This window comes from Cryptosporangium phraense, assembly GCF_006912135.1.
GTDB lineage: Bacteria > Actinomycetota > Actinomycetes > Mycobacteriales > Cryptosporangiaceae > Cryptosporangium > Cryptosporangium phraense.
Genome location: NZ_VIRS01000013.1, coordinates 113898 through 170530 on the forward strand (window position 1 = coordinate 113898; position 56633 = coordinate 170530).

The following is a 56633-nucleotide window of genomic DNA, read 5'->3' on the forward strand; positions in this document are numbered from 1 at the left end:
AAGATGTCGAGGGGGAGGACCGCGGTGACGACGAAGTTCGGCACGTCGACCATCTCGGAGATCTTCAGGTCGACCGCTACCGAGCAGATGGTGTAGGCCTGCTGCTCGTCGTATCCCCACTCGTCGACGAGGTACGCGATCATCTGGTGCAGCGCGTTGGCCGCGGCGAGGCTGGTGTCCTCGGGCTCGTTCGTGCCGTCGGCCCGGATCGGAAGGCCGGTCGTGGCGTAGAAGCGTTTCGGTGCCTGCCAGGCCGGCTCCATGATGAAGCCGTCCCGGAAGAACTGCAGGCCCTGCACCCCGCGCCGCTCGGCCTCGCCCTTGCGCAGGTGCAACTCGGCGGTGAACGTCGCGGCGACCTCGATCGCGGTGCCGCAGACCTCGCCGTCGCCCTGCGCGAAGTGGGCGTCGGCGACCGAGAACAGCGCGCCCTCGGTCGCGACCGGGATCAGCATCGTGGTGCCGGCGGTGAGCTGCTTGATGTCGATGTTGCCGGCGATCTCGCGGGGCGGGATCGTGCGCAGGGCCTCGTCGGCGATGGCCGGATCGGCGGGGACGGCACCGCGTGGCTGCGGACCGTTGACCGCACCGCCGCGAGACAGCAGTTCCGCCTCCCGGCGCAGGTAGGCCTCGCGCAGGGACGTCGAGGGGGCCACTCCGATCGACCCCATGAACGGCGCTCCCGGGATGCGGACGCCGGGGATCTGCTGGCTGGTGGCCCAGTTGTCGGCGATGTCCCACTTGGTGATGTGCGGCGCCTGGTACGTGTCGCGCAGGAACCCGAAGCCGGGAACCTGGACCGTGTAGCCCCACCGATCGCACCGGGTTTCGCCGATCCGGACCTCGAGCAGGTCGCCGGGCTCGGCGTCACGGACGTAGACGGGGCCGGTGTGGGGATGGACGAGGTCGGTCGTCGCTCGGCCGACGTCGTCGTTGGTGGTGTCTTTGTCGAACTGGGAGTCCCAGGCGTCGCGCGCCTCCAGGACGACCGTGTCCCCGGGGTCGATCGTGAGGATCGGCGGGATGCCCTCGTGCCAGCGGTTGTGCCCGGTGTGGGGCTCCTCCGCGAGGGTCTTCTTCTTGTCGATCTTGACGTAGTGCGTTGTGCCAGCCATGAGAACAGACAACTCTGCGGCGAGCGGCCGGGACAGGCATTTCGCGCTCGTCGCCCGGCGATACGCGCACCGCGGAAAGCGAGTTACACGGAGTACATCCGCGCCCAATACGGCGGCAATGAGCTGCGACGACTCTCAGCCCAGGATCCGGATGCGGAGGATACGACATGGCACTCGGGAAACTCTCGGAGCAGATACTCGAGCGCCTGCCTCGCCCGGTGTGGGTGGTCGACGGCGGTGGCGAGATCGCCTTCGCCAACCTGGCCGCCGCGGCGGAGCTCGGGTGGTCGGACCCGCATGCGCTCAACGGCCTGCCCAGCCACGAGACCGCACATCATCGGCACCCCGACGGCTCGGACTATGCCCGCGACGACTGCCGGGTGTTGCGCCACGGAACCCCGTTCCCGTACACCCCGGCCGCCGACGAGTGGTTCATCCGCCGCGATGGCAGCATGTTCCCGATCGCCTGGTCGTGCACGCCGATCGACCTACCCGGAGGCCCGGGGACGATCGTCGCCTTCGACGACGTCAGCGAGCGCCGCGAACGGGTCCGCGCGCATCGCGGTGCGCTGTGGGAGGTCGTCCGAGCCGAGCTGCCCAATCCGCGGGCGACGCCCGACCGGGACGCGTTGATGGGACGGATCCGTCGCTTCGTCGCGGAGAACGCTACCGATCCCGACTTGGACCCCGCGGTCGTTGCCCGGGTCCACCACGTCTCGCTGCGACTGCTGCAGGCGCTGTTCGCCGAGACGGGCTCCTCGCCGGCGCGCTTCATCCGCGATCAGCGTCTGCTCGAGGCGCGCCGACTACTCGACGCCGGGGAGTCGATAGCCCGCGCCGGGGCGCTGAGCGGCTTCCCGGACCCGGGAACGTTCACCCGGGCCTTCCGACGGCGATTCGGTTGCACCCCGTCGGCCTTCCTGAACGGCTATCGAGTGCTTCCCTGAGCCGGGGCCCACGCCGAGGGCAGCGGTGGCCGGCGCGTCGGGGCGGTCACGTCCGGACCAGCGGCGACGACCACTGCGCGTACGTGGCCCGGACCCGTTCGCCGGCCGCCGGCGGTGCGCCCAGCTCCTCCAGCGCCAGCAGCGCCGCGCCGACCAGCGGAGAGACGGCCGGGATCCGGAGTGTCGCCCGGGGCGCGACGGCCAGGATCCGGGCCCGGACGTCGTCGAGCAGCACCTCGTGCCCCGCCGCCAGAACGCCGCCACCGAGGACGACTTCCACCGGCTGGTCGGTGAGGTTCAGCCGGCGTAGCGCGACCCCGGCCATCAGGGCGATCTCCTCGGCCTGGCGGGCGACGATCGTTCGGGCCACCTCGTCGCCGGCCGTCGCCGCCTCGAAGAGGAGCGGGGCCAGTTCGTGCAGACGGGACGGTTCGATGCGTTCGAAGTGCAACTCCTCGGCCACCGCGGCGGCCGAGCCGACGCCGAAGTGTGCGGCGATGGCCGGGGCCAGCGCGGTCGCCGGGCCGCGACCGTCCTCGGCCCGGGCCGCGACGAACATCGCCTCCTGGGCCAGGCCGGCACCGCCTCCCCAGTCTCCGCTGAGCTTGCCGAGCGCGGGAAAGCGGAAGACCGTTCCGTCGGTCCCGACGCCGAGGCAGTTGATGCCCGCGCCGCAGATGACCGCGACGCCGGACCGGCCCGCGGTGCCACTGCGCAGCAGGGCGACCGTGTCGTTGCCGACCACCGTGCGCCGGCCGAGCGCCAACCGCTCCAGCCACCCCCGATACCGCTCCACCTCGACCGGAAAGTCCGCGTTGGCCAGATAAGCCGCAACCAGCGCCACCGCCGGCCCCTCGCCCCCGGCCACCGGCCCGGCCACCCCAGCGCCCGGCCCGGCCACGCCGACCCCCGCTCCGGCCACGCCGGCTCCCGGCCCGGCCGCCTCCAGAACCCTCCGGATGACGTCGACCAACGCGGCCATCGCCACCTCGACCCCGTCCTGCACCGGACGGAACCCCCCACCGCGGGCCGTCGCCAGCACACTCCCATCGGCCCGGAGTGCGATCGCGTCGGTCTTCGAGTTCCCCGCGTCGAGCGCGACGACCACCGTCACTGGGCCCAGGCCAGGTACGCCGCATTCTCCGCGATCAACCGATCAGCCAGCCGGTTGGCCACGTCCCACTGCCCGACGAGCGGATGGGCCAGCAACGCCGCCACCACGCGGTCGCGGCCACCCCGCAACGCCGCGTCCAGCGCGAGCTGCTCGTACCCGGCCACCCCGGCCACCAGCCCGGCCAGACCCGGCTCCACCGGCGAGACCGGCAGCGGCCGGGCCCCGTGCGCACCGATCACCGCCGGCACCTCGATCGTCATGTCGTCCGGCAGGAACGGCAGCGTGCCGTCGTTACGCACGTTCACCACCTGGACGTCCCCCCGATCGGCGACCAGCGACGCGACCAGCGCGACCGCCGCCTCCGAGTAGAACGCCCCGCCCCGCTGCTCCAGCAGCGCCGGTTTGGTGTCGACGGACGGATCCGCGTACAGCTCCAGCAACTGACGCTCCATCGCGGCCACCTCCGACGCCCGCGACGGCGCGTGCCGCTGCTCGTCCACCACGACGTCGTGCTCGTAGAAGTAACGGAGGTAGTACGAGGGCAGAGCCCGGAGCAGCGTGATCAGTTCACGAGGCTGGCGGACGAGCGCAGCGAGTCGGTCGAGGTCACTCGAAAAAAGCTCGGGCAGCACGTCCCGGCCGTCGACGTGGACCGACCGCTCCCAGGTCAGGTGATTGAGCCCGACGTGACCCAGCGAGACCCGCTCCGGCGTCACCTCCAGCAACTCGGCGAAGAACCGCTGGAATCCGATCGCGACGTTGCACAGCCCCAGCGCCCGGTGCCCCTCCTGAAGCAGCGCCCTGGTCACGATCCCGACCGGGTTCGTGAAGTCGACCAGCCACGCCTCCGGCGCCACCGCCCGGATCTGCTCGGCCAGCTCCAGCACGACCGGCACCGTGCGCAGCGCCTTGGCGAATCCACCGGCCCCGGTCGTCTCCTGCCCGACGCACCCGCACTCCAGCGGCCAGGTCTCGTCCCTGGCCCGGGCCGCCTGGCCACCGACCCGGAGCTGGAACAGCACCGCGGTCGCACCGTCGGCGGCGGCCGCGACGTCGTCACCGGGAACGACCTTGGCCGGGTGGCCGGCCCGGTCGAGCATCCGGTCGGCCATCGCGGCCAGCAGCTCCCGGCGCTGGACGTCCGGATCGAGCAGGACGATCTCGGTCACCTCGAGCGTGTCCCGCAGCCGGGCGAAACCGTCGATCAGCTCGGGGGTGTAGGTCGAACCGCCGCCGACCACGACGATCTTCATGCCCGGACTCCCGTCAGCGTGACGCCTCGGACGAACGCCCGCTGCGCGAAGAAGAAGACGACGACCACCGGCAGCATCACCAGCGCGGTCGCGGCCAGGGTCAGGTTCCAGTTGCTGTGGTGGGCGCTCTTGAACGTCTCCAGGCCGTAGGAGAGCGTCCAGGCGTTCGGGTTCTCGCTGGCGTAGATCTGCGGCCCGAAGTAGTCGTTCCAGAGCGCGAAGAACTGGAACAGCCCCACCGCGACCAGTGCCGGACGGGCCATCGGCACGATGACGTGCCAGACCTTGCGCAGTTCGCCGCAACCGTCCACCGAGGCCGCGTCGAGCACCTCGTCGGGGAGCGTCAGCAGGAACTGCCGGAGCAGGAAGATCGAGTACGCGTCGCCGAAGGCGAGCGGGATGATCAGCGGCCACAGCGAGCCGGACAGGCCCAGGTCCTGCGACCAGACGACGTACATCGGGACGATGACCACCTGGGGCGGGAGCATCATCATGCTGATCACCAGGAACATCGTCAGGTTGGCGCCGCGGAAGCGGAACTTGGCCAGCGCGATCGCCGGGAACAGGCTCGACACCAGCGTCAGCGCGGTCCCGACGCCCGCATAGACGAGCGAGTTGCGCCACCACACCAGGAACCCGGGCGTCCGGAACACGTGCTCGTAGTTGCTCCACTGCCAGGTCGTGGGCCAGAAGCTCCCGTCCAGCGCCTGCCGGTCCGACATCACCGACGTCAGGAGCAGGAACACGATCGGCAGGACGAACAGCAGGGCCAGGCCGATCGCCACCGCGTGCGTGGCGATCCACACGAGCACGTCGTCGCGACGCTGGGTCTTGGGAGGTGCCGAGGTCACTACGCGGTCGGGCCGGGCCATCGTCGTGGTCATCGTCTACCTCCGGGTCGAGACGAGGCCGCCGCTGCCGCGGACCAGCCCGACGGTGCAGGCCATCGCGACGACGAACAGCACGACGGCGATGACGCTGGCCGCGCCGGTGTCGAAGTGCTGGAAGCCGAGCGAATAGATCAGCTGCGGGAGCGTGAGCGTGGACCCGTTCGGATAGCCCGGCTCCACGACCGTGCCGCCGCCGGTCACGACCCCGCTGGCCACCTGCCCGGCGACGAACGCCTGGGTGTAGTACTGCAGGGCCGCGATCACCCCGGTGACCGCCGAGAACAGGATGATCGGCTGGATGTTCGGCAGCGTGATGTACCGGAACCGGCGGATCGCACCGGCCCCGTCGAGCTGCGCCGCCTCGTACTGTTCGACCGGTACGTCCAGCAGCGCGGCCATGAAGATCACCATCAGATCGCCGATGCCCCACAGGCTCAGCAGCACCAGCGCGGGTTTCGACCAGGCCGGGTCGTTGAACCACGACGGCGCCGGCAGCCCTACCGCCCGCAGCACCCGGTCCAACGGTCCGTTCGGGTTGAGCAGGAACACGAAGACCAAGGTGGACGCCACCGGCGGCGCCAGATAGGGCAGGTAGAAGATCGTCCGGTAGATTCCCCGGCCGCGCCGGACGCTGGTGACCAGCAGCCCGACGCCGATGCCGAAGACCACCCGCAGCGAGACCATGACGACGACCAGCCAGACCGTGTTGCGCACCGCGGGCCAGAAGTCGCCGTTCTGCGTGAAGACGTACGACCAGTTCTGCAGCCCGACCCACTCGGCCGGGTTGATCTGGTCGTAGTGCTCGAACGAGTACAGCACGGTCGCGCACAGGGGATAGACGAAGAACAGCGCGAAGCCGAGGAGCAGCGGCGAGAGGAAGCCGACGATCGTCAGCCGGCGGGCCATCTCAGCGGCCCGCCTGCTTCAGCGACGCCGCGATCTGCTGGTCCAGCTGCTCCAGCCCGGCCTGGAGGTCGGGCACCTGCCCGGCTTCCCACTTGTAGCTGAACTGCTCGATCAGCGTCAGGTAGGCGTCGCCGTCGGCGGTGGGCACCGGCGAGACCGTGTTCTTGTCCTGCGCGATCTTCACGAACGTCTGGAACTTCGGGTCGGCGAGCAGGTTCGGCGCGGCCAGCGCCTCGTAGGTCGACGGCACGTTGTGGATCGTGTTGGCGAACGTCACCAGCGCGTTCGTGTCGGTCGTGAGGAACTTGACCAGCTCCCACGCGGCCGGTTTGTGCGACGACTTGGCCGGGATGCCGATGACCGTGCCCGACGTCCAGCCGCGGCCGTACTGGTCGGCCAGGTTGTCGGGCACCGGGAGCGGCGCGGTCGCCCAGCCGAACTTGACGCCGTCCTGGTCGAGGTTGGCGGTCCGCCACTCGCCGTCCAGCTGCATCGCGACCTTGCCGGCCTCGAACGCGTTCTGGGCCGAGAACTCGTCGCCGAACGTGTTCCGGTAGGCCTCCAGCTTCCGGTAGCCGCCCAGCGCCTGCTGTAAGCCCTTCATGTACTGCAGGTACGGCTTCACCGCCGGGTCGGTGGCCATCGTCGGCTTGCCATTGGAGTCGAAGTAGGTGACGCCCCACTGCGGCATCGTGTGGCCGGCCGTGTTCTCGTAGCCGTGGAAGTTCGGCATGAAGCCGAGCTGGGCGTAGCCGGTGCTGGTCTGCTTGGTCAGCTTCACCGCGTCGGCCTGCAGCTCGCTCCAGGTCTTCGGCGGCGATTTGATGCCGGCCTTGGCGAACAGGTCGGTGCGGTAGTACAGCCCGAACGTGTCGGCCTCCAGCGGGAGCGTGCACTGGTTGCCGTCGAGCGAGGTGTACTGCGACATCGACTTGACGTAGACCCGGTCCTTGTCGACCTTGTCCGCCTTCAGATAGGTGTTCAGGTCGACGAGCGCCCCGCCGCAGAACGCGCCGACCTTCGTCGTGTCGAACGACGAAACGACGTCGGGGGCGCTGGACGTCCGGACGCCCTGGAGGATCTTGTCGTCGGTGACGTTCGAGACGGCCTTGACCTTGATGTTCGGGTGCAGTTTCTCGAACGCGGCGATGTTGGCGTTGATCGCCTTCAGCTCGCTCGGCTGGCTCCAGCCGTGCCAGAACGTGATCGTCTGGTCGGCCGACGCCGGAGTGTCCTTGTGCCCGGAACTGGGGGCGCAGGCGGCCAGCGCCGTCAGTGCGACCAACGCGGCGGCCGCGAGCCGCGGCCGGAAGACAACGGGAGTCATCGGGGGTTCCTCCGTCCTGAGGTCCGGGTGGCGGGCTGCGCCGTGCCCGGTCGTTCCTGTCCGGTGCTCGCGAAGATCGCCTCGCGCAGCCGGGCCAGCGCCATCCGGCGCGCGCCCGCCAGCACGGGGTCGCTGGTGATCCGGCCCAGCCGGGCCGGGACGGCGGTGATGCCGAGCGAGGCCACCTCGCGCTCCACCCGGCTCCGCAGTGGCTCGCCGCCGGCCTGCAGCAACGGGCCGGAGAGCACGATCAGCGCCGGGTCGACGACCACCACCATCGCGGCCAGCCCGGTGGCGTAGCGGGTGGCCAGTTCGTCCAGGAACCCGTCGGCCTCGGGGCCGGCCGCGACCGCGCGCCGGATCAGCGTCTCGGCCGTCGCCCCGTGCAGACCGAACCTCCGGCCCAGGTCGAGGACCGCGCGGCCGCTGGCCGCGCGGTCGAACCCGCCGGTGGCCCTGGTGACGTTGCGAACCAGCGGCTCGCCCGGCACCGGCAGGAATCCGACCTCCCCGGCGCTGCCGGTCACCCCGCGGTGCAACGCACCGCCGAGCACGAGTGCGGCCCCCAGCCCGCTGGCCGACCAGAGAAGCACGAACGTCTCGACGTCGACGGCCGCGCCGGCCTCGTGCTCGGCCAGCGCGACCAGGTTGACGTCGTTCTCCACCTCGACGTCGGCGCCGAGCAGCTCGGACAGCCGCTCGCGCAGCTCGGGGACGCGCCAGCCGGGCAGGTGGCTGGCGTGCTTGAGCACCCCGGCCTGCTGGTCGTACGCGCCCGAGACACCGGCGACGGCATGGCTGATGTGCCCACGCTGCAGGTTCGCGGTGTCCAGCACCTGCGTGTAGACGTCGTCCAGCCGGGCGATCGCGTCCCGGGCGCGGCGGGGGAGCGGCACCTGGAGCTCGGCGACGGTCCGGCCGCCGAGGTCGACGATGAGCGCCTGGATCGCGAAGTGCGTGATGTCGAACGCGACCGCGTGCCCGGCGGCCGGGTTCACCTCGTAGAGCTGGGCCGCCCGGCCCGGGCCGCCGGCCGCGGTCCCGACCGCGACGACCAGCCCGGCCGCCTCCAGGCGGGCCAGCATCTGCGAGGCGGTCGGCTTCGAGAGCCCGGCCAGCGCGCTGACGTCGGTGCGGGTCAGGCGTCCGTGCTCGAGGAGCAGCCGGAGGGCCGCCCGGTCGTTGAGCGCACGCAGCAGCCGTGGCGTGCCTGGCCCGGACTCGTCGGCCACAGCGGCTCCTTGTTAGGAAGGTTTCCAAACAAAGGGCAAGCTAGGGCCGTCGAACTCGGGGTGTCAAGGAGTGGTCGGGCTACTTGACGAAGTTGGTTTCTTCTCGAAACGAGGCCGGCCGGCGACGGTGCCAGTCGGTCCGGGACTGGTAAGCGTCGCCGGCCCGGAGCACGGTGGCGTCGTCGAACGCCGCGCCGATCACCTGGAGCCCCATCGGTAGACCGGCCGCGGTGAAGCCCATCGGCACCGAGAGCGCCGGGTTGCCCATCAGGTTCCAGTACGGCGCGTAGACCGCGTGGAAGTCGCCGGTCTCGAACATCCGGTGCAGCCGGTCGTACGGGGTCGCCGGCACCGCGGCGGTCGGCGTCACGATCAGGTCGACGCGGTCGAGCAGCCTGGCCACCGCCTCCTGCCCGACGGCGCGGACGCGTTGGGCCTGCACGTAGTCGGCGGCCGAGAACACCCCGGCCATCTCCATGTTCGACCGGGTGTTGGCGAAGTAGTCGTCCGCCCGGGTGGCGAGGGTTCGCTGGTGGTAGGCCCGCGCCTCGCTCAGGATGATCACCGTGGACGCGGCCACCACGTGGTCGTAGAGCGGCAGCTCGACCTCGACCAGGTCCGCGCCGAGAGCGGTCAGCTCGGCCAGCGCGGCGTCGAACAGCGGCACCAGCGCGGGGTCGGCGATCGCGCCGGATACCCGGTCCATCCGGTCGACGCCGATCCGCAGGCCCTCCAGCGAACCGGTCAGCAGGTCGGTGTAGCGGGGGACGGGCCGGTCGCTGGTGGTGGGATCGTCGAAGTGGGCACCGGCGATCACCTCCAGCAACAGCGCGCAGTCCCGGGCCGTGGTGGCCATTGGTCCGATGTGGTCGGTCGTCCAACCCATCGGGATACCGCCGGTGCGCGGGACCCGGCCGTACGTCGGCTTGAGGCCGGTGACCCCGCAGAACGCCGAGGGCATCCGGATGCTGCCGCCGGAGTCGGTGCCGAGGCCGCCGAGGAAGGCGCCGGCGATCAGCCCGGACGCGGCTCCGCCGCTCGATCCGCCGGTCCAGCGGGTGACGTCCCAGGGGTTGCGGGGGACGGGGAGCGGCTTGGTCAGGTCGGGGGAGCCCAGGCCGTACTCCGAGGTCAGCGTCTTGCCGACGAAGACTCCGCCGGCCGAGCGGAGCCGCTCGACGGCCGTGGCGTCACGCTGCCCGACTTCTGGAGGGACCAGGCTGCCTGCGCTGGTCGGCCCGTCGGCGGTGGTGAGAAGGTCCTTGATGCCCAGCGGGACGCCGCCGAGCGGGCCGACCGGCCGGCCTGCGGCCCGGTCCCGGTCGATCCGTTCGGCGGCGGCCAGCGCGGCCTCGGGATACCGGGCCAGGAAGATGCCCAGCTCGGAGTCGGTCGCGTCGGCGGCGGCCAGCGCCGCCGACACGAGGTCGACGCTGCGCACCTCGCCGCGGCGGAGCGCCTCGGCCGCCCCGCCCACGGTGGTGACGTCAGCCTCCGCCGGGGCCTGGGCCGCCGCCGACCTGAGCCGGCCGGAACCGGGGCCGCCGTGGCCGCCGTGGCCGGTATCGGGCCGGCCGCCGCCGGAACCGGGCCGGCCTTGGCCGGAGCTGGGCCGGTCGCGGCCTGTGCTGGGGCGGGCCCGGAAGATCGGGGCGGGTTCGGTCGCGGCCGGCACCGGCGCGGCGTACAGCCGAGCGACCATCTCCGCTAGTACGTCCATCGCAAGCTCCTCCGAGAGTTCGTTCCCACCGTCACCCCGCCCCGATCGGTGCCTACGACCCGAGCTTCGCCACCTGGGCGTCCACGTCGAGCTTGCCCGCCGCGATGTCGGCGATCGTCGACTCGAGTTGCCGGTTCAGCTCGTCGGGGGCGTTGCAGAGCTTGACCGTCGGCACCGGGTCCTTGCCGATGTGCCACTCGCGGGCGACGCCCATCGCGAGCTTGCCGTCGGCGAAGTCCTTCAGGGCCGCGGCCAGGTACTCTCCCGGATCGAAGATGACCGAGACGTCGAACTTCGGGGTGCCGGTGCAACGGTCGGTGCCGGGCGTGCTCAGGATGACGTCGTTCTGGTTGCCCAGGGCGGCGACGGCGTCGGTGGCCCCGCCGAGGTACGGATAGATGGTCTTGATGCCCTGGGCGATCTGGGCCTGGGCGGCTTCCTTGGCCTTGGCCGAGTCGTTGAAGTCACCGGTGTAGGTCGCCGCCACCGTGGCGTCGGGCAGCACGGCGCGGATACCGGCCCGGAACGCCTTCGCCGCCTGGACCGAGAAGTCGAGCTCCGGACCGGAGATGTACCCGGCCTTGGTGTAGCCCTTCTGCTTCATCAGCAGCCCGTTGGCGTACCCGGCGGTGTAGATCGACTCCGCGACGAAGTCCCGCGAGAGCGCGATCTGCGGAGTCTGCTTGATGTCCGACGACCCCGGGATGAACCAGGCCGTCTTCGCGCAGACGGATTCGGTCGCGGCCGTGGCCCCGTCCTTGAGCTCACCGTTCATGGCGATCAGGTCAGCCTTCTGCCGGCACAGCTGGCGCGCCTGGTTGACCGCCTCGGCCGGGTTGACCGAACCGACCTTGATCAGCGTCCAGCCCTGGGACTTCGTGAACACCTCGGCCTTGGCGACGAAGCTCTCGTAGTAGCCGTTGTCGTTGATGTCGCCCGGGCTGAGCACGCCGATGACGACCTTGCCGTCGCCGTTGATGTCGGGTTCGCCGGCCGGGATCGTGCCGCCGTTCGGCCCGGCCGAGGCGGCCTTCGTCTCGGCGGTTGCGGTGGTGGTGTCACCGGGACTCGTGCAGGCGGCCGCGACGAGCGCGAGGCCGACCACGACCGCGGTGAGGTTGAGAGGTCTCACAGGGGGTTCCTTCCGAGAAGAGAATCAGTGCAGCCCGCGCCAGTCGCTGTCGGATTCACGCCAGAGGTCGAATTCGGTGCGCGCACCCGACGCGAGCCGGCGCGGCTCGGCGGTTTCGTGGTCTTCTTCACTGAACCGGCGATGGCCGTAGGAGAGTTCGATCTCCGGGCCGTGCGCTTCTTCGAGCAGGTAGAAGGCGATCGTCGTCGACCCGGAGTGTTTGACGAGATCGGTCTTGATCGTGATGCCGTGGGATTGCGCCCTGGCCCGGGCCCGCATCAGGTGATCGAAGTCGGCGACGATGAAGCTGAAATGCTGAATGCGGAATTCGCTGCCCTTCAGCAGAGCGAGCGAGTGGTGATAGCGGTCCTCGCAGCGCAGGAACGTCATCGCGTCCTCGACGTAGTCCGAGATCTGCAGCCCGAACCCGTCGGTGGCCAGTTGCAGGGTCGCGCCGTAGTCGTCGGTGCGCACGAACGGGTGCATGATCCGGTCGGGCGTCGAGACGAGGAACGGCGGCTCGACGTACTCGTAGTACCCGTGGACGAACTCCCACTCGAGACCGTTCGGGCCGGTGACCGCGAAGCCGTCGGCGCAGTAGGCGGCGGTTCCCTCCGACAGTGGCCGCACGTCGTAACCCAGCTTCGCGACGCTCTCCCGGCGATTCTCCAGGACGTCCCGCTTGCCGGTCGCGAACGTGATCGCGGCGACCTCGGCCTTCGGAATGCCCGGCCGGTGCACGAGTTCGAGCGCGTGGTGCGGGAGGCCCGCACGCAGGAACGCCCGGTCGCCCTCGTTCTTGACGAGTTCGAGTCCCACGTAGGTCTGGTAGAACGCCACCGAGGCGTCGAGGTCGGGAACCCCGATGCGGGCGCTCACGAAACGGTCGGGTCCCTTGGCGCGCGTCATAGGATGAAGCTCAATCTGCCACCCGGATTCAGTGATTCCTGCACGAGAATCGATCGCCGGAGCGCGAACCGCAGACCGTCCGGAGTGACGTTCAGGCGGTGCTCGTAACGGCCGAGGTACGGGTCCAGCAACCCGTCGCGCATGCGGTGCACGACGAAATTCGCCTGCACGTCGATGACGGAGTCGTCCACGTGCTCGAACTGGACGTTGCCGATCAACCGATGGGTCCGCGACCGCGGACGTTCGGCGTGCGCCTTGCGGCTCTGGAGGCGCTTCACCCGGGCCTGGATGAGGTCCCAGTCGTCGCAGACGAAATAGCCCGCGTCGGCCGGGGATCCGCCTTTCCAATCGGTGGTCGGAATCTCGTACCGGGCGCCCGGCGTGAACAGCTCGAGCCACTCGTCCAGGCGCCAGTGATCCAGGATGTCCGACTCGGTGAAGAGGAACTTCTCGACCGCCCGCTGGTCAACCATTGATCGGCACCTCTCCGACCGAATGCGCCCAGTGGCGCCAGAACGAGCGCATCGCGCCCTCGTCGACCGAGCGACCGGGTTTGCCGGCCAGTTCGTCGGCCATTCCGCGCGACATGTCGCTCCAGTCGGTGTCCGGGGCCTGGTCGTCGGTCGTCGCCGAGATCCCGCGCTGGACCGCCTCGTAGGCCTCGATGTCGTCCGGGCTGGCCAGGCCGCCGGGGCCGACGAACGACGTGAGGATCCGCAGGCGCAGCTCCCGGACCTCGTCCGGCTCTCCCTCGGGGACGAAGTTCCAGGCCCGGACGTCGGTCGTGCCGGCCGCCGTCGGTTCGAGCTGACGGATCGAGTAGCTCTCGAGGTCGAAGAAGAGCAGGTTCGGAAAGATGAACAGGATCCGGTTCGACCCGGCGATGGCGTCGGCCCGGTCGGGCCCGAGGCGGGCGTCCATCTCGGCGCGGTTCTGCTCGATCCGGGCCTTCTCGGCCTCGCCGAACCGGGGCTCCCACAGCATGCCGACGCGGCCCCGGCGCGACTTCAGCACCAGCGCGCTGTGCCCGTTGCCGAGGTTCTTCGCGAAGCGGTGACCCTCGTCGGTCATCTGGTAGCCGGTCTCGCGCAGGTAGCCGAGGAACGTGTTGTGGGTCGGCGCGAAGTGGTAGCCGTCCATCGCGTTCTCGACGTTGAGCTTCCAGTTGCCGCGCACGGTGTAGAGGTGTGCGCCCGGCACCACGGTCATGCCGGCCGCGCTCGGCTGGACCGCCATCGTCAGGTAGTCGGCCGCCTCACCCAGGTGCTCCAGCAGCTCGGGGACGTCCTTGTCGAACGACACGAAGACGAAGCCTTCGTGGGTGTCCAGACGCGCGACCTCCCGGAGCGTCGCCCAGGACCGGAACCGGTCCGAGTCCGGGTAGGCCTCGGCGTCCGGGATCGACGCGGCCGAGCCGTCGGTATTGAACGTCCAGGCGTGGTAGAAGCACTGGAAGTGCCTGGTCTGGCCCTCGGTGTCCCGGCAGAGGATCGTGCCCCGGTGCGGGCACGAGTTCAGGAACGCGTGCACCTGGCCGCCGGCGTCCCGGCAGAAGATCAGCGACCGGCCGCCGAGCACGCGGACCTTGAACTGGCCGGGCTCGGGGATCTCGGTCTCGTGGCCCAGGTACAGCCAGTTGTGCGCCCAGATCCGCTTGATCTCGGCGTCGTACACGTTCGACGCCCGGTACGCCGACCGGTGGACCCGGAACTCCAGGTTCTCCCAGTCCTCGGTCACATGGGCCATCAGTTGCCCCAGTCCTCATTGACGCGCACCGCGTCGGCGATGTGGAAGCGTCCGCCCGGGTGGACCGGACCCTTCGACTCGCCCAGTTCGACGACGTGCTTGCCGAACTTCGGCACGAGCGGACGGCCGACGTCGCGGCGCAGCCACAGCCGGAGCAGGTGCCGGCGGCGCGAGGGCTCCGGGTAGTCGACGAACCCGGTCCGCGAGTGCATGACCGTGTAGTTGAGCAGCCACTGCACGTCGCCCGGCTGGAAGTGCATGTCCAGGGCCAGTCCGGGCTCCTGGGTGATCTCGTCGAACAGGCGCAGCACCTCGACCTGGTCGTCGGTCAGCCGCGGGACGCCCTCGTACTGCTGCGCGGAGAAGATCATCGCCATGCCGGTGTAGGTGCTGAACACTCCGTCGACGTAGCTGATCACCGGCGAGGTGAACGTCATCTCGGGGGAGTCCGGGTCCTGCCGGCGCCAGTCCCAGTGGAACGGCTCGAACAGCAGGTGGGCGAGCTCCGGGCGGCGGCGCAGGATCTCGTTGTAGATCGTCGACGCGCTGACGATGCTGCTGGCGCCCCCTTCCTTGGCCCCGCGCAGGCACAGCAGGCCCACGACGTCGGAGCTGTCGGAGTGGAACGGCAGCCGGTCGCGAACCCGGGAGGGCAGGGCGCCGTCGTCGGTCATCGTCTTCGTCGAGGTGGCGATGACGTGGTCGACGAGGTCCCCGTGCTGATTCTGGCCGATCGGCTGCCCCAGGTGCAGCCCGAGGACGTAGAAGATGGCGCCGGCCAGCGCGTCGCCGTACTCGGCGGTCCGCAGGCCGCGGACCAGCAGCATCCCGAGTCCGGAGTCGAGCTGGCGCGCGCTCACCTCGTTGAGCCGGGCGCAGGCCGGGATCGGGTAGTCCGCCGCGGTCACCGTGCGCAGGTCGGGGTCGTCGGCGACGAACCGGCGGCCGACCTCCTCGAGCTCGACGAGCTCGGCGTCGGACAGGTGGTAGATCCACTCCGGACTGTCGACGAGTACGTCGCCACGCCAGGCGGACGGCCCTTCGACGGGCTGAAGACTGACCGAGGACGTCATGGGTTGCTCCTTCATCGATCGAGTACGAGGCGGTCCGAGGAGCTGCGGCCGACGCAGATCATCATCGTGCGGCCGGAAGCGCGCTCCTCCTCGGTGAGCACGGAGTCGCGGTGCTCGGGGACGCCGGCCAGCACGCGCGTCTCGCACGCACCGCAGTAGCCCTTCTCGCAGTCGTAGGAGAGCCCGGGAACGGCTTCGCGGACGACCTCGAGCAGGCGCTTCCCGGGTGGTACCGGCAGGGTCACGCCGCTGCGCGCGAGGTGCACCTCGAACGCGGTGTTGGTCGCTGCCGCGACGTCCGGATCGAGCTCGGCGGCGAACCGCTCGACGTGCAGCCGGTCGGTGACGCCGTGGGCCGCGCAGGCCGCCTCGACCGCGGCGATCATCGGCGCCGGTCCGCAGCAGTACACCGCGGTGTCCGGGGCGATTCCCCCGAGCAGGGCGTCGAGATCCGGCATTCCCGTCTCGTCCGCCGGAAGAAGGGTCAGCCGGTCGCCGGCGGCGGCCGAGAGCTCGTCGGTGAACGCCATCGACGAGCGGGTCCGTCCGCCGTAGACCACCCGGAACGGTCGGCCGGCGACGGCGCGGACCATCGCCAGGATCGGCGTGACCCCGATCCCGCCGGCCAGGAAGAGGTAGTCGGGGGCGTCGACCAGCGGGAAGTGGTTGCGGGGCCCGCGCACGGTCAGCGACGCGCCGACCGTCGCGATCTCGTGCAGCTCGGCCGAGCCGCCCCGCCCGTCGCCTTCCCGGAGCACGCCGATCTGCCAGCTCGTGGCGTCGTCGGGTGCGCCGCACAGCGAGTACTGCCGGATCCGCCCGGACGGCAGGCGCAACTCCACGTGGGCCCCGGGCGTCCAGGCCGGCAGCGGTTCCGGGCCCGACAGACGCAGCGACAGCACGTCGTCGGCGGCTCGTGCCACCTCGGTGACGGTCAGGGCCACCCCGTCGAGAACGCGGTGTTCGTTCCCCGGGGTGAACGTGGCCGGGATCGCGTCCCAGCCGGTCTGACTCCCCGACGTGGGGTACCCGACGAGACCTTCCTCGACGACCCGGTAGTCCGGAAAGCGGGTCAGGACCTGGGTCATCATCTCGCGGAACATGGCCCGGGCCAGGTGCGCGCCGACGCAGCGGTGGCTGCCGATGCCGAAGGCGAGGTGCCGGCTGGCGTCGCGGTCCAGCCGCACCTCGGTCGGGTCGGGGAAGACCTCCGGGTCGTGGTTCGCGGCCACCCAGGGGATGAGCACGCGGTCGCCGGCGTGCACCGGGCAGCCGCCGACCTCGGTGTCCGTGCGCACGGTGCGGGCCATCGCCTGGGACGGTGAGAACCGGCGCAGGAACTCGTCGGTCGCCGCGTCGAGGAGGTCGGGCGACTCGATCAGCCGGCGCTTCTGCTCGGGATGGCGGCTCAGGTGGATGAGCGTCGAGCCGGTCAGCGACGTCGTCGTGTCGACGCCGCCGGCGATCAGCAGGCCGATCACCTTGACGAGGTCGTCTTCGCTGAACCGGGCGCCGGTGGCGACGAGGCGGCTGACCGCGTCGTCCCGTGGCTCGGCCCGGCGATCCCGGATCAGCTCTCGGATCCGCTGCCCCAGGTAGGCGAGCCCGGCCGCGCCCCGCTGCGACCGCTCGCTGCCGGGAACGGTGGCGAAGATGTCGTGGATCGGGCCGGCCAGCTTCGCCCAGTCCTCCTCGGGGAAGCCGAGCCAGTCGAGCGTGACGGCGGCCGGGACCGGGTTGGTGAAGTCGCGGACCAGGTCGCACGAGCCGTACTCGATGAACGTGTCGACGACCCGGGCCGCGTGCCGCGCGATCATCGGCCGCAGCCGGTCGACCGCGTCCGGCGAGAGCAGCGGGTTGATCAGCTCGCGGTACTCGGTGGAGCGCGGCGGGTCGAGCTCGAGCGGGTACTTCTCGATCGCCGGGCTCTGTGGGATGACGATCGCGGTGCCGTCGACCGGCGTGAGTTCCCGAGATGACGAGAATGTTTCGTCGTCCCGGGCGATCCGGGCCACGTCGGCGTAGCGGGTCGTGTAGACGAAGCCGCCGTGGGAATCGGTCCGGCCGACCGGGCACTGCTCCCGGAAGGTCGCGTAGTAGGCGACCGGGTCGGCATTGGCCTGGTCGGAGTGGTGATCGAAGCTGACTGTCCCGCTCATGCCGGGGTACCTCCAGGTGCAGACCCGGTCGATGACGAGAAGGTTGCTGCAGGGCGACGCCCGGGGGAAGGCAGCGTTTATCCACGTACCAGCAGTGCGTCCTTCAGCATTTAGGCTGGTGGAATGGATCCGCGCACCGAGATGAAGGACTTCCTGCAGTCCAGGAGGGCCCGCATCAGCCCGGCCGACAGCGGCCTCGACGGCCGTCGTCGCCGCCGGGTGCCGGGCCTCCGCCGCGAAGAGGTCGCGTACCTGGCCGACGTCAGCGTCGACTACTACGCCCGGATCGAACGCGGGGACGTCGTCGGCGTGTCCGAGGTCGTCCTGCGGGCCGTCGCCCGGGCGCTCCGGCTCGACGAGACCGAGACGACCCACCTGCTCGCGCTCGCTCGCGCGATCCAGCCGGCGACCGCGCCGAAAGCGCCCGTGAAGCCTCGCGAGACCGTCCGCCCGGGCGTGCAGGCGATCCTCGACTCGCTGGTGAACGCGCCCGCCTGGGTCAGCAACCAGCGGATGGACTTCCTGGCCGGCAATGCGCTGGGGCGCGCGCTGTACTCCGACATGCTCACCGACCCGGACGGCCGCGGGAACAACGCCCGGTACGTGTTCCTGGCCGAGGGCAGCCGGACGTTCTTCCGCGACTGGGACGACGACGCCGACGACGTGGTCGCGATCCTGCGTCACTACGCGGCCCTGCGCCCCGACGACGGCACGTTGGCGCAGCTCATCGAGGAGCTCTCGGCCCGGAGCGAGCCGTTCCGGGAACGCTGGGCCGCGCATCGCGTCCGGCTGCACCGGGCGACCCGCAAACGCGTGCACCACCACGTCGTCGGCGACCTCGACCTCGCCTACGAGCGGCTGCACATCCCCGGCGACGAGGGCCTGTCGCTGTTCGTGCACCCGGTCCAGCCCGATCCGGTCACCACCGAACGACTGGCGTCGCTGGCCGTCAGAACGTGAGCACGGCCTTGCCCACCTCGCCGCGCCGGAGCGCGGCGACGGCGTCGTTGATCCGCTCGAACGGGAAGTAGCTGATCATCCGGTCGACCGGGAACCGGCCGGCCGCGTGCAGGTCGAGCAACGTCGGCAGGAAGACCTGCGGGAGGCTCGCGCCGGCGACGATGCCGGTGACCGAGCGGCCGTAGAACACGCTCCGCCAGGCGAAGCTCATCGACTCGCTGGGCCCGACGCCGACCACGCCGGCGTGGCCGAGCGGGCCGAGCGCCTCGACCGCGGTGCGCAGCACGTCCTCGCGCCCGGTCGTGTCGATCACGTAGTCGAGCCCGTCCGGAGCGATCTCGGCCAGGGCCTCGGCGGCCGTCTCGGACCGCGCGGTGTGCGTCGCGCCGAAGCCCCGGGCGGCGGTGAGTTTGTCGTCGTCGACGTCCACCGCGACGATCGTGCCGCACCCGCTGAGCTGGGCGGCGAGGATCGCGGCGACTCCGACCGCACCGGCTCCGAACACCGCGAGGCTGGCGCCGGCCTCGGGGCGCAGCACGTTGAGGACCGCGCCGGCCCCGGTCTGGAACCCGCACCCGAACGGCCCGACGGAGCGGAGGTCGTGGCCCGGGTCGATCGGCACCACCGCCCGGGCCGACGCCACGACGTGGCTGGCGAACGACGACTGCCCCAGGAAGTGACCGTTGACGGCGACGCCGTCGCGGGACAGCGCGGAGCTGCCGTCGGGCCGCCGGCCGCTGAAGTTCACCGCCCGGAACTTCCGGCAGTACGCCGGCTTGCCGGCCAGGCACCGGGTGCAGGCACCGCACGAGGCGAACGACATGGCCACGTGGTCCCCGGGCCGGACATGGGTTACATTCGCGCCGACGCGCTCGACGACACCGGCTCCCTCATGGCCGAGGACCGCGGGCGTCGGGAAGGCCTTGGCGAACTCCAGGTCCGTTCCGCAGATTCCGACGCTGTTCACCCGCACCAGCACCTCGTCCGCGCGGGGTTCTTCGAGGTCCAACTCGGTGACGACGAAGGGCGCGCCGGCGCTCTCCAGCAGGGCCGCGGTGATGCGCATGAGGACTCCCACATTCGACTCGCAATTTGAGATGCCATATTGACTTGCGAGATATAGCCGGTCAAGGATGCTCCGCATGATCCCCAGCGCTCGGCAATTGATCGACGGCGAGTGGATTTCCGCCCGCAACAAGGGCGAGCTCGCGGTCGTCGATCCGGCCACCCAGGAACCGATCCAGACCGTCGCGCGGGCCGAGGCCGTCGACGTCGAGGACGCGGTCGCCGCCGCTCGGCGCGCGTTCCCGGAGTGGGCGGCGACGTCCCCGACCGAGCGTGGCCGGGTCCTGCGCCGCTGGGCGGATCTCGTGCTTTCGAGCCTCGACGAGCTCGCCGCCATCGAGGCGCGCGACGTCGGCAAGCCGCTGTCCGGCGGCCGGGCGAACGTCCTGCGCGCCCACGCGATCATCGAGTACAACGCCGGCGCGGCCGACAAGCTCACCGGCGTCACGCTGCCGGCCCGGACGCCGGACTACCTGGGCTACACCGTGCCCGAGCCCTACGGCGTGTGCGCGGCGATCCTGCCGTGGAACGTCCCGTCGGTGCTCACCGCGGCGAACGTCGCCCCGGCGCTGGCGGCCGGCAACACCGTCGTGCTGAAGCCGTCCGAGGTGGCGCCGCTCGCGCCGCTCGCGCTGGCCGAGCTGGCCCGCCGGGCCGGGTTCCCGCCCGGCGTGTTCAACGTGGTGGTCGGCCTGGGCCCGGAGGCCGGGGCCGCGCTCACCGGGCACCGCGACGTGAAACACGTCAGCTTCGTCGGGTCGACGGCCACCGGCCGCGCGATCATGGCGTCCGCGGCCCGCAACCTGACGCCGGTCAAGCTCGAGCTCGGCGGCAAGTCGCCCAACGTCCTGTTCGCCGACGCGGACCTCGACGTCGCGCTCCCGGCGATCGTCGGGTCGATCACCGAGAACGCCGGGCAGAACTGCTACGCCGGGTCGCGGCTCGTCGTCGAGGACTCGATCCACGACGAGGTGGTGGAGCGCGTCGCCGCGGCCATGCAGGCGGTGCGGCTCGGGGCCTGGGACGCCGACCTCGACATGGGCCCGCTGGTCAGCGCCGCGCAGTACGACCGGGTGCGGGGATTCCTCGATCAGCCGGGAGCCCGGCTCGTCACCGGCGGGGCTCCGACCGGTGAGGGCTGGTTCGTCCAGCCGACGGTCTACGACCAGGTCGACTCGTCCATGCGGATCGCCCGCGAGGAGGTGTTCGGCCCGGTGCTGGCCGTGCAGAAGTTCACCGGTACGGATCGGGCCCTGCAGCTGATGAACGACGTCGATTTCGGGCTGTTGGCCTGCATCTGGACGAACGACATCTCCCGGGCCCTCCGGCTGGCCAAGGGAGTCCACTCCGGCCAGGTCGCGGTGAACCAGTTCCACAACACCGGGGTGATCGGCTTCCCGTTCAACATGCAGAAGGACAGCGGTTTCAGCCGGGGCGGCGGGTACGCCGCGCTGCGCGAGTACACCCAGGAAAAGGCCGTGTCCGTCCGACTGCTGGAGCACTGATGACCGAGCGCATCGCGTACACGTTCGATCCGTCCACCGGCGTGCCGCCCGGCGTGGGGCCGTTCTCGCACGCCGTGCGGTGGGGTGACACGCTCTACGTCACCGGGCAGATGCCGACCGACCCGGCGACCGGCACGTTGGTGCCCGGGGACGTCGTCGTGCAGACCAAGCAGGTGTTCCGCAACCTGGCCGCGGTGCTCGCCCAGTTCGATGCCGTGCTCGACGACGCGCTGATGGTGCGGGTGTACCTCACGGACTTCGCGGACTACGACCGCTTCAACACCGAGTACCGGTCGTGGTTCTCCGGGCCGCTGCCGGCCCGCACCTGCGTCGGCTCGACCGGCCTGGCCGTCGGCGCGACCGTCGAGATCGACCTCGTCGTCGGCCTCCGCCGGTGAGGGTGCCCTCGACTCCGGCCAACGTGGTGTTCGGAGGGTTTCCGGTCGACGCCGAGGCCGTCGCGACGGTGCCGTCCGGGGCCGTCGTCCGGATCGAGACGCTCAGCTCCTCGGGCCTGACCGACCCGGCGGTCTCGCCGACGGAGTACTTCGCGAAGTTCGGCGTGGCCGCCGACGAGATCCTCGACGACACGATCGCGCTGTGGAAGTCGCTCGACGGCCGCCCGGTCTACGGGCCGCATGCCGTGACCGGGCCGATCGACGTCGAGGGCGCCGAGCCCGGCGACACGCTGATGATCGAGATTCTCGACATCGAGACGCGGACGCCGTGGGGGATGAATTACACGGGCTCGGATACCGGGGTCTTCTCCCCGTCGTTTCCGGGTCACCGCGCGGGCGATTCGTCGCTGGGCATTCCGGTGACCGCGGCCGAGGCGTTCTCCATGAGCGTTCCGTCGCCCGGCGTCGGCACTCATCTGCTCCGTACCGGCGTGCATGAGGGCCGGGAAGTGGCATTCTTCAACGACGGTACTCACGTGCCGCTGCACAAATTCTTCGGGGTGATGGCGGTCAAGCCGTTGGAGTCCGGGGAGGTGCAGAGTTCGGTGCCACCCGGCGCGTTCGGCGGCAACCTCGACACCCGTGATTACACGGTCGGCGCCACTCTGTACCTGCCGGTGTTCCATGCGGGCGCCGGGTTCTACCTGGGCGACGGCCACTCGGTCCAAGGCGACGGTGAAGTGGCCGGTACCGCGATCGAACACTCCTTGACCGGCACCTTTCGGCTTACGGTCCTTCGCGGCCGCAGGTCCGAGCAGCCGTCCGGAGAGGACGCGGTCAATTTCCTCGTGCACGGCATCGACGAGGACATTCATCGCGCGTTGAAACTCGCGGTGGGCAACACGATTGCTTTCCTCGAGCGCACCAAGGACCTCACGACGGCCGAGGCGTATTCACTGACCAGCATCGCCGTCGGTTATTCGATCTCGGAGGCGGTGAACGGCACGGTGGTGGTCACCGGGCGTATCCCGAAGGCGCTGTGGGCGGAGACCGGCCGCGCGGAAAGGACCGCCCTGGCCGCGCGGGCCCGCACGAGATGCAGCACCCTCACGGTCCCCGAAGCAGCGCAAGAACTCTCCGGCGCGTAGGCGACCCGAGCCCTCGAACGACAGTCGTTCAACGCACCAGGGCACTTGACGGTCCGCACAGTGGGGGTCGGCCAGGAACATCAGTCGCGTCGGTGGCTGCCCAGCCTCCACCGTGACCACGCTCGTTCGAGCGGCGACCGCTGACGGTCAGCCTCGCTCGCCGTCAGCGCAGAGTCGAGCCTCATCGTCAGCCGCTCGACGGCGGAGCGGAGTGAAGCGAGATCGTCGCGCAACTCAGCCCGCTGATCATCGTTCATCTTCTCCAGCGTCGGCCTGTCGACAACGAGGCCCGCCAGGAGAGAGTTGAAGAGAAGAAAAGTGACAGCCGATCCGATGAAACCGGCACCTAGATTCACGAAAGTATCGGCGAGAAATGTCGATACCGCGCCACCCTCGAGCCTGCTGTAGAAGTAGCCCAATGCTCCGACGGCGATACCGATGAGCAACACCACTGCCGGAAGCAAAGTCTGAATCCCTCTGCTCCACTCCACCAGTTTGACCGCTATGCCCTTCACCCGAAGAGAAAAGGTCGTCAAGGCCACCGCCCCGATACTCAGCACCGAAAACAGCGCCCAGAGCAGTGATTGCTCATCCGTGCTCGAGTCGGGCTGGATCAGGCTCTCGTGCACGAACGCTTCACCGGTACCGAATCGCACCGCGGTCCACGTGCGCGAACCATCGACCTCTTCGCCGTTGACGGTTGCGATGACCGCAACTTGCTGGTTGTGTCGCAGAGTCTGGAGTACCTGGCACGTCCTACGCGGGCAGGCGCGCAATTTCGCCTCGTCCCTGACGTAGGCAACCTGAACTCCTTCGACTTTCGACTTACTCGAAAGTCCGCTGCCCAATGCGTACACGGCCGCCCCGCCAATGAGCATGATGAGCACGAAGGCAGCCAGCCCGAACACTACAACGACCATTTTCTGCGTCTTGGTGCTCATTATTCCAGCTTAAGCCTTCGGGCAACTTCGGTGAGCCGTCAAACTGGTCGCCGTCGCTCACCGAGACGTCGCCAATTGTTTATCAACCCGCAAGACCACGGCTCACTCGTCACAATGGAGCGATGCCCCGACAGCTCGACGACCTTGCCTGGCCGATCTCCACCGCGAGGCTCACGCTCCGGCGGGCCCGGCCCGACGACGCCGACGAAGTCCTCTCCTACCGCTCACTGCCCAACGTCGTCGAGTGGATGGGTGAACCCCCAGAAGAGTTCCACGCCCGGTTCGCCGCACCCGAACGGTTCGGCGCGCTGTTACTCATCGAACGCGACGGCGCGGTCATCGGCGAGGTGATGATCAAAGTCGAGGACGCCTGGGCCCCTCCGCGCCTGACCTCCCACGGGCAGGGCGTCCAGGCCGAGCTCGGCTGGTCGCTACGTCCAGAAGAGACCGGCAAGGGTTACGCGACGGAAGCCGTCGAGGCCGCGCTCCGGATCTGCTTCGAGGACCTGGGACTGCGCCGGGTGTTCGCGAGCTGCTTCGCCGCCAACACGCCGTCGTATCGGCTGATGGAACGCGTGGGCATGCGGCGCGAGGCGCACACGGTGCGGGACGGGCTGCACCCGTCCGGCGAATGGATGGACGGCTTCGACTACGCGTTGCTGGCCGACGAATGGCGCCGTCGCCGCCACTGATCTGGATGTCAAGACTGTGCCATTGCGGCTGCGCCGCATCGGCAGGTGGCAGCACCTTGACAGACTCTAGGCCCGGTTTGAGCCGAAAAAAGACATCGCCAAGACGCACGGCTACAGACCTGGAACAGCGCAGAAATGTCAGAGCAATGACTCGCGATCAATCTGCTCTCACCTGCAGCAGTCAGCTGCACCTGGCCGGCGGCACGGGGCGGGGGAGCTCTGAACCCCGGCGTCACGCCCTTTCCGGGAACGGAGCTCTCACCTATGTCCATCACCAGCAAGCGGCTGCGCGCGCTTGTGGCCGGGATGACCGTGGCCCTCGTGCTCGCCGGCTGCGGCAGCCGAGCCGGCGACGAAACGGCCACCGGCGGGGCGGCCCCGGCGGCCAGCTGCGTCGACACCTCCGGCGGCACGATCAAGCTCGGCTTCCTCAACTCGCTCACCGGCGGCATGGCGATCTCCGAGAAGACCGTCTCCAACGTGCTGCACATGGCCGCCGACGAGATCAACGCCAGCGGCGGCATCCTCGACAAGAAGATCCAGTACGTCCAGGAGGACGGGGCCACCGACTGGCCCACGTTCGCCGAGAAGACCGAGAAGCTGCTCACCCAGGACTGCGTGGGCGCGATCTTCGGCGGCTGGACGTCGTCGTCCCGCAAGGCGGTCAAGCCGGTCGTCGAGAAGAACAACGGGCTCTTCTTCTACCCGGTGCAGTACGAGGGCCTCGAGTCGTCGAAGAACATCTACTACACCGGCGCGACCACCAACCAGCAGATCATCCCGGCGATGGACTTCCTCAAGTCCCGCGGGGTGAAGACGCTGTTCCTGGCCGGTAGCGACTACGTCTTCCCGCGCACCGCGAACGCGATCATCAAGCTGTACGCGGCCAAGCTCGGCATCAAGATCGTCGGCGAGGAGTACGTCCCCCTCGACAAGGACGACTGGACCAGCCAGGTCGCGAAGATCGTCAAGGCCAAGCCCGACTTCATCTTCAACACGATCAACGGCTCGTCGAACGTCGGCTTCATCAAGGCCTACTACGACGCCGGCCTGACCGCCGCGAAGACGCCGATCATCTCGGTGTCGATCGCCGAGGAAGAGGCGCCGGCGATGGGCCACTCGGTCACCGGGCACTACGCGTCCTGGAACTACTTCGAGTCGCTCAAGACCCCGACCAACCCGAAGTTCATCAAGGACTGGAAGGCCTACCCGAACAGCAGCGGCGTGACCTCCGACCCGATGGAGGCCGCCTACATCTCGCTGTATCTGTACAAGGCTCTCGTCGAAAAAGCCGGCTCGTTCGACGTCGACAAGATCAACGCGGCGGCGAAGTCGAACACGATCACGTTCGACGCGCCGGAGGGCACGGTCACGCTCGACGGCGAGAACCACCACATCTCGAAGCCCGGCCACATCGGACAGATCAACGCGGACAACCAGTTCAACATCGTCTGGGCCTCCGACGCGTTCATCAAGCCCGACCCGTACCTCAAGGGCTACGACTGGTTCCCGGCCAACGTCCGTGACCAGCTCGTAGACGCCGCCGGCTGATCACCCCACTGCGGGGATGCCTGCCGCCCGCGGCGGGCATCCCCCTGCACAGAGAGAAGAGCCCGTGGACGCTCTGATCACTCCACTGCTGAACGGCAGCGCACAAGGTGCGCTGCTCCTGCTCGCCGCGCTGGGCCTCTCGCTCACCTTCGGCCAGATGGGCGTGATCAACATGGCCCACGGCGAGTTCCTCATGATCGGCGCCTTCAGCGCCTACCTGGTCCAGCAGGTCATCACGGCCAGCAACCTGTCGATCCCGGTCGCGCTGCCGGTCGCGTTCGTCGTCGCCGGTCTGTTCGGACTCCTGCTGGAGATCACGATCATCCAGTGGATGTACCGCCGGCCGCTCGACACGTTGCTGGTGACCGTCGGGGTCAGCCTGATCCTGCAGCAGGCCGCGCTGCAGATCTTCCCGTCCCAGGGCGTCCCGGTCGAAAAGCCGGACTGGCTCGACGGGCAGGTCGACGTCCTCGGCTACGAATGGCCGCTGCGGCAGGTGTTCACGATCGTGCTCGCGGCCGCCTGCGTGGCCGCGCTGGCCGCCTGGCTCAAGTACACGTCGTTCGGCCGGCGCATCCGGGCGACCGTCCAGAACCGGGACCTGGCCGAGACCTCGGGGATCTCCACCCGCACCATCGACCGGCTCACGTTCTTCGCCGGGTCCGGTCTGGCCGGGGTCGCGGGCGTGGCCGCGTCGCTCATCGGCGGCACGAACTCGCAGATGGGCGCCCAGTACATCATCCCGGCCTTCCTCGTCGTCGCGGCCGGCGGCATCGGCCAGCTCAAGGGCACGATCATCGCCGCGTGGGCGGTGGGCGTCGCCCTCGCGTATTTCGCGTACTGGACGACCGGCAGCTTCGCGCAGGTGCTCGCCTTCATCCTCGTGATCGTGTTCCTGCAGGTCCGCCCGCAGGGACTGTTCACGGTGCGGACAAGGAGCCTGGTATGACCAAGCTGAAGCTCAGCGGCATCGTGGTCCTCGCCGTCCTGCTCCTCGGCGTCGCCCCCCTCGTGCTCACCGACCACTGGCTCACCAACCTCGGCAAGTACTGCTGCTGGGCGATCGCCGCCGTCGGCATCGGCCTGGCCTGGGGCCGGGGCGGGATGCTCGTGATGGGGCAGGGGGTGTTCTTCGCCCTCGGCGCCTACTCGATGGCCATGCACCTCACGCTGGAGAGCGCCGGTGGCCGGGTGCCCGGCTTCATGGTGCTCTACGACCCGCTCGCGCCGCTCCCGGCGTTCTGGGAACCGTTCCGCAGCACCTGGTTCACGCTGCTGGCGATCGTGCTGCTGCCGGTGATCGTGGCCGGCCTCCTCGGCTACGCGCTGTTCAAGCGGGGGGTGAAGGGCGCGTACTTCGCGATCCTGACCCAGGCGCTGGCCGTCGCGCTGGCCACGCTGATCAGCTCCACGATCCGCGAGACCGGCGGCGACACCGGGCTCAGCGACTTCAAGTACTTCTTCGGCTTCGTGCTGAACGACCCGGCGAACAAGATCATGGTCTACCTCATCGCCGCCGGGCTGCTCGTCGTCTGCCTGCTCGCGGTCTGGCAGCTGTACCGCAGCCGCTTCGGTGAGCTCCTCGTCGCCACCCGGGACGCCGAGGAGCGCGTCCGCTTCCTCGGCTATGACCCGGGCACGATCAAACTCGTCGCGTTCGTCATCTCGGCGCTGATGGCGAGCATCGGCGGAGCGATGTTCGTGCCGATCGTCGGCATCATCACCCCGGCCGAGATCGGCGCCGCGGCGTCGATCTTCCTGATCGCGGGCGTCGCCCTCGGCGGCCGGGCGTCGCTGTTCGGGCCCGCGCTGGGCGCGATCGCGGTCGGCTGGGGACAGTCGAGCCTCGGCTCGACCTGGCCCGACGGCTGGCCCTACGTCCTCGGCCTGCTGTTCATCGTCGTGATCCTGTTCCTGCCGAAGGGCCTGTCGTCGCTGCCGGCCCGGTTCACCGCGGCCCGTTCCGACGCGCCGCCCGCCACCGTTCCGGCCGAGCTCGAGGAGGTGCGGTCATGAGCCTCGTCGTCACCGATCTCCACGTCGAGTTCTCCGGGTTCGTCGCGGTCGGCGGCGTCTCGTTCGACGCCCACCCCGGCGAGGTCCGGTTCCTCATCGGCCCGAACGGCGCGGGCAAGACGACCTGCATCGATGCCATCACCGGGCTGTCCAAGGGCACCGGGTCGGCGAAGCTCGGCGAGACGGAGCTGCTCGGCAAGCCGGTGCACAAGATCGTCCGCCTCGGGGTCGGCCGCACGTTCCAGACCGCGAGCGTCTTCGACGAGCTCACCGTGCTGCAGAACCTCGACATCGCCGCCGGACGCCACCGCTCGCCGGCCGCGCTGCTGCGGGCCCGGCGCGGCGTCGACTCGTCGATCGAGCGGGCGGTGACGGAGACCGGGCTCGACGGCGAGCTGGCCACGCCGGCCGGCATCCTGTCGCACGGGCAGAAGCAGTGGCTGGAGATCGCGATGCTGCTCGTGCAGGACGCGCAGGTGCTGCTGCTCGACGAGCCCGTCGCCGGTATGAGCCAGGACGAGCGGACCGCGACCGGAGAGCTGCTGCAGCGCGTCGCGGCGAACCACACCGTGGTCGTGGTCGAGCACGACATGGACTTCATGCGCCGCTTCGCCACCCGCGTGACCGTCCTGCACCAGGGCAAGGTCCTCTCCGAGGGCACGGTGGCCGAGGTGCAGGCCGATCCACAGGTGCAGGAGGTCTACCTGGGCACGGCCGGGGCCGCGACCACGGCCGCCGCGGCGGCCGTGCCCGAACTGATGGAGGACTGACATGCTCGAGCTCACCGACGTCGAGGCCGGCTACGGGCGCACCCGGGTGCTGCACGGTGTCACGGTGCCGACGGGCCGGGTCGTGGCCGTGCTCGGCCACAACGGCGCCGGCAAGACGACGCTGCTGCGCCTGGCGATCGGCCTGATCAAACCGTCGAAGGGCCGGGTGCTGTTCGACGGCGAGGACGTCTCGTCGCTCGCCCCCAACCGGCGCATCGCCCGGGGCATGGCCTACGTGCCGCAAGGTCAGCAGGCCTTCGGCCAGCTCACGACGCTGGAGAACCTGCAGCTCGTCGCCGACGGCCGCCGGGGCGGCAAGGCCCTGATCGACGCCCAGCTGGCGCGCTTCCCGGCGCTGGAGAAGTTCGCCACCCGGAAGGCCGGCCTGCTCTCGGGCGGCCAGCGCCAGCAGCTCGCAATTGCCCGGGCCCTGATCACCGGCCCGAAGCTGCTCATCCTCGACGAGCCGACCGAGGGCATCCAGCCGACGATCGTCGCCGAGATCGAGCAGACGATCGTCCAGCTCGCCGCAGAGGGCATCCACGTGCTGCTGGTCGAGCAGCACATCGGCTTCGCCCTCGAGGCGGCCGAGCGGTACGTCGTCCTCGCGTCGGGCCGGGTCACCCAGACCGGCGACGGCGGCGCGGCCGCCACCGCCACCGTGCGGGCCGCCATGGCGATCTGAACTCGCAATGTGGGCGTAACAGCGGGCAGGGAGGATACCCCGCGAGGGGGCGCCACTGTGTCGACGGACAACGCGCGCGCGGCCGCGGAAGACAGTCTCGAGGACTACGCCTTCCGCTATGTACCGCGCACCTTCCGGCGCTGGAGCGCGGCCTCCGTCGGCGCCACCGCCCTCGGGTCGATCGCGTTCCTCGCCGACTTCTCGATCGGCGCGAGCATCGGCATCGACCACGGCACCGCCAACGCCGTGCTCGGCATCCTGTTCGCGTCGGTCATCATCGTCATCGTCGGGGTGCCCGTCGCCTACTACGCGGCCCGCTACAACCTCGACCTCGACCTCATCGCCCGTGGCTCGGGGTTCGGCTACTACGGCTCGATCATCACGACCATCGTCTTCGCCGGCTTCACCTGCATCTTCTTCGCCCTGGAGGGCGCGATCATGGCGCAGGGGCTGCAGGTCGCGACCGACCTGCCGCTCTGGCTCGGCTACCTCATCTCGACGGTCGTGGTGATCCCGATCGTCATCTACGGCATGCGCGCGCTGGAACGTCTGCAGTTCTGGACGACCCCGCTGTGGCTCGCGCTCGCGTTACTGCCGCTGCTGTGGATCCTCGTCTCCGACCCCGAGGCGGTCCGCGCCTTCACCTCGTACACCGGCAATTCCGACGGTTCGATCAAGTTCGGTGCCGTCGTCTCGAGTGCGGCCGTGTGTTTCGCGCTCAGCCCCCAGCTGGCCGAGCAGATCGACTACCTCCGGGCCATGCCGCCGCGCACGCCGTCCAACGCCCGCTCGTGGTGGACGTCGTTCGCGTTCGCCGGGCCGGGCTGGGTCCTGTTCAGCGGCACCAAGCAGGTGATCGGGGTGTTCCTCGCGGTCTATTTGCTGGTGAAGGTCGAACCCGATCTCGGGCATCGCGCGGCCGAGCCGGTCAAGCAGTTCGTCGTGATGTACCAGACCCTGATCCCCGACTGGCTGGCGATCGTCCTCGCCCTGCTGCTCATCGTGGTGGCGCAGGTGAAGATCAACGTGACGAACGCGTACTCGGGCTCGCTGGCCTGGTCGAACGTCTTCACCCGGCTGGCCAAGCACTATCCCGGCCGCACGATCTTCGTGCTGTTCAACCTCGTGATCGCCTACGTGCTGATGATGCTCGACGTCTTCACGCTGATCTCGTTCGTGCTCAGCCTCTACGCGAACGTCGTGATGGCCTGGCTGGTGACGATCGCCGCCGACATCGCGATCAACAAGTGGGTGCTGCGCATCTCGCCGCGCTTCCCGGAGTTCCGCCGGGGCATGCTGCACGACTGGAACCCGGTCGGGCTCGTGTCGGTGGGACTCGCCTCGGTGCTGTCGCTGCTCGCGTTCGCCGGGCTGTTCGGCCCGGACGTCAAGCCGTTCTCGGTGCTCATCGCGATCGGCGTCGCGGTCGTCGCCACGCCGGTCATGGCCCTGGCCACCCGCGGGCGGTACTACCTGCGCCGCCGCTCCGACGGCATCGACTCGCCCCGGTTCGACGCCGACGGCAACCCGTCGGGCGAGCGGCTGCGCTGCCACGTCACCGGGTACACGTTCGAGCGGCCGGATATGCTGGCCTCGGCCGAGAGGGGGCCGCACGGCGAGGTGCAGTACGTCTCGTCGCTGGCGCTCGCGCTCGACGATTCCGATCGATACGTGCTCCCGGCGGAGGTCACCGAGCCCCCGCGCTGGGCGGTCGCCCGGAAGGGGGAGAAGTGAGCGAGGAGCCGGTCGACACCGCGACCGCGATCCTGGTGAGCGCCGCGGTGCTGCTGCGCGAGCGGACGTTCGACGACATCTCCTACCGGGCCCTCGCCGACGAGGTCGGCATCTCCGAGCGCACGATCTACCGCCAGTACCCCACGCGCGCGCATCTGCTCGCCGCGCTCTCCGACTGGATCGAACGGACCTACTTCCCGCTGCCGCCGTTCGTGACCGTCTCCGAGTACTGCGCCGCCGTCCACGAGCGCTTCCGCGCTTTCGACGCGTCGCCCGCTTACGCCTACGTCGGTGCCCGGGCGTCCGCGATTTCCCCGACGCTCGACGGAGCCGGTCCGTCCTACCTCACGAGGGCGATCGAAGCTTTGCTGGACGTCGCGGCGCCGACGCTCAACCGGCGCGATCGGCGGCGGGTGGCGGCGTCGCTGCGCTACTTCTCGTCAGCGATGTTCTGGGCCCGGTTGAGGACGGGTTTCGACCTGGACGCGGCCGAGATCTGCGACGCCTTCGACCGCTCGGTGGGGCCGGTACTAGCGCGCCTACCCGAGGCGACGTGGGTGGAGCAGTGACGGCGCCCGCCGGTTCGGAGCTGAGCGGGACGCAGACCGCGATCCTGGCCGCCTACGCCGAGCTGATCGAGGAGGTCGGCAGCGACGACGTGTCGTTCCGGGTCATCTCGCGCCGAGCCGGCATCGCCCAGCGCACGGTGTTCCGGAACTACCCGACACGCGTCGACCTGCTCCTGGCCACCGCGGCCTGGATCGAAGCGACGCTCTTCGCCCGCGAGGAGCTGGACTCGATCTTCGACGTCCCCCTGGCGATCCGCGACGCGATGCAGCGCTACGACGCGAGGCCGGAGCTAGCGCACGTCGTCGCCGAGACGGCGATGCGCGGTGTGAGCGGCGCGGCCCCTGCGTCCGGCCGGGCACAGCTCGAGCGGCTCCTGGACGCCGAGGTGCCCTCCCTCGACGAGGCCGAGCGTCGGGCGGTCGTCGCGGCCCTGGCGCACCTCGACTCGGTCGGGACCTGGGTGACGTACCGCCGGGAGTTCGGCATGGACCAGCGAGACATTGCGGATGCGGCCGCCTGGGCGGCCGAGGCGGTCCTCGACACGATCCGCGACCGCGTCGCCTCGTAGCTGTTGGTCGCGCTGACGGGTGTCTGCTGTGGTCCGCGGGACGTGGCCCCGCGCGGCGGTCAGCGTCCCGCCGAACGGCCGCCGGCTCCGTAGCCGGCGTCGATGCCGACCAGCCCGGATTCGGGCGCCCTGTTGTTGCCCTGCGCTCCCGGGAACTCGCCGGGTCCCGCCACGGGTGCAGCGTCCTACGGGGTTCCGAGTTCGATCGGAGCGACGTCACGGTCGCGCGCCCGCCGAGGGCACACGGCGCCGAGAATCCGCCGCACGACCGACTCGACTCGTTCGCGCCTCGGGACGAACCGGTCGCGAACATCGACCGGATTTCTCAGCAGGTGAATCTGATCGCGTCGGGGCTGTCCTGCATTGCCTTCCGCCAATCTGACGCCGCCTTCTCGCACTCGGATTTCGTGACCCAGCACGCGCCGCCCGGCCCATCGCTTTTTCCGTCGTATTTCTCGCACTTGTTCGGGCTGAGTGGAAAGATCGGAGAAATATCGTATTTCCGATCATCCTGCGTTCCGCAGGCAGTCAATGACGCCAGTGCCAACCCGGCCAGTATGGTCGCTGCCACCGAGCGCACCCCGAAGCAGCATCGGTCTGGTATAGACATCCGGTCCATCCTTTCGATGGTCCCCGCCGCTGGCCAATCGAGGACGGGTCGGCGACAACCGGTATCGATGGCCTCGCGCAATCGCTGAATGAAACAGAGAGGCTGGCCTCGCGGCTAGCGGGCGCCCAAATGCCTCTTTGCGCGGTCGCGAAGCTCTCACGAGAATTGCGCACCAAGGCTCGGGTTTGAGCATTGTGCGATGCCAACCCACACCTGTCAAGCCTGCGGTGACCACTGAAAAGGGGTCGCTGCCCTATGGCAATCGCGGCAGAGGCTGCGTCGATGGCGAAGTGGCTATTTCTCACCCGTCCGAATGGTTGGTGTCGCCATCCATGCGCACCGTCCTATGTTGTGCGGGTCCATCTGCGTCCTAAAGAGACGCCAGGGCTGCGCGACGCGGCAGATCCAGCGGCGCGCTTCCGCCACTTCGAAAGGATTCCCGGCCGATGAGCGCGACCACCCGAGCCAGCCTCGCCCTGACCGCCAGCACTTCCCTCGCGCCGAATGCGGCGCTCGAGGTCGTCAAGGGCGCGACCGCCCGCGTGAAGGGCGGGGGCTCCGACGTGCTGTTCAGTGGCATCCAGACGTTGGGAGCCGCCTTTTACGTGGAGCGAGAGGCCGACGGCCGTTTGGAACTCTCTCTCAACAGCGGCAAGCGGATCATCGAGATCTGTACGTTCCCCGCCACCGTCACCGAGAAGGATGGGACGACGCAGCTGAAGGTCGGCGGTCTCACTCATTACAAGACCAGCCAGCCGACCGCGCTCGGCTTCATCCCGGTCGGCCCGAAGTCGATCAATGGCTTGGGAATGTACAAGCGGTTTCTTGATGAGGTGAGCGTTGCCCTGAAGAGTGCCGACGGCAACGCCCGGGTCGCCATCGAGGAATCCGCATGATGACTGTCCTGGTCTGGATCGTGCTGCTGGGTTTGTTGTTCGGGGGCCCAGCCAGCGTGCTGCTCAGCCGCAAGTACCCCCGCAAGCTGCCGAGGGAAGACGGCGAGAAAAGTTAGCGCGCGCACAACAGGAGCCGTTAGGTCGGACTGAGAGCCGGTCCAGGATCCGATTGTCGAACTCCCTGGAAGCCCGTGGCGGCACACTGACCTCATTGTGGCACTGTGCTGATTACGCACCTCATAGCCGGTTGGTGGAGCCTTGATGGAAATCGCGCCGGTACTCGGCGAGGCTGCTGTAGGCGCACTCCGTCTGGCCGCAGGCCGGAGGTCAGAAGATCACCTAAGCACTGGTGCAGTATTCGCCGCATTGCCGGAAGTTGAGCCGTATCGGAACTGGCAAAGATTGTGGCTGGAGACCGGCGAGCCGGACAGCCTTCACCTCGGCTGTGCACCGGACGGCGTCTCGCCCGCCACGGCAACGTTCGAAGGTGTTCCGCTCTCCGCGGACCTGTCGTATGCGCTGACGTTGGCGGACGATCTCCGGCAAACCTATGGCTTTTCCGAGGTCTCCGTCGGACTGCTGGCTGTCGCGATCGCGGCCGATCCGAATTCCGGGGCGGCGCGGCGACTCAGTGCTCACGGCGTCACCTCGGACGCGCTGCTTCAGTTGGTCCAGCGTGAGATCCTGGGCGACAGCTTGGTGGGTTTGAACGAGTTTCTCGATCGGCGGCGGTTCTCCATTGTCCGAGCGGATACCTCCACACCGCTGCCACCACAAGAACCGCGCGTCCCTGTCCCACGCGCATCGCTACCGTCACCGATTCGGCAGTCTGCTGCTCGGCCACGACTGCGTCGGATCGCCTGGACTGCGCTCAGCTTCCTGGCCGTTGCCGGCATCGTCCTGGCGATCAACACCTCGCCGAGCTTCAGACCCATGACGGGCCTGAAGTACCCGCCGGACCCGCCTCCAGTCGCGGCACACATGGTGACCACGTCCGATGTGCGATCGGCTATGGGCGCCGAAGCCGTCGCGCTCCAGGACCGACTGCCCGATCTCAACTTATGGACAAGTCACAGCCCGCTGGTCGTCGACTACCGGAATGCTGCCGTCAAGGCGGGCTGGCAGCGGGAGTGGGCGAGTGCTGATCAGACGCGCCGAGTCCTCATCCGCATCGTGGAAGTCAGCGAATCCGCCGAACTCCAGCACCTTCGTCGTTACTGCGCGCCGACGAGGACAACGACCGAGCCCGCAGGTTCGCCGTTCGTGCGCTCCGGATTCACTGCCAACTCCGGCGCTCAGGCTCTTTTCTGCGTGCTCTTCGAGAAGGGCAACCTTAGCGTCCTCACTATCGTGAGGGTGGACGAGGGCAGTGTGGATTCCCTGACGCCGGCCCTCGCTAACCGACTCGCATGGCGTCAGATGTCCCTTCTGGCCGGCTACACCTCCCCACCGCCGGTCGATCGTGAGACCCATTACGCCCGGGACAACATCAATCGTTGGCTTATTCGGTCTACCATCCTCACGCCGTTGATCGTCTGGCTGCTGATAACGCTGGTCGACCGAGCGACGTGGCGACGTCTGCGTCACAGGTTGTTGCCCCAGAAGAGGCGTGACCCGTTCGTCATCGCCGTCGATCCGGTGTCACGGCTGGCGCTATCAGAAGCCAGGGCATTCGCCGTCCTGAAGGTACTCGCATGCGTCTGGGTGCTCCGGCTCTCCGAAACGTTTCTGTTCGGATTTGGATCGACCGGGCTGCTCGTGCTGCTCATGTTCTGCATAGTGTCTACAGCCGAGTCGCGGCTGCTGCGCCGTCGTCGGGGGCGCTTCGCGGCGCGCCCATTCAAAGGATCCAGCCGGGTGCTCGCGGCAATTGGTCTACTTGTGACCGCGGCACTGGTGTTCACCGCGTATCTGATAGCGCTAGGCGGCATCTCCATGGCCGCTCTGGGCTTCAACCCGGTCGGCGCCGACTACGTCACCGGGCGCCTCGGCTGGATCGGTATCTTGTTCGCGCTGGTGCCCCTCGCCATCGCCATTCTCCCGCTGATGCTCGTGCGGCGCGTTGCGATGGGCCGGTTGCGACACGAAGCGCAGAGCGTGCCGGGCAAGCACATTACTATTGTTGCGCTCGTTCGCCGACGACAAGCGACGCCTGCGAGCCCGTCGTTTGGATCGGGCGTCCGTCGTCGATCGGCTGTGCCTACGCCGCTTCGAGCGCTTCGAGGAGGTCCTTGCCGCCGCGCTCTCCACGATCGGCCCGGTCATAGCGCTCGGCCAGCCCGGAGAACGACTTCCTCCGGCTCTCGGCGCCGTCCGCCAGGAGTACCCGATGGACGCCTGGGAGGCAGGCGTGGGAAAGCTGATCCAAGACTCGGCGTTCGTCTGCATGGTCGTGGGGCGTTCACAGTCGCTGGTGACCGAGCTGCGGGCGGTCAAGCAACTCGGCGCGTTGAATCGTGCGTTCTTTCTGCTGCCACCATGTGGGCGTGCCGATCAGCGAAACCGTCTTGCCGTGCTCTCGGCCGAACTCGGTATCCCATGGGGGCGGCTCCTTCAGGCGACGAAGACCGGAGACGTGCTGCTGGTAGCGTTGAACTCCGATCCGGACCGAGCAGTGATCTTCACGTCGGCGGGCCCGGACGATGTCAGCTATGAGGCGGCCGTACACGCGGCTGTGCTGCTGCTTGGATTGCCCGAAGCTGATGCTAGTGCTCCGGTGCGGCAGCTCGTGAACGGCTTCTGGCGCCGCACTTCCGAGGTCCGGTCCGAGTCCGCGGCCCTCTCTGCGCCGCCGCCGCGGGTAGCGATTTATGCGCCCGGCCAGGCGCCGGTTTACAAGCCGCTCTATCGGCGACACGCCAAGGCGCTGGGCGTAACGGTCATCACAAGTTCATGGGTGCTCTCCCTGATGTCATATCAAATTATCACGGGGGTGAGCTCCCGATACGACCCTGAGATCCCTACCGGAGATTGGGTAGCGACTACGCTCACTCAGGATGACATTTCCGGTAAACTCTACGGCGTCTTCGACTCGCGCAAAATCGCCACAATAGACCCGAATAAGGCAGAAGTCCGCTCTGTGATTGAAACAGGCGACCCCACCGATGAAATGATTGTGCACGGAAAGACCGCTTTCGCTGTCTCACGGCTCGCCGGAACGGTTACTGCCTTTAGTCTGGTCACGCGGCAGGCGCTGTGGAAAGCGCACCTACCGCACGGTGTGCGTGGTCTGGCGCTTCATGGCGGTCGTATAGTTACTGTCCTCCCAGCTCAGCATTTGGTCATCTCGATTTCCGTGCGCGACGGCCGCCAAACCGTGAAACGGACGGTCAACGGAACGCCGTGGGGCATAGCCTTCATTCGTGGCCAGTTCGTGGTTCCGCTCGTCGATCGAGCCCAGCTCGCCTATCTGGCCGCCGACGACCTGACGATTACCAGGACGGTGAAAACGGTACCGGGCCCGCAACAGGTTTACGCCCAGGGACCTCTGCTTTGGGTCCTCGCCCCCACGGCCGACCTCGTCGTCAGCCGGCGCGCGGACGGCACCGGCCCCAGTAGGGGGTACCAGTTTGGGCTCGTGGATCCGGCGGCCTCGATGTCCTCGAGCGGCAGCTGGGTCGCGATCGAGGGCGATGAGCGAGTGAGCCTGATCTCGCCGGACGAGCGCCTCTTTCGAGTTCCTCTGCCGTATTCCGCTATCTACTCTCTGTGTGTGACTCGCGCGGGGGAAGTCTTCGTTGGAACCAAGGGATCGGTGGCCCAGCTGCGCTAAGACGCCAGTCAGGAGACTCGCCGGGGGTGGGCTGCAAAATCGAACGCAGCAATCTGCCGCGGTTGACTGCTTCGCTAGTTCCTCGATCTGGACCTGGAGCGTCCCGGAGCGCGGGTCCACGGCTCGGGCTCGGTGAGGGTCGCAGCGTCCAGTCTGCTTCCGTCGTAATGCCGAGGCGCGGGATGTCGATGCCTTCTGCGCACTCGTCCCCGGTCTGTGCGAGGTGGACCTGCCGCGGCCGAGCAGCAGCGGCCGGCTCGCTCGTCACGTGCGGAGTGACGGTCGGAGCGGCCCGGCACATGGTGGGGCCTGCTCGCCCTCGAAACGGTCCCTCGCTCAGGGCTTACGGGCGACCGCGCCGTACACGGAGACCAACTCGTCGGAGCGGTCGGCGAAGCGGTCCTGGTCGTCGGGGTGCCAGCGGTGCACCAGCGTCACGCCGGGATCGACCAGCTCCAGCCCGTCGAAGAAGCTCTCGATCACCGGCTTCGGCCGCACCTGCATCGTGACGCCCCGGGCCGCGTAGATCTCCTCGACCTTCTTCCACTGTTCGGGCAGGAAGTCGCCGGTGAGATGCGACAGCGCAAGGTAGGAGCCGGACGGCAGCGCGTCCAGCAACTGGCCGACGATCCGGTGCGGCTCGTCCGCGTCGCCGATGAAGTGCAGGATCGCGACGAGCAGCAGCGCGACCGGCTGGTCGAAGTCGAGGGTGCGCTTCGCGGCCTCGATGATCCGTTCCGGGTCGCGGAGGTCGGCGTCGAGGTAGTCGGTGACGCCTGACGGGTTGCTCGCCAGCAGCGCCCGCGCGTGGGCGAGCACGATCGGGTCGTGGTCGGTGTACACGACGCGCGCGCCCGGGTCGATGCCTTGCGCGACCTCGTGCACGTTCGGCGCCGTGGGCAACCCGGTGCCGATGTCGAGGAACTGGCGGATGCCCTGTTCCGCGGTCAGATAGGTGACGGCCCGACGTAACCAGTCGCGGTTGGCGCCGGGGGCGACGTCGCTGGCCGGGTTGGAACTGCGGCCGTGCTCGGCCGCCGTGCGGTCGGCCGGGAAATTGTCCTTGCCGCCGAGCAGGTAGTCGTAGACCCGAGCCGGATGTGGGACGTCGGTGCGCAGGTCGACCGGCGCGCGGTCGGTGGCCCGGGAAGCAGCTTCGGTCATCCACTCAGCGTCAGTCACGTCGATCCTTACTCGTCCCGGTGACAACGACGCCGATACTAGTGCGCTCGGTCTGATGAGGACACCGGTGGAGAGCGAGTTCGTCTCCCGCGACGGTCCGGCGCCGCGGTAGCGGCACCGGACCGGCTGTGGTTCCCGGCTCAGGCGTGCACGAGTGCCGCTTCCGCGGTGACGTCGGACTTCCGCGTGTTGATCATGATCAGGGTCAGCACGGTCGCCACGCCGATCAGCCCGGCGCCGACGGCGAAGGCCACGTGGTAGCCGTGGATGCTGGCCGCCGACGCCGCAGCGGCCGACGGGTGGTCGACCAGGTACGCGCTCACCGCGCTGGCGAACAACGTGTTCAGCAGCGCCGTTCCGAGCGCGCCGCCGAGTTGCTGGGACGTGTTGAGCAGGGCACTGGCGACGCCGGCGTCGTGCTCGCCGATGTTGGTCAACGCCAGGCTCGACGTGGAGACGAAGAACAAGCCCAGCCCGAGACTGATCAGGATCTCCGCCGGCAGCACGTGGGCGCTCCAGCTGGTCGTCTCGGTCAGGGTGACGAGATAGGCCAGCCCGACAGTGGCCAGCACACCGCCGACGACGGTCAGCACCTTGGGCCCGACCCGGGGCAGCAGTGAGCTGGCCACGGTTGCCGAGACGACGATCCCGGCGCTGAACGGGAGGAACGCGAAGCCCGACTTCAACGCGCTGTAGCCGAGGTTCTGCTGCATGTAGTACGCCAGGAACAGGAACATCGCGAAGAGGCCGGCCCCGACCAGCAGCGATCCGCCGAGCGCCGCGCCCCGGTTGCGGTCGAGCACGATCCGCATCGGCAGCAGCGGGTGGCTGGTGCGGAGCTCCCAGACGACGAACGCGAGGAGCAGCACCGCGGCGCCGGCCAGCCAGCCGACGGTGGACCCGTCGGTCCAGCCCGAGCCCGGCTTCGCGGCCTCGGTGAAACCGTAGACGAGGGCGGCGAGACCGGCGCTGACCAGGACCGCACCCGGGACGTCGTACCGAGTGTCACCGTGGGCCCGGCTGTCCTTCACCAGCGGGAGCGAGGCCAGCGCGGCGAACAGCGCGATCGGGACGTTCACCAGCAGGCACCAGCGCCAGCTCGCGTACTCCGTGAGCACGCCACCGAGAATCAGTCCGATCGCCGCGCCGCCGCCGGAGATCGCGCCGTACACGCCGAAGGCGCGGGCCCGTTCGCGGGCATCGGTGAACATGACGGAGATCATCGAGAGGGCGGCCGGGGCGAGCAGCGCGGCGAAGGCGCCCTGTAGGGCCCTGGCCCCGAACAGCGTGAGACCGCTCTGGGCGGCGCCGCCCAGAGCGGAGGCCGCGGCAAAGCCCGCCAGACCGATGACGAATGCCTTCTTGCGACCGGTGTAGTCGGCGATCCGGCCGCCGAGCAGGAGCAGGCCGCCGAAGGTCAGGGTGTAGGCGGTCACCATCCATTGGCGGTCGGCGTCGCTGATGTCGAGTGCGCGCTGGGCCGACGGCAGGGCGATCGTCACGATGGAGGCGTCGAGGACGACCATCAGCTGGGCGATCGCGATCACCCCGAGCGCCCACCACCGCCGCGGGTCGACCGGAGAGAGGGTGGGGTCCGACTCCTCGGTCGGCGTCCGCGCCTCGCTGGGCGGGTCGCCGATATCGGAAAGGGTCATGGTGCAGCTGTCCTTCGTCTATTTCGTCAGGCCCGGGAGGGCCAGCACCGAGGGACCCGGCGCGCGGACCGGTCGACGTTGCCCGGCTAAGTGGAGAAGCATTTCAACTTCTCCGACGCACAGTAGCCGACAAGTGGAGAGGCTTGTCAACTTGAGAGACGTCTCTCAAGTTCGACTGGACGGGCACCCGGCGGCGGACTAGGGTGTCGCCGTGAGCATCACTGGTCAGGCCGGGTCGGCGGTCAGGCCCCTGCGGCGCGATGCCGAGCGCAATCGGCAACGCATCCTCTGCGCGGCCCGCACCCTCGTGGCCGAGAAGGGGCTGGCGCTCAGTCACGACGAACTGGCTGAGGCGGCCGACGTCGCCGTGGGCACCGTGTACCGGCGCTTTCCCGACAAGGCCTCGCTGTTCGAGGCGCTGTTCCGCGACGAGCTCGACCGGGTCGTGGCGCAGGCCGACTGCTGGTTGACGATCACCGACGCCTGGCAGGCGCTCGAGACGTTCATGGTCGATCATCTCGAGATCCAGGCGAACAACCGAGGCTTCAAGGATCTGATGCTGCAGTCCGCGGAGCAGTTCGACCTGATGAGCTACTTCCAGCAGAACATCGTGCCGGTGATCGGGAAGCTGGTGGAGCGGGCGCACGAAGCCGGGGTGCTGCGGCCCGGCGTCTGCGTCCAAGATCTCGTCGTCGCCTCGATCATGGTCGGCGCCGTGATCGACAGTGCCCGTGACGTCGACCCGGATCTGTGGCGCCGCTACCTGGCCGGTCTCCTGGACGGATTCCGGGCCGTGTACCCCGCCCCGCTGCCGGGTTCGCCCCCGACCGCCGACCAGCTGGACCTGATCAAGCGTGGGTGCGCCCCGCCGATGCGCTAGAGAAAGTAGTCCAACTGCAGCGGCTCGAGCTATGGCCGGCCAGGTCCGGCATGGACCTTGCGCGAAGCTTGCTCTCGACGGCGCCCGTGCTCGTCTCAGTCGGTTTCCGGGCCGGCGCAGTAGTCGCAGTCGGGCGGACACTCAGCGGCTGTGGCGGCCCCGTGCTCGGGCGACGAGTACGGACGCCGAGCCGGCGGACTCGGCCGGCGTCCACCCGACGGATCGGTTCGGGGCGTCGAGATGAGTGCGGACGAAGACATCAGAGCCTCCAACAGGCTGCAGACGTGAAGAAGTGACGACAGTGGGGGATCGGGATCGATCCGGCCTCGGGCGTACCGGCGCCGGTGGGCCGGTCTCGCGCGCAACGAGGACGTCGCCGGGGGTCGACCCGACGCTCTCGTCCCGGACGTTACGCCTTGCGCTCGACCGAGTCGAATACATAGATCCGCCCGCATAGGCTCCTCCGCAGCGACACCCGAGAGGCTGAGGAGGAACGACGTGAGCGACGAGCCGGACGAGTTCTCGTATCTCGCGGAGGAAGCGGCTGAGGTCGGAGCGCCCGCGGCCCTCCCGGCGGTCCGGCGGATCGGCGTCGCCACCCCGGCCGGCGCGGTCAGCGCTCTCCTGTGGGAGGAGTCCCCGCAGCTGACGCTGCTCCACGGCGGCGGCCTCAACGCCCACACCTGGGACGCAACGCTCCTCGCCCTGGCCCGCCCGGCCCCGGGCCAGGCCCAGGCCCGCCCGGCCCCGGGCCAGGCCCAGGCCCGCCCGGCCCCGGGCCAGGCCCAGGCCCGGCCGGCCCTGGCGGTGGACCTGCCCGGCCACGGCGACTCCGACTGGCGCGACGACTTCGACTACGCCCCGCGGCCGAACGCCCAGGCGGTGGCCGCCGTCCTCGACGCCGTCGCGCCGGGCGTGCGTCAGACCGTCGTCGGCCAGTCGCTCGGCGGTCTGACCGGCATCGCGCTGCTGGAGGCGCGCCCCGACCTCGTCGGGCGGCTGGTGCTGGTCGACGTCAGCCCCGGGCTGCGGCCCGAGGACACGGCCCAGGTCCGCGACTTCCTCAGCGGTCCGCTCGTGTTCGGCTCCCGGGACGAGGTGGTCGAGCTGGCGCTGGCCGCCGGCATCGGCTCCGACCGGACGGCGCTGGCCCGGGGCGTGGCGCTGAACACCCGGGTACGCCCGGACGGCTCGGTCGTGTTCAAGCATCATCTGGCCAGCCCGCCGCCGGGCGGCCGGCTGGGCGTCGACTTCCGCGACCTGTGGCCCGCGTTGGAGAGCTCCGACGTCCCGGTCCTGCTGGTCCGCGGCACGCACGGCTACCTGAGCCCGGAAACCGTCGACGAGTTCCGCACCCGGGTGCCGCGGGCCGAGATCGTCGAGATCGACGCCGGCCACAACGTGCAGGAGCAGCAGCCGGCCGCCCTGGCCGCCGCGATCGACGCGGCCCTGAAGCCTTAAGACGTTATCCAGTCGGCCAGGAGCTGCCTGCGGTCGTCCGACAGGTGGACCCCGTACTCGTCCAGCAGGTCGCGCTGGGCCTGGGCCGCGGCCTCGACCCCGTCTCGGGCGTCGATGAGCTCGAAGAGCCGGCTGTGCAGCCGCACCCAGCGCTCCGTGAGCTCGGGACTGTCACCCGCCTCGGCGATCTCGGACTCGATCATCCCGGTGGCGACCGAGCGCACCACCGCGCTGCAGACCTGGAGCAGCGGGTTGCCGGTCGCCCGGGCGATCGCGTCGTGAAAATCGACGTCGGCCCGGCTCCAGGCGCTCCGACCGGCTCCGGCCGCGGTGCGCAGCCGCTCGAGCGCGGCCCGCATCTCGGCGATCTGGGTCTCGTCGTGCAGCCGGGCGGCCAGGAACGAGGCCGCGCCGTCGAGCAGGATCCGGAACTGCAGCAGGTCCTCGAACGAGATCTCGCCCGAGCGGGCCAGCTTGGCCATCGGGCGACGCAGGGTCTCGGGGCTGAGCGGCAGCAGCTCGGCGCCCTGCGGATCGCCCTGCCGGGACCGGAGCAGGCCGTTGCTCTCCAGCACCCGCAGCGCCTCGCGGATCGTCGAGCGGGAGACCTGGAACTGACGCATCAGCTCGCGCTCGCTGGGCAGCCGCTCGCCGGCGCGTAACTCTCCCCGCCGGAGCGCGGACTCGATCTGCTCGACCACCCGCTCGTAGGCCCGGACCGGCCGGACCGGCTCGAACATCGACCGATCGCCTCCCTCCGCGTCGGTAACCAGCCGTTCACACAAGTCGAAACGGGATTGTCATCGGTGGCGACGGGTCAGATCGTTGACCCGAAATCCGCCGCCGTGCCAGGCTGTCGGCCAACACCCTAGTGGACTGGTCCGACCAGTGAAGGCTTTGCGGAGGTGTGGGCGTCTTGGCCGTACGGAGAGTGCTGAGCACTGCGATCGGCGCCTTAGCGCTGTGTCTGGCCGCCACCGCCTGTTCGGCCGGTGACGATTCGTCCAGCAAAGGTCCGACCAGCGAGAAGACGTCGGCGACGTTCGGCTTCACGGCCGCGCCCGACAACCTCGACTTCACCACCACCGACGGGGCGGCGATCCCGCAGGTGCTGCTCGACAACGTCTACCAGGGCCTGGTGAAGCTCAGCCCGGACGGCAAGATCGTCGGCTCGCTGGCCAAGTCGTGGACGGTGTCGCCCGACAACAAGACCTACGACTTCCAGCTCCAGCCGAACGCGACGTTCTCCAACGGCGACAAGTTCACCGCCGACGACGTCAAGTTCAGCATCGAGCGGGTCAAGAGCTCGGCCTGGAAGATCTCGCTCAAGGCCTACATGGACGTCGTCGACCAGGTGCAGGTGGTCTCGCCGACCGAGGTCAAGGTGGTGCTCAAGCAGCCCAGCAACGACTGGCTGTTCCGGATGACGACGCGGATCGGCGCGATGTTCGACCCCCAGGGGGTCACCGACCTGGCCAACAAGGCGATCGGCACCGGGCCCTACACGGTCTCGCAGTTCAACCGGAACGACTCGGTCGTCCTCACCGCGCGCAGTGACTACTGGGCCACCAAGCCCAAGCTCAAGACCGTCAAGTTCCAGTACTTCAGCGACACCAACGCCGAGAACAGCGCGCTGCTCTCCGGCGGCATCGACGGCATCATCGCGCTCCAGACGCCCGACACGCTCGGCCAGTTCAAGAGCAACTCCGACCTGACCGTGTCCCAGGGCACGACCAACGGTGAGGTCGTGCTCTCGATGAACAACGCCAAGGGCGTGTTCACGAACAAGGCGCTGCGCCAGGCGGTGAACTACGCCATCGACCGGAAAGCCTTGGTCAAGGCCGCCTATGGGGGTTACGGCTCGCTGATCGGCAGCATGGTGCCGCCGACCGACCCCTGGTATCAGGACCTCTCGAACGCCTACCCGTACGACGCGGCGAAGGCGAAGGCCCTCATCGCCCAGTCCGGGGTGAAGAACCCGTCGGTGGCCTTCAAGATCCCGAACCTGCCCTACGCGGTGTCGTCCGCCCAGGTGGTCAAGTCCGACCTGGCCAAGGTGGGCATCACGGCGAACATCTCGGTGCTGCAGTTCCCGGCGGCCTGGCTCGACCAGGTGTTCACCAAGCACGACTTCGACATGTCGATCATCGCCCACGTCGAGGCCCGCGACATCGCGACCTACGGCGACAAGAAGTACTACTGGGGCTACGACAACCCGGCCGTCACGAAGCTCCTCGCCGAAGCCGACGCCGGTACGCCCCAGCAGCAGATCACCGACTACCAGCAGGTCGCCAAGACGCTCTCCGACGACGCCGTCAGCGACTGGCTGTTCCTCCTGCCGAACATCGAGGTCCTGCGCAAGGGCCTGAGCGGGGTGCCGGTGAACGGCCTGTCCGAGTCCTTCGACGTCAGCGGCGTGAGCTGGGGCAGCGGCTCGTGATCGGCCGTCTGGCCATCAGGACCGGGATCCTGGTGGCCAGCCTGGTCGTCGCCTCGATCGCGGTCTTCCTGATCATGGCCGTGCTCCCGGGCGATCCGGCCACGGTGAAGCTCGGCGTGAACGCCAACCCGGCCCAGGTCCAGGAGCTGCGCCACCAGTTCGGCACCGACCGGCCGCTGGTGGCGCAGTACCTGTCGTGGGTCGGTGGGCTGATGCACGGCTCGTTCGGCACCTCGTACCTGACCAACGCCGCGGTCGGGCCGCAGATCGCGGCCAAGATCCAGGTGACGCTCTGGCTGGTGGTGCTCGCCCTGGTCGTCGCGGTGGTGGTCGCGGTCCCGATGGGCGTCCTGGCCGCCGTGCGCTCCCGCCGGGCCGACGGCGCCGCGCTGGCCGGCGTCAGCCAGCTGGGCATGGCCGTGCCCAGCTTCATCCTGGCGATCCTGCTCATCGACCTGTTCGCGGTCCGGCTGCACTGGGTGCCCTCCGGCGGCTGGGTGCCGCCGACGGCCGGCCCGGGGCCGTTCCTCAAGCAGGTCGCGCTGCCGGTCCTGTCGCTCGGGCTGATCCAGGCCGCGCTGCTCAGCCGGTACGTCCGGTCGGCCACGCTCGACGTCCTGCGGGAGGACCACATCCGGACGGCTCGGGCCAAGGGCCTCTCGCCGGGCCGGGCCTTCCTCCGCCACGGGCTGCGCAACGCCGCTATCCCGGTGGTCACCGTGCTCGGCCTGCAGCTGGCGGCGCTGCTGATCGACGCGATCGTCATCGAGAAGGTGTTCGTCATCCCGGGGCTGGGCAGCCTGCTGCTGACCTCGGTCTCCAACCGGGATCTGCTGCTCGTCCAGGGCATCGTGATGGTGCTGGTGGGGGCCGTCCTGGTGATCAACTACGTGGTCGACCTGGCCTATGTCGCCATCGACCCGCGGCTGCGGAGGTCGGCGTGAGCATCGCCGATTCCGTCCGCCTGTCCCGGCCCCGGCCCCGGCGCCGTCGGCGTGCGCCGACGATGGTCGTCGGTGCGGTGATCGTCGGTCTGGTGCTGCTCGCGGCCCTCGTCTCGTTCGTCTGGACGCCGTTCGACCCGACGGACGTCGACGCCGCGGTCCGACTGCGGGGCCCGAGCGGGACGCACTGGCTGGGCACCGACACGCTCGGCCGGGACGTCTTCAGCCAGCTGCTCGTCGGCGCTCGCACCACGCTGTTCGTCGGCGTGATCGCGGTCGGCGTCGGGGCGATCGTCGGCACGCCGCTGGGCATCGCGGCCGGGATGACCGACCGGATCGTCTCGGAGCTGATCCGGCGGTTCATCGACCTGCTGCTGGCGTTCCCGGCGCTCCTGCTGGCCGTCATGTTCGGCGCGGTCTACGGGGCCAGCACGCTGACCGCGATGCTGGCGATCGGCATCGCGACCGCCCCGGCGTTCGCCCGGCTGGCCCGGGCCGGAACTCTGCAGGTGATGGCGAGCGAGTACGTGCTCGCGGCCCGGGTCGCCGGGCGGCGGGCGCCGGCGATCGCGGTGCGGCACGTGCTGCCGAACATCGCCGGGGTGCTGATCGTGCAGGCGTCGGTCTCCTACGGCATCGCCGTGCTGGCCGAGTCGGGCCTGTCCTACCTGGGCTTCGGCACGCCGCCGCCCACCCCGTCGTGGGGCCGGATGCTGCAGGACGCACAGACGCTGATCTTCACCGACCCGCTGCTCTCGCTGTGGCCGGCCGCGGCGATCGCGCTCGCCGTACTCGGCTTCAACCTGCTCGGCGACGGCCTGCGCGACCGGTTCGACCCTCGTCTGGAGCAGCGCCGATGAACGCCGTGCTGACCGTCGACCGGCTCTCGGTGGGCGCCGGGGACACCCCGCTGGTCCGGGACGTCTCGTTCACGCTGGGCCGGGGCGAACGCGTCGGGCTGATCGGCGAGTCCGGGTCGGGCAAGTCGCTGACCGCGCTGAGCGTGCTCGGCCTGCTGCCGGAAGGCGTCCGGGCCGAGGGATCGATCCGGCTGGCCGGCGTCGACCACGAGCTGGTCGGGGCGGGGGAGCGAGAGCTGGGCCGCATCCGGGGCAAGCAGCTGACGATGGTCTTCCAAGAGCCGATGACCTCGCTCGACCCCACCCAGCGGATCGGCGACCAGGTGGCCGAGGTCCTGCGGATCCACTCCCGGATCAGCCGGACGGCCGCCCGCGCCCACGCGGTCGAGCTGCTGGAACGGGTGCGGCTGCCGGATCCTGCGCGGACGGCGAGGGCGTACCCGCACCAGCTCTCCGGCGGTCAGCGGCAACGGGTGGTGCTGGCGATCGCGCTGGCCAACCGGCCGGCCGTGATCCTCTGCGACGAACCGACCACCGCGCTGGACGTGACCGTGCAGGCGCAGATGCTGGCCCTGATCGAGCAGGCGGTGGCCGACGACGGCAGCGCGTTGCTGTTCATCACCCACGACCTGGCCGTCGTCGCGACGATCTGCGAGCGCGTGCTGGTGATGTACGGCGGCCGGATCGTGGAGAGCGGCCCGGTGGCGGACGTGTTCCGGCGTCCGCGGCACCGCTACACCGCCGGTCTGCTCGCCGCGTCCGATCTCACCGCCGACGACGGCACCGGCCGGCTGCCCACGATCCCCGGCAGCGTGCCCGGGGCCGGCCGGTTCCCGGCCGGCTGTGTGTTCCGCACCCGGTGCGCGGCCGCGACCGACGTCTGCGCCGAGCTCCCGGAGTGGACGCCGACCGGCGGCGGGGGATACGCCTGCTGGCACCCGGCGGGCACGCCATGAGCCTGATCGAGGTCGACGACGTGCACCGCGTCTACGGCTCGGGCCGCTTCGGCGGGCGGACCGTGCACGCGCTGCGCGGGGTGAGCTTCGCGGTCGAGCGCGGTGAGCGGTTCGGCATCGTCGGCGAGTCCGGGTCCGGCAAGTCGACGCTGATCCGGCTGCTCGCCGGGCTCGACCGGCCGACGTCGGGAATGGTCCGGTTCGACGGCCGGGAGGTCTCCGGCCGCAGCGAACGGCAGCTGCGGTTCCTGCGCGAGCAGTTGCAGGTCGTGTTCCAGGACCCGATGAGCTCGCTGGACCCCCGGATGAACGTCCGGCAGATCGTCAGCGAGCCGCTGATCGGTACCCGGCATCCGGACCCGGTCGGCCGGGTCCGCGAGCTGCTGGCCGCGGTCGGGCTGGAGGCCGGTGCGGCCGACCGCTACCCGCACCAGTTCTCCGGCGGGCAGCGGCAGCGGATCTCGATCGCCCGCGCGCTGGCTCCGCAGCCCTCGGTGCTGATCGCCGACGAGCCGGTCAGCGCCCTGGACGTCTCGGTGCGGGCGCAGATCCTCAACCTGCTCGCCGACCTGGTCGACGAGTTCGCGCTGACGATGGTCTTCGTCTCGCACGACCTGTCGGTGGTGCGCCGGGTCTGCGACCGGGTCGCTGTGCTGCGCGACGGCGAGCTGGTCGAGGTGGGCACGACCGAGCAGGTCTACTCCGATCGCGCGCAGCCGTACACGCGCCAGCTCGTCGCGGCGATCCCGACCATCGAGCGGGCGCTGGCCGGTGTGGATGCCGAACAGCTGGCCGGCCAGGTCGCCGCCGCCGGCGGCGCTCCCGAGAAGAGCGCTCCTGACGGGAGCGCTCCTGACGGGAGCGCTCCGGTCGGCGCTCGGAAGGATGAGGAGGGGTGATGGAGGACTTTTCCGGGCTGCCGATCGGCGCCGGCTGGCGCCCGGCCGCAACCACGTCCCCGGTCCTTTTCCCTTTCGACGGCAGTCCGGTCGGTGAGGCTCCGGTCGGCGATCTCGACGCGGCCCGCGCCGCGCTCGACGCCGCCGCCGACGTGGCCCCGGCGGTGGCCGCCCTGCCGACGCGAATCCGGCACGACGTGCTGCTCGGCGTGCACGCCCGGCTCACCGCGTTCCGCGACGAATTCGAGCGCTTACTGGTCCTGGAGACCGGCAAGCCGCTCAAGGACTGCCGCACCGAGGTGTCCCGCACTCTGCTGACGCTCGTCACGTCGGCCGAGGAAGCGGCCCGCATCCACGGCGAGACCGTGCCGCTCGACGGCCTACCGGCCGGCGACGGGATGGTCGGCTTCTACCTGCGGGTACCGATCGGCGTCGTCGTCGGCATCGCCGGGTTCAACTACCCGCTGCTGCTGGCCACCCACAAGATCGGCCCCGCGCTGGCGGCCGGCTGCCCGATCATCGTCAAGCCGGCTCCGCAGACACCGCTGGCCACGCTCCGGCTCGTCCAGCTCCTGCGCGAGGTGGGGGCCGAGCACGGCGTCCCGGCCGCGGCCGTCCAGCTGGTCACCGGCGGCGCCGACGTCGGTGCTGCGCTCACCACCGATCCGCGGGTCGCGGCCGTGTCGTTCACCGGATCGGCGCTCGTCGGGCACCGGATCGCCCGCGCCGTCGCGCCCCGCAAGACGCTGCTCGAGCTGGGCAACACCACCGCGCTGATCGTCGCCGAGGACGCCGACCTGCCGGCCGCGGCCGCGGCGGTGGCCCGGGGCGGCTTCTACGCGTCCGGTCAGGCCTGCATCTCGGTCCAGCGGGTGCTCGTCGTCGAGTCGGTCCGCGACCGGTTCCTGGAACTGCTGACTCCCCAGGTCGAGGCACTGGTGGTCGGCGATCCCCGAGAACCCGACACCGACGTCGCCCCGCTGATCGACCCGGCCGCCACCGAGCGGGTGGCGTCCTGGGTCGACGCCGCGGTGGCCGCCGGGGCGTCGGTCCTCACCGGGGACGGCACCCGGCCGACCGTACTGGCCGACGTCCCCGACGACGTCGACGCCTGGGACGAGGAGATCTTCGGGCCGGTCGTGTGCGTGCGGTCGGTGCCCGACGTGGACACCGCGATCCAGGCCGCCAACCGCTCGCGCTACGGCCTGCACGCGAGCATCTGGACGCGTTCGCTGGCCCACGCCTTCGCCGCACTGCACCGGCTGGAGGTGGGTGGCGTGGTCGTCAACGACCTGCCCGGGTTCCGCAGCGACCCGATGCCGTACGGCGGGGTGAAGGACTCCGGGATCGGACGGGAGGGCCCGCGCTACGCGATCGAGGAGCTCACCGTCACCCGGATGGCGGTGATCCGGCCGTGACGTCCTACCTGGACCTGTTCCGCCTCGATGGCCGGCGCGCGCTGGTCGTCGGCGCGGCCAGCGGCATCGGGCTCGAGGCCGCGCAGGCGCTCGAGGACCACGGCGCGGCCGTGACCCGCGCCGACCAGCACGCGTCCGACGGTGTCGAGAAGTTCGACGTCTTGGACGCCGACGCGGTCGTCGAACTGGCCCGGCGTCCGTTCGACGTGCTGGTGTTCACCCCGGCGACCAACGTCCGGAAGCGGCTGACCGACTACACCGACGCCGACTTCGACCGGGTGGTCGGCCTCAACCTGCGGGCGTCGTTCCAGCTCATCCGGCATTTCGGGGCGGCCATGGCGGCGGCCGGCGGTGGCAGCATCGTCTGCTTCTCCTCGATTCGGGCCGCCACCGTCGAGCCCGGTCAGGGCGTGTACGCCGCCACCAAGTCGGGTCTGGAGTCGCTGGTCCGCACCGCGGCCGCGGAGTTCGGACCGGCCGGCGTACGGGTCAACGCGATCCGCCCGGGGGTCGTCGCGACGCCGCTCACCGACCAGTTGCGCGCCGACCCCGACTGGGCCGGCGCCTACGCGGCGAAGACCGCGCTGGGCCGCTGGTCCACCCCGGACGAGCTGGCCGGCGCCGTCGTGTACCTGGCCGGACGAGCCAGCACCTACGTGACCGGGTCGGTGCTCACCGTCGACGGCGGCTGGACCGCGCAGGACGGCCGGTACGACCCACCCAATTGAAAGGCCCGCACCATGACGCACGACGTCGTCCTCCTCACCCAGCAACTCGTGCGGCTGCGCACGGTCAACGATCCCGAGGCCGGTACCGCCGAGGCCCCGGCCGCCGCGGTCGTCGAGGAGCTCATGCGGTCGTTCGGCTGGCCGGTGCAGGTCGAGGAAGTCGCGCCGGGACGTCCCAACGTGATCGCGGTCGTCGACGGGGGCGGTGGCCCCGGCCCGACGCTGCTGTTCGAGGGGCACACCGACGTCGTCACCGAGGGCGAGCGGGACACCTGGACCGTCGACCCGTACAGCGGCGACATCGTCGACGGCGTGCTCTGGGGGCGCGGCTCGGCCGACATGAAGTCGGGCGTCGCGGCGATGATCCACGCGACCCGCCGCCTTCAGCTCGACGGCCCGTTCCCCGGCCGGATCGTCGTCGCCGCGCTGGTGGACGAGGAGGGGATGATGCTCGGCGCGAAGCACTTCGCCCGCAGCGCGCTGGCCGCCGAGGTGGACGCGGCGATCGTCTGCGAGCCGGAGGCCGGCGAGGTCTGCACCTGCGCGAAGGGCGCGCTCCGGCTGCGCGTCGCGTTGCGCGGCGCGATGGCCCACGGCGCGATGCCGCACCAGGGCCGCAACCCGATCCTGCCGCTGGCGTCGCTGCTGGCCGCCGTGGCCGGGTACGAGCGCGAGCTCGGCGAGCGGTTCGGCGAGCACGAGCACCTGGGCCGGGTCTACCTGACGCCGACCGTCGTCCAGGCCGGGCGGCGCGAGCAGGGCAACGTGATCCCAGCCGAGGCGTTCGTCCACCTCGACGTCCGGTCGGTGCCCGGCGTCGACCACGCCGAGGTGATCGCCCGGGTGGGCGCGCTGGCGTCGGCGGCCGGGGAGGCCCACGGCGTGACGGCGTCGGTGGAGGTCGTGGACGACCGGCCGCCGGTGGAGATCCCGGCCGACTCCCCGATCGCGGCGGCCGTGCTGGGCGCGCACCAGGCCGTCACCGGCGAGCCCGGGCGGATCGGTGGCGTCCCGGGGACGACCGACGGCACGATCCTGTTCCGGGACGCGTCGATCCCGTCGGTGGTCTACGGGCCCGGCGGGAAGTGGATCGCCCACCAGGCCGACGAGTTCGTCGCGGTGGATGAGATCGTGACCAGTATGAACGTCTACACCGAAGCGGCCAGGCGCTTCCTGACCGGCGAATGACCACGTCCGGCGCGGCGGCGGGGCCTTCTGCCGCCGCGGCCTCCGGGCCGTCGGCGAGGGTGGCCCGCTACGGGCACCGCGGTTCCGGGCCGACCAACTCGCTCAGCGACGTCGCCGGGGTGCGCGTCGGGCACGAGACCCGGATCGGGGCCGGGTGGCTGAGCGGCACCACCGTGGTGCTCGCGCCCGAGGGTGGCCTGGTCGCGGGCGTCGACGTGCGCGGCGGCGGGCCGGGTACCCGGGAGACCGACCTGCTCGATCCGCGGGCCTCGGTCGAGCGCGTGCACGCGATCGTGTTCAGCGGAGGCAGCGCCTACGGGCTCGCGGCCGCCTCGGGCGTCGCCGACCTGCTCGGCGAGCGCGGGATCGGATTCCCGGTCGGCGACCGGCCGGGGGAGGTCGTCCCGATCGTGCCGTCCGCCGTCGTCTTCGACCTGGGCCGCGGTGGCGATTTCGGCCGGCGCCCCGGCCACGCGGAGGGGGTCGCCGCGGCCCGGGTCGCGCTGGCCGCCGAACCGGGCACCGCCGTCACGATGGGCGTGGTCGGCGCCGGCGCCGGCACGCTGGCGGGCGGGCTGAAGGGTGGGATCGGCTCGGCCAGCGCGGTCCTGTCCGGCGGCGCCACCGTCGCCGCGCTGGTCGTCCTCAACTCGCACGGCACCTGTGTGGACCCGGCGACCGGCGAGCCGCTGGCCGCGCGTCTGCTGGCGCCGGGCGACGTCCGGCTGCGCCGGCCGGACCAGGCCGAGGCCCGGGCCTGGGTGCCGCCCCATTTCCTGCCCCCGACCGTCGTGCAGAACACCACGCTCGGCCTGGTCGCCACCGACCTGACGCTGACCAAGGCCCAGTGCACCAAGCTCGCCGGGGTCGGGCAGGACGGCCTGGCCCGCGCGATCGACCCGGCCCACACGCTCTTCGACGGCGACACGATCTTCGGCGCGTCCACGGCGACGCGTCCCGCGCCGGACCTGCCCCTGCACTACGAACTTCTGGACGCCGCGGCGCGATGCGTCTCGCGGGCGGTGGTCCGGGCGCTGCTGGCCGCCGAGCCGGTCACCACCAGCGCGGGTTCGTGGCCCAGCTACTCGTCGGTCTTTCCCAGCGCCGTGCGCTGATTCGCGACTCGCCGGGTCCGGGGAACGATCGTCGCGAGCAGCGACATCGCGGTGTCGGTCGCCGCGGCCAGCGTGGGGTCCCCGTTGCCGTCCAGCCACTGCCGATAGGCGATGCGGAACACCTGGGTCGCCGTGTTGGCCGCGAGTTCGGCGACCTCCGGGTCGACCCCGCGCCGGCTCAGCGCGTTGCGGAACCCGTCGGCCAGTTGCTGTTGTTTGACGAGGTCCCGTTCCAGCAGCAGCGGGTCGGAGGCGATCAGCGCGGCCCGCCGGCGCTGGACGTCCAGCGGGCCGAGGCTCGCCCAGTCGTAGCCGGCCAGCGTGCGCAGGATGGCCGGCAGCGGCTTCGCGACGTCCGGGGTCTGGAGCAGCTTCTGGGTGAGGGCCTCGTTGAGCGCCTCGGCGTCGGCGAAGAGGACTTCTTCCTTGTCGGGGAAGTAGCGGAAGAACGTCCGGGTGGTGACCCGGGCGCGGTCGGCGATCTGTACGGCGCTGGTGGCGTCGAAGCCCTGTTCTTCGAAGAGCTCCATCGCGGCCTGTTTCAGCCGGTCCGCACTGCCGTGTTCCCACCGGGGCATGGGGTCGAGGCTACCTGTTCCGATGTCGCGGGGCGACATTGGTGATGTCGCGGCGCGACATCAGGTGCTACCGTGAGGGCATGATTCTCGAAATCGCCGCCATCACCGTGAAACCGGGCAATGAGAAGGACTTCGTCGACGCGCACGTCACCGCCTTCGCGGCGAACGCGCCGGTCGCGGAGATGCTCTCGGTGCGCGTCACCCAGGGCGTCGAGACCCCCACCAACTTCGTGCTCCTCGTCGAATGGACCGACCTCGCGGCCCACGAGCGCTACCGCGAGACCGAGGACTGGGCCCGCTGGCGCGCGGCGATCGCCCCGCACGTCGCCGGCCCGGCCGCCGTCCAGCACGTCGAAGTCGTCGCCTAGGCGCGGCCTAGGCGGGAAGGCTCAGCACCAGGCGGGTGCCGGTCGCCAGGGGCTCGGCGCGGACGCTGCCGCCGTGGGCCTCGGCCACCCGCCGGACGATCGCCAGCCCGAGCCCCGAGCCGGGCAGCGTCCGATCCCGCGGCGACCGGTAGAACCGGTCGAAGACGAACGGCCGGTCGGCCTCGGGGATCCCCGGCCCCTCGTCGCTGACCGCAACTTCCGCGAGGCCCGGCGCGGTGCTCACCGTCACCCGGATCCGGCCCGCCGGCGGACTCCATTTGACCGCGTTGTCGAGCAGGTTCCCGACCGCCCGCTGCAGCGCGTCCGGGTCGGCGTGCACGACGCACTCGTCGAGCGCGGAATCGACCGTCACGCGACCGGCCCGGGCGAGCAGGTCGGCGACCAGCAGGTCGAGGCGCACGTCCTCGGTGTGGGTCTCGACCTGGCCGTACCGGGCCAGGTCGACCAGGTCGTTCACCAGCGCGGTGAGCTCGGCCGTCTGGTCCCGGGCGTCCCGGATCAGCTCCGGCGCCTGGGGATCGCCGGTCCCGCCTTCGTCGAGCAGCTCGAGGTTCGTGCCGAGGCTGGTCAGCGGCGTGCGTAGCTCGTGCGAGGCGTCCGCCACCAACTGGCGCTGCGCGGTGATCGACGCGCTGAGGTTGGCCGTCATCGTCGTGAACGCGGCCGCGAGGCGGCCGACCTCGTCCGATCCGGACGAGCCGATCCGGACGTCGAGGTCGCCGCTGTGAGCGATGTGCTCCACGGTCCTGGTGAGCCGGACGACCGGACGGAGGACGCGTCCCGCCGACAGGCGGGCGAGCGCGGTCGCGCCGACGGTGCTGACCGCGGTCAGCGCGGCGAGCAGCAGCCAGACCGCCCGCGCGGTGGAGGTCTGCTCGGAGATCGGGCGGGCCACCCGCACGAGCGCCCCCGGGCTGCCGTCGAGTGCTGCGGTGTACAGCCGGTAGGCCACCCCGTGATAGGTGATGTCCCGGAAGTACGGTCTCGCGTCGCCGGCCGCCACGGCGCGGTCGCGGTCGTCGGCCGGCGCGAAGTCCGACGGGTCGGCGTCGTCCGGGGGCGGAACGATCTGCAGGAACGTCGAACCGAACCGGACCGGGTCGGTGATCCGGATCTGCTGGTCCGACGGCGTGTCGTCGGAGTTCTCGGTCTTGATCTTCAGCGCCGCGGCCGGTCCGGTCGCCGCCGCGTCGACCAGGGACGCGTCCAGCTGGCGGTGCAGCGTCGTGTCGACGGCGCGCCCGACGACGACGGACGCCACGGTCATCGCGGCGAGCACGACCAGGCCACCGGCCAGCCCGACGCGGGTGCGCAGGTTCACGGGTCGTCCCGGAGCACGTACCCGAGACCGCGGACGGTCTGGATCACCCGCGCCTCGCCGTCGGCCTCCAGCTTCGCCCGGAGATAGCTGACGTAGACCCAGAGCCCGGTCGAGCCCGGGCCGAAGTCGTAGCCCCACACCGACTCGAAGATCGTCCGGCGGCTCAGCACCCGGCCGGGGTTGCGCAGGAACAGCTCCAGCAGCGCGTACTCGGTCCGGGTCAGGCTCACCGGCCGGCCGTTCCGGGTGGCCCGGCACGCGGTGAGGTCCAGCTCCAGATCGCCGTGGCGCAGCACCTCCGTGGTCGTTCCCGCGCGCCGGAGCAACGCGCGCAGCCGGGCCCGTAACTCGTCCAGCGCGAACGGCTTGACCAGGTAGTCGTCGGCCCCGGCGTCCAGTCCGGCGACCCGGTCGTCGACCAGGTCGCGGGCGGTCAGCATGAGGATCGGGGTGGCGTCGCCGCGGGCCCGGACCCGGCGGCACACCTCGAGCCCGTTGGGCTCGGGCATCAGGACGTCGAGGACCACGGCGGCCGGGCGGACCCGGGCCACCTCCCGCAGCGCCGCGAGGCCGTCGGCCGCCTCGGTGACGTCGAAGCCGTCCCGTCGCAGCGCGCGGGTCAGCGATCGGCGGACCGACTCGTCGTCGTCGACCACCAGCAGCCGGTGGGGCTCCGTCTGGGGCATCCGGATCACCATCCCACTCCGTCGCGGCCGGCGGGAGGTCCGGCCCGGGGGCCGGACCGTCCGCTCAGGCCTTCGCGTACTTGTCCGGCTTCTCCGGGGACACGAAGACGAACGTGAGCACCTTCCGGGCCTGGGCCCGGGAGATGCCCAGTTCGCGGGCGAAGGTGGCGACGGTGGACCGGCTCAGCCGTTCCGGGTCCTTCGTCGTCCTCTTCGCGTGGCTCAGCGCGCGGATCAGCCGGGGCGTCGAGACCCCGAGCCGGCGGGCCAGGTCGGCCAGCTGGGCGTCGCTCACTCCGCCCGCATGCTTCGGCCGGCGCCCGAGCTCGCGCTGCTTCTGCTTCCGCAGTTGATCGTCGCTCTGCTTCGGGGGATCGGGCTTCGGGGAGACGTCGCCGGTCGCGGTCGGGACGGGTTTGCCGGAGACGACCCCGGCAGAGGCCGGGACGGCCGCGAGGCCGGACGCGATGAGCGCCACCCCGACGACCGCCAGACGGATACGTCGGCGCATGCGAGTCCTCCTTCGTCG

The 56633-nt window shown here is 70.1% G+C and carries 52 protein-coding genes (1 of these 52 only partly in view); 28 read left to right on the forward strand and 24 right to left on the reverse strand.

Annotated elements, in window-relative coordinates; genetic code table 11:
• Nucleotides 1-1115: the 5' portion of an acetamidase/formamidase family protein gene (locus FL583_RS19455; RefSeq protein WP_142706109.1), read on the reverse strand. Its footprint begins 7 nt before the window's first position; 1115 of the gene's 1122 nt are visible here — the first part of the coding sequence; its start codon is at nt 1113-1115; the stop codon falls past the left edge of the window.
• Between the two features lie 167 nt (nt 1116-1282).
• On the opposite strand from FL583_RS19455, the gene FL583_RS19460 reads away from it, so the two are divergent.
• Entirely contained in the window at nt 1283-2062 is a 780-nt protein-coding gene (locus FL583_RS19460) for a helix-turn-helix transcriptional regulator (protein WP_142706110.1), read from the forward strand.
• Nucleotides 2063-2108: 46 nt separating this feature from the next.
• Here FL583_RS19460 and FL583_RS19465 read toward each other — a convergent pair whose 3' ends face one another.
• From FL583_RS19465 to FL583_RS19525, 13 genes are all read right to left on the reverse strand, one after another.
• The gene (locus FL583_RS19465; protein WP_240746741.1) at nt 2109-3176 is read right to left on the reverse strand and encodes an N-acetylglucosamine kinase; all 1068 of its coding nucleotides are present in this window, start codon (nt 3174-3176) and stop codon (nt 2109-2111) included.
• Nucleotides 3173-4429 carry a 6-phospho-beta-glucosidase gene (locus tag FL583_RS19470; protein WP_142706112.1) on the reverse strand — a complete coding sequence of 419 codons (1257 nt, stop codon included), beginning with the start codon at nt 4427-4429 and terminating at the stop codon, nt 3173-3175. The genes FL583_RS19465 and FL583_RS19470 overlap by 4 nt, the downstream gene beginning before the upstream one ends.
• A complete protein-coding gene (locus tag FL583_RS19475) occupies nt 4426-5313 on the reverse strand; it encodes a carbohydrate ABC transporter permease (protein WP_142706113.1) in 888 nt (295 codons plus the stop codon). Before FL583_RS19475 ends, FL583_RS19470 begins: the two co-directional genes overlap by 4 nt.
• Before the next feature lie 3 nt (nt 5314-5316).
• Nucleotides 5317-6225: a carbohydrate ABC transporter permease gene (locus tag FL583_RS19480; protein WP_142706114.1), complete on the reverse strand. Its 909-nt coding sequence runs from the start codon at nt 6223-6225 to the stop codon at nt 5317-5319.
• Nucleotide 6226: 1 nt separating this feature from the next.
• Entirely contained in the window at nt 6227-7552 is a 1326-nt protein-coding gene (locus FL583_RS19485; RefSeq protein ID WP_142706115.1) for an ABC transporter substrate-binding protein, read from the reverse strand.
• Nucleotides 7549-8784 (reverse strand): ROK family transcriptional regulator, encoded by a 1236-nt coding sequence (locus tag FL583_RS19490; protein ID WP_142706116.1) that lies wholly within the window; start codon nt 8782-8784, stop codon nt 7549-7551. Before FL583_RS19490 ends, FL583_RS19485 begins: the two co-directional genes overlap by 4 nt.
• 79 nt (nt 8785-8863) lie before the next feature.
• The gene (locus FL583_RS19495; protein WP_205752277.1) at nt 8864-10504 is read right to left on the reverse strand and encodes an amidase; all 1641 of its coding nucleotides are present in this window, start codon (nt 10502-10504) and stop codon (nt 8864-8866) included.
• A 52-nt stretch (nt 10505-10556) separates the two neighbouring features.
• A complete protein-coding gene (locus tag FL583_RS19500; protein WP_142706117.1) occupies nt 10557-11636 on the reverse strand; it encodes a BMP family lipoprotein in 1080 nt (359 codons plus the stop codon).
• A 24-nt stretch (nt 11637-11660) separates the two neighbouring features.
• Complete coding sequence (locus FL583_RS19505; RefSeq protein ID WP_170323744.1) at nt 11661-12515, reverse strand: VOC family protein; 855 nt, start codon at nt 12513-12515, stop codon at nt 11661-11663.
• A gap of 26 nt (nt 12516-12541) precedes the next feature.
• Nucleotides 12542-13018, reverse strand: a complete 477-nt coding sequence (locus FL583_RS19510; RefSeq protein WP_142706119.1) for an aromatic-ring-hydroxylating dioxygenase subunit beta — start codon at nt 13016-13018, stop codon at nt 12542-12544.
• Entirely contained in the window at nt 13011-14291 is a 1281-nt protein-coding gene (locus FL583_RS19515; RefSeq protein WP_142706120.1) for an aromatic ring-hydroxylating oxygenase subunit alpha, read from the reverse strand. The genes FL583_RS19510 and FL583_RS19515 overlap by 8 nt, the downstream gene beginning before the upstream one ends.
• The gene (locus FL583_RS19520; protein WP_205752278.1) at nt 14291-15364 is read right to left on the reverse strand and encodes a TauD/TfdA family dioxygenase; all 1074 of its coding nucleotides are present in this window, start codon (nt 15362-15364) and stop codon (nt 14291-14293) included. Before FL583_RS19520 ends, FL583_RS19515 begins: the two co-directional genes overlap by 1 nt.
• Nucleotides 15365-15375: 11 nt before the next feature.
• Nucleotides 15376-17523, reverse strand: a complete 2148-nt coding sequence (locus FL583_RS19525; RefSeq protein ID WP_170323745.1) for a cytochrome P450/oxidoreductase — start codon at nt 17521-17523, stop codon at nt 15376-15378.
• Between the two features lie 123 nt (nt 17524-17646).
• On the opposite strand from FL583_RS19525, the gene FL583_RS19530 reads away from it, so the two are divergent.
• A complete protein-coding gene (locus FL583_RS19530; protein WP_142706123.1) occupies nt 17647-18483 on the forward strand; it encodes a helix-turn-helix transcriptional regulator in 837 nt (278 codons plus the stop codon).
• Here the strand turns inward: FL583_RS19530 and FL583_RS19535 are convergent.
• A complete protein-coding gene (locus tag FL583_RS19535; protein ID WP_142706124.1) occupies nt 18473-19549 on the reverse strand; it encodes an NAD(P)-dependent alcohol dehydrogenase in 1077 nt (358 codons plus the stop codon). The two genes, FL583_RS19530 and FL583_RS19535, sit on opposite strands and share 11 nt — an antisense overlap.
• Before the next feature lie 76 nt (nt 19550-19625).
• On the opposite strand from FL583_RS19535, the gene FL583_RS19540 reads away from it, so the two are divergent.
• From FL583_RS19540 to FL583_RS19550, 3 genes are all read left to right on the forward strand, one after another.
• Nucleotides 19626-21053, forward strand: coding sequence for an aldehyde dehydrogenase family protein (locus FL583_RS19540; RefSeq protein WP_205752279.1), 1428 nt, complete (start codon nt 19626-19628; stop codon nt 21051-21053).
• Entirely contained in the window at nt 21053-21451 is a 399-nt protein-coding gene (locus FL583_RS19545) for a RidA family protein (RefSeq protein ID WP_142706126.1), read from the forward strand. The genes FL583_RS19540 and FL583_RS19545 overlap by 1 nt, the downstream gene beginning before the upstream one ends.
• Nucleotides 21452-21615: 164 nt before the next feature.
• A complete protein-coding gene (locus FL583_RS19550; protein ID WP_205752280.1) occupies nt 21616-22599 on the forward strand; it encodes an acetamidase/formamidase family protein in 984 nt (327 codons plus the stop codon).
• 80 nt (nt 22600-22679) lie between these two features.
• On the opposite strand, the gene FL583_RS19555 is transcribed toward FL583_RS19550, so the two are convergent.
• Nucleotides 22680-23540, reverse strand: coding sequence for a hypothetical protein (locus FL583_RS19555; protein ID WP_142706128.1), 861 nt, complete (start codon nt 23538-23540; stop codon nt 22680-22682).
• Between the two features lie 122 nt (nt 23541-23662).
• Between FL583_RS19555 and FL583_RS19560 the strand changes: the two genes are divergently transcribed.
• From FL583_RS19560 to FL583_RS19600, 9 genes are all read left to right on the forward strand, one after another.
• A complete protein-coding gene (locus tag FL583_RS19560) occupies nt 23663-24232 on the forward strand; it encodes a GNAT family N-acetyltransferase (protein ID WP_142706129.1) in 570 nt (189 codons plus the stop codon).
• 264 nt (nt 24233-24496) lie between these two features.
• Entirely contained in the window at nt 24497-25783 is a 1287-nt protein-coding gene (gene urtA, locus FL583_RS19565; protein WP_142706130.1) for an urea ABC transporter substrate-binding protein, read from the forward strand.
• A 64-nt stretch (nt 25784-25847) separates the two neighbouring features.
• Complete coding sequence (urtB, locus tag FL583_RS19570; protein ID WP_142706131.1) at nt 25848-26732, forward strand: urea ABC transporter permease subunit UrtB; 885 nt, start codon at nt 25848-25850, stop codon at nt 26730-26732.
• On the forward strand, nt 26729-27799 hold the full coding sequence (urtC, locus tag FL583_RS19575; protein WP_142706132.1) for an urea ABC transporter permease subunit UrtC: 1071 nt from the start codon (nt 26729-26731) through the stop codon (nt 27797-27799). Before urtB ends, urtC begins: the two co-directional genes overlap by 4 nt.
• Nucleotides 27796-28569, forward strand: a complete 774-nt coding sequence (gene urtD / locus FL583_RS19580; RefSeq protein WP_142706133.1) for an urea ABC transporter ATP-binding protein UrtD — start codon at nt 27796-27798, stop codon at nt 28567-28569. The genes urtC and urtD overlap by 4 nt, the downstream gene beginning before the upstream one ends.
• Before the next feature lies 1 nt (nt 28570).
• Complete coding sequence (locus FL583_RS19585) at nt 28571-29254, forward strand: ATP-binding cassette domain-containing protein (RefSeq protein ID WP_142706134.1); 684 nt, start codon at nt 28571-28573, stop codon at nt 29252-29254.
• Between the two features lie 9 nt (nt 29255-29263).
• Nucleotides 29264-30988: a purine-cytosine permease family protein gene (locus FL583_RS19590; RefSeq protein WP_142706135.1), complete on the forward strand. Its 1725-nt coding sequence runs from the start codon at nt 29264-29266 to the stop codon at nt 30986-30988.
• Entirely contained in the window at nt 30985-31557 is a 573-nt protein-coding gene (locus FL583_RS19595) for a TetR/AcrR family transcriptional regulator (protein ID WP_142706136.1), read from the forward strand. Before FL583_RS19590 ends, FL583_RS19595 begins: the two co-directional genes overlap by 4 nt.
• Nucleotides 31554-32126: a TetR/AcrR family transcriptional regulator gene (locus FL583_RS19600; protein WP_142706137.1), complete on the forward strand. Its 573-nt coding sequence runs from the start codon at nt 31554-31556 to the stop codon at nt 32124-32126. The genes FL583_RS19595 and FL583_RS19600 overlap by 4 nt, the downstream gene beginning before the upstream one ends.
• A 325-nt stretch (nt 32127-32451) precedes the next feature.
• On the opposite strand, the gene FL583_RS19605 is transcribed toward FL583_RS19600, so the two are convergent.
• The gene (locus tag FL583_RS19605; RefSeq protein WP_142706138.1) at nt 32452-32697 is read right to left on the reverse strand and encodes a hypothetical protein; all 246 of its coding nucleotides are present in this window, start codon (nt 32695-32697) and stop codon (nt 32452-32454) included.
• 485 nt (nt 32698-33182) lie between these two features.
• Here FL583_RS19605 and FL583_RS19610 point away from each other — a divergent pair, with 485 nt between their 5' ends.
• Both FL583_RS19610 and FL583_RS19615 read left to right on the forward strand, forming a co-directional pair.
• Entirely contained in the window at nt 33183-33632 is a 450-nt protein-coding gene (locus FL583_RS19610; RefSeq protein WP_142706139.1) for a hypothetical protein, read from the forward strand.
• A gap of 2122 nt (nt 33633-35754) precedes the next feature.
• Entirely contained in the window at nt 35755-37404 is a 1650-nt protein-coding gene (locus tag FL583_RS19615; RefSeq protein ID WP_142706140.1) for a hypothetical protein, read from the forward strand.
• Nucleotides 37405-37740: 336 nt separating this feature from the next.
• Here FL583_RS19615 and FL583_RS19620 read toward each other — a convergent pair whose 3' ends face one another.
• The gene (locus tag FL583_RS19620; protein ID WP_142706141.1) at nt 37741-38568 is read right to left on the reverse strand and encodes an SAM-dependent methyltransferase; all 828 of its coding nucleotides are present in this window, start codon (nt 38566-38568) and stop codon (nt 37741-37743) included.
• Between the two features lie 158 nt (nt 38569-38726).
• The gene (locus FL583_RS19625) at nt 38727-40241 is read right to left on the reverse strand and encodes an MFS transporter (RefSeq protein WP_142706142.1); all 1515 of its coding nucleotides are present in this window, start codon (nt 40239-40241) and stop codon (nt 38727-38729) included.
• Between the two features lie 211 nt (nt 40242-40452).
• Between FL583_RS19625 and FL583_RS19630 the strand changes: the two genes are divergently transcribed.
• Together FL583_RS19630 and FL583_RS19635 are read left to right on the forward strand one after the other, a co-directional pair.
• Nucleotides 40453-41121, forward strand: coding sequence for a TetR/AcrR family transcriptional regulator (locus FL583_RS19630; protein ID WP_142706143.1), 669 nt, complete (start codon nt 40453-40455; stop codon nt 41119-41121).
• Nucleotides 41122-41619: 498 nt separating this feature from the next.
• Entirely contained in the window at nt 41620-42582 is a 963-nt protein-coding gene (locus FL583_RS19635; protein WP_142706144.1) for an alpha/beta fold hydrolase, read from the forward strand.
• Here the strand turns inward: FL583_RS19635 and FL583_RS19640 are convergent.
• A complete protein-coding gene (locus tag FL583_RS19640) occupies nt 42579-43322 on the reverse strand; it encodes a FadR/GntR family transcriptional regulator (RefSeq protein WP_142706145.1) in 744 nt (247 codons plus the stop codon). The two genes, FL583_RS19635 and FL583_RS19640, sit on opposite strands and share 4 nt — an antisense overlap.
• A 167-nt stretch (nt 43323-43489) precedes the next feature.
• On the opposite strand from FL583_RS19640, the gene FL583_RS19645 reads away from it, so the two are divergent.
• The 9 genes from FL583_RS19645 to FL583_RS19685 all read left to right on the forward strand — a co-directional run bounded on the left by FL583_RS19645 (nt 43490) and on the right by FL583_RS19685 (nt 53130).
• Nucleotides 43490-45022, forward strand: coding sequence for an ABC transporter substrate-binding protein (locus tag FL583_RS19645; RefSeq protein WP_420843165.1), 1533 nt, complete (start codon nt 43490-43492; stop codon nt 45020-45022).
• Nucleotides 45019-45966, forward strand: coding sequence for an ABC transporter permease (locus FL583_RS19650; RefSeq protein ID WP_240746743.1), 948 nt, complete (start codon nt 45019-45021; stop codon nt 45964-45966). The genes FL583_RS19645 and FL583_RS19650 overlap by 4 nt, the downstream gene beginning before the upstream one ends.
• Before the next feature lie 62 nt (nt 45967-46028).
• Entirely contained in the window at nt 46029-46826 is a 798-nt protein-coding gene (locus FL583_RS19655; protein WP_142706203.1) for an ABC transporter permease, read from the forward strand.
• Nucleotides 46823-47782 (forward strand): ABC transporter ATP-binding protein, encoded by a 960-nt coding sequence (locus FL583_RS19660; RefSeq protein WP_142706146.1) that lies wholly within the window; start codon nt 46823-46825, stop codon nt 47780-47782. The genes FL583_RS19655 and FL583_RS19660 overlap by 4 nt, the downstream gene beginning before the upstream one ends.
• Entirely contained in the window at nt 47779-48681 is a 903-nt protein-coding gene (locus FL583_RS19665; protein ID WP_170323747.1) for an ABC transporter ATP-binding protein, read from the forward strand. Before FL583_RS19660 ends, FL583_RS19665 begins: the two co-directional genes overlap by 4 nt.
• On the forward strand, nt 48681-50099 hold the full coding sequence (locus FL583_RS19670) for an aldehyde dehydrogenase family protein (RefSeq protein ID WP_142706147.1): 1419 nt from the start codon (nt 48681-48683) through the stop codon (nt 50097-50099). The genes FL583_RS19665 and FL583_RS19670 overlap by 1 nt, the downstream gene beginning before the upstream one ends.
• Nucleotides 50096-50827 carry an SDR family NAD(P)-dependent oxidoreductase gene (locus FL583_RS19675; RefSeq protein ID WP_142706148.1) on the forward strand — a complete coding sequence of 244 codons (732 nt, stop codon included), beginning with the start codon at nt 50096-50098 and terminating at the stop codon, nt 50825-50827. The genes FL583_RS19670 and FL583_RS19675 overlap by 4 nt, the downstream gene beginning before the upstream one ends.
• A 12-nt stretch (nt 50828-50839) precedes the next feature.
• Nucleotides 50840-52015: a M20 family metallopeptidase gene (locus FL583_RS19680; RefSeq protein WP_142706149.1), complete on the forward strand. Its 1176-nt coding sequence runs from the start codon at nt 50840-50842 to the stop codon at nt 52013-52015.
• Nucleotides 52012-53130, forward strand: coding sequence for a P1 family peptidase (locus tag FL583_RS19685; protein WP_142706150.1), 1119 nt, complete (start codon nt 52012-52014; stop codon nt 53128-53130). The genes FL583_RS19680 and FL583_RS19685 overlap by 4 nt, the downstream gene beginning before the upstream one ends.
• Here FL583_RS19685 and FL583_RS19690 read toward each other — a convergent pair.
• Nucleotides 53097-53708: a TetR family transcriptional regulator gene (locus FL583_RS19690; RefSeq protein WP_142706151.1), complete on the reverse strand. Its 612-nt coding sequence runs from the start codon at nt 53706-53708 to the stop codon at nt 53097-53099. The genes FL583_RS19685 and FL583_RS19690 overlap by 34 nt on opposite strands.
• Before the next feature lie 80 nt (nt 53709-53788).
• On the opposite strand from FL583_RS19690, the gene FL583_RS19695 reads away from it, so the two are divergent.
• Nucleotides 53789-54076, forward strand: coding sequence for an antibiotic biosynthesis monooxygenase family protein (locus tag FL583_RS19695; RefSeq protein WP_205752282.1), 288 nt, complete (start codon nt 53789-53791; stop codon nt 54074-54076).
• A gap of 7 nt (nt 54077-54083) precedes the next feature.
• Here the strand turns inward: FL583_RS19695 and FL583_RS19700 are convergent, their stop codons facing one another.
• The 3 genes from FL583_RS19700 to FL583_RS19710 form a co-directional block, all read right to left on the reverse strand.
• Nucleotides 54084-55418, reverse strand: coding sequence for a sensor histidine kinase (locus FL583_RS19700; protein WP_142706153.1), 1335 nt, complete (start codon nt 55416-55418; stop codon nt 54084-54086).
• Complete coding sequence (locus FL583_RS19705; RefSeq protein ID WP_142706154.1) at nt 55415-56104, reverse strand: response regulator transcription factor; 690 nt, start codon at nt 56102-56104, stop codon at nt 55415-55417. The genes FL583_RS19700 and FL583_RS19705 overlap by 4 nt, the downstream gene beginning before the upstream one ends.
• Nucleotides 56105-56168: 64 nt before the next feature.
• Nucleotides 56169-56615, reverse strand: a complete 447-nt coding sequence (locus tag FL583_RS19710; RefSeq protein WP_142706155.1) for a hypothetical protein — start codon at nt 56613-56615, stop codon at nt 56169-56171.
• Between the last annotated feature and the right edge of the window lie 18 nt (nt 56616-56633).

Coding starts and splice junctions, on each gene's coding strand:
- FL583_RS19520 (WP_205752278.1), bottom strand. CDS start 15,364: ATGACGTCCTCGGTCAGTCTTCAGCCCGTCGAAGGGCCGTCCGCCTGG.
- urtD (WP_142706133.1), top strand. CDS start 27,796: ATGAGCCTCGTCGTCACCGATCTCCACGTCGAGTTCTCCGGGTTCGTC.
- FL583_RS19705 (WP_142706154.1), bottom strand. CDS start 56,104: ATGCCCCAGACGGAGCCCCACCGGCTGCTGGTGGTCGACGACGACGAG.
- FL583_RS19640 (WP_142706145.1), bottom strand. CDS start 43,322: ATGTTCGAGCCGGTCCGGCCGGTCCGGGCCTACGAGCGGGTGGTCGAG.
- FL583_RS19470 (WP_142706112.1), bottom strand. CDS start 4,429: ATGAAGATCGTCGTGGTCGGCGGCGGTTCGACCTACACCCCCGAGCTG.
- FL583_RS19695 (WP_205752282.1), top strand. CDS start 53,789: ATGATTCTCGAAATCGCCGCCATCACCGTGAAACCGGGCAATGAGAAG.
- FL583_RS19475 (WP_142706113.1), bottom strand. CDS start 5,313: ATGACCACGACGATGGCCCGGCCCGACCGCGTAGTGACCTCGGCACCT.
- urtA (WP_142706130.1), top strand. CDS start 24,497: ATGTCCATCACCAGCAAGCGGCTGCGCGCGCTTGTGGCCGGGATGACC.
- FL583_RS19585 (WP_142706134.1), top strand. CDS start 28,571: ATGCTCGAGCTCACCGACGTCGAGGCCGGCTACGGGCGCACCCGGGTG.
- FL583_RS19655 (WP_142706203.1), top strand. CDS start 46,029: ATGGTCGTCGGTGCGGTGATCGTCGGTCTGGTGCTGCTCGCGGCCCTC.
- FL583_RS19680 (WP_142706149.1), top strand. CDS start 50,840: ATGACGCACGACGTCGTCCTCCTCACCCAGCAACTCGTGCGGCTGCGC.
- FL583_RS19685 (WP_142706150.1), top strand. CDS start 52,012: ATGACCACGTCCGGCGCGGCGGCGGGGCCTTCTGCCGCCGCGGCCTCC.
- FL583_RS19495 (WP_205752277.1), bottom strand. CDS start 10,504: ATGGACGTACTAGCGGAGATGGTCGCTCGGCTGTACGCCGCGCCGGTG.
- FL583_RS19525 (WP_170323745.1), bottom strand. CDS start 17,523: ATGAGCGGGACAGTCAGCTTCGATCACCACTCCGACCAGGCCAATGCC.
- FL583_RS19515 (WP_142706120.1), bottom strand. CDS start 14,291: ATGGCCCATGTGACCGAGGACTGGGAGAACCTGGAGTTCCGGGTCCAC.
- urtC (WP_142706132.1), top strand. CDS start 26,729: ATGACCAAGCTGAAGCTCAGCGGCATCGTGGTCCTCGCCGTCCTGCTC.
- FL583_RS19665 (WP_170323747.1), top strand. CDS start 47,779: ATGAGCCTGATCGAGGTCGACGACGTGCACCGCGTCTACGGCTCGGGC.
- FL583_RS19560 (WP_142706129.1), top strand. CDS start 23,663: ATGCCCCGACAGCTCGACGACCTTGCCTGGCCGATCTCCACCGCGAGG.
- FL583_RS19540 (WP_205752279.1), top strand. CDS start 19,626: ATGATCCCCAGCGCTCGGCAATTGATCGACGGCGAGTGGATTTCCGCC.
- FL583_RS19510 (WP_142706119.1), bottom strand. CDS start 13,018: ATGGTTGACCAGCGGGCGGTCGAGAAGTTCCTCTTCACCGAGTCGGAC.
- FL583_RS19485 (WP_142706115.1), bottom strand. CDS start 7,552: ATGACTCCCGTTGTCTTCCGGCCGCGGCTCGCGGCCGCCGCGTTGGTC.
- FL583_RS19625 (WP_142706142.1), bottom strand. CDS start 40,241: ATGACCCTTTCCGATATCGGCGACCCGCCCAGCGAGGCGCGGACGCCG.
- FL583_RS19480 (WP_142706114.1), bottom strand. CDS start 6,225: ATGGCCCGCCGGCTGACGATCGTCGGCTTCCTCTCGCCGCTGCTCCTC.
- FL583_RS19610 (WP_142706139.1), top strand. CDS start 33,183: ATGAGCGCGACCACCCGAGCCAGCCTCGCCCTGACCGCCAGCACTTCC.
- FL583_RS19670 (WP_142706147.1), top strand. CDS start 48,681: ATGGAGGACTTTTCCGGGCTGCCGATCGGCGCCGGCTGGCGCCCGGCC.
- FL583_RS19620 (WP_142706141.1), bottom strand. CDS start 38,568: ATGACCGAAGCTGCTTCCCGGGCCACCGACCGCGCGCCGGTCGACCTG.
- FL583_RS19530 (WP_142706123.1), top strand. CDS start 17,647: ATGGATCCGCGCACCGAGATGAAGGACTTCCTGCAGTCCAGGAGGGCC.
- FL583_RS19690 (WP_142706151.1), bottom strand. CDS start 53,708: ATGCCCCGGTGGGAACACGGCAGTGCGGACCGGCTGAAACAGGCCGCG.
- FL583_RS19660 (WP_142706146.1), top strand. CDS start 46,823: ATGAACGCCGTGCTGACCGTCGACCGGCTCTCGGTGGGCGCCGGGGAC.
- FL583_RS19460 (WP_142706110.1), top strand. CDS start 1,283: ATGGCACTCGGGAAACTCTCGGAGCAGATACTCGAGCGCCTGCCTCGC.
- FL583_RS19555 (WP_142706128.1), bottom strand. CDS start 23,540: ATGAGCACCAAGACGCAGAAAATGGTCGTTGTAGTGTTCGGGCTGGCT.
- FL583_RS19710 (WP_142706155.1), bottom strand. CDS start 56,615: ATGCGCCGACGTATCCGTCTGGCGGTCGTCGGGGTGGCGCTCATCGCG.
- FL583_RS19535 (WP_142706124.1), bottom strand. CDS start 19,549: ATGCGCATCACCGCGGCCCTGCTGGAGAGCGCCGGCGCGCCCTTCGTC.
- FL583_RS19545 (WP_142706126.1), top strand. CDS start 21,053: ATGACCGAGCGCATCGCGTACACGTTCGATCCGTCCACCGGCGTGCCG.